We start from the raw sequence: 56758 nt of genomic DNA on the forward strand, positions 1-56758 counted from the left end.
CTGAATAAACAGGGTGTACAGCAGCAGCTGGGCACTGAGCTTAAACTGCAACCGGGCAGTGAGTTGATTGGCCAGCTGATGCTGGCGGTGATGCAGCAGGACTTAGCCTTTTTGCAGCAACATTTTGTGTTAAAAACCGCCGAAGATTCTTGTGTGCAGTTACAGCCACTGAAAGCACCGCTGACCGGTTTTTACCGTTATATCGCACTTTGTGGCAAAGAGCGGCTACAGCAAATAGAGCTGCTGGAAGTCTCCGGCAATCGCAGTGAAATTAAGCTCAGCCCCCCACAGGCTGCGAACACCAATCAAGTTGCAGGCAAAACACAGTGAGCCGGTTTTTGTCCCCTGGTCGCTGGCTGAAATGGGGCTGCTGGCTGGGTACCCTCTTTATGCTGTTGGCGTATTTAGCCTGGCAGCTGCCACAGCGGCACTGGAGCAGCAGTATCACAGCGGCTTTTCCGGCCGCAGCGGATTGGCAACGGGATGTGCTGGCCGACCACAACGCCAGCCGTCAGTTGCGACTGGTGCTGACCGGCCTTGATGCCGAAACTCTTGCCCAGGTGGCGACAGCCTTACAACAAAACATGTTATTGCCATCAGATGGTGTGGCCCCGGCCGTGCTGAGCTGGATCACGCCGGAGCAGCAGCTGGCGCAGCTGCAGGCTTATATTAGCCGCACTGCCGGTTTACTGATAAGCCCTACAGCACAACAACAATTGGCTAATGGCCAGTACGCTCAGCTGACTGAGGCCGGCTGGCAAAGGTTGTTCAGCCCGGTGCCTTTTCAGGAGACGGCATTGCCACAGGATCCGCTGTTATTGTCGCAGCAGGCCATTGAAACCCTGCTGGCTTCGTTGCAGCAACCAGGGCAGCAGTTAACGGCCGCCGGCGGTTTTTTGACCGGCAACAGCAATGGCCAGCATTTTGTGTTGTTACACGCACAAATGTCGATTGACCCCTTTGATACTGCGCTGGCTGTGCCGCTGCATGCTGCTTTACAGCAGCAACTGACGAAGTTGCAACAGCAATATCCGGCTTTGCGCTGGTATCACAGTGGGGTGTTATTTCATGCAGTGAAAGCCGCGCAAAGGGCGCAGGCAGAAATGAGCTGGTACGGTGGTTTGTCGTTACTGGCCATTGTACTGTTGCTTGGGCTGGTGTTTGCCAGTGCCACGCCTTTGTTGCTGGCGCTTGCCACTTTAACCACAGCTGCGCTGGCAGGGCTTGCTGCTGTGGTCTGGTTATTTCCGGCGCCTCATGTGCTGGCTTTTGTATTTGCCACCACGCTGATTGGCGTTGCCATTGATTATTCGTTTCATGGTTTATTGGCAGTGCAGCAGGGCGCCGCTTTTTTCCGCCGCATGTTGCCCGGGTTGAGTCTGAGTTTGTTGTCCACTTTATTGGGTTATGCCGCTTTATTGTTATTACCTATGACCATTCTGAATCAGGTGGCGGTGTTTATGCTGACCGGCCTGACAGTGGCTTACCTGATGGTGCGTTGGTTATATCCGGCTGTGTTGCAACAGGGGGGGCTGCCGGTGTCGGCTGTGGCCAGACGCTGTGCAACTGCCATCATTCGTTGCTGGCAGCGGCTGACGCTGCGCCAGAGCTGGAGCTTGCTGCTGGGCGCCGCTGGCTGCTCCGGGCTGGTTTTTCTGTCGGTGTATCAGTTCAGTGATGATGTGCGTGCTTTTAATCAGCCCGATCCACAACTGAAAATACATGAACAACAAGTGCAGCTGTATAGCGGCCAGAGCTTTGACAACAAATTTCTGCTGGTATCGGCCGACAATCCACAAACCTTATTACAGCGCGAAAGCCTGTTAAAGCCATTGTTGCAAAGCTGGCAACAACAGGGTGTGTTGGCGGGCTGGCAAGCGGTATCCGACTGGCTACCGTCACAGCAGGCGCAGCAGCAACTGCAACAGCAGTTACAGCAGGCTTATCAGTCGGTGGTATTCAGTCGTTATTTCAGTGAGCTGGGTTTGGCCGTGCCGGCGCCGATCAGCCAATGGCTGAGTACGGCAGATCTGCCGGATTTTCTGGCGCAGCAGTTGTTTCAGCCAAAAGCCGGGCTTGGTGCACCGCCTTATGTCAGTGTGATTTTATTGCGTGATGCCAGGTTGGATGCAGCGCAGTTAACACAGCTGCCCGCCAGTGCCAACGCCATGTATTTTGACCCCGTGGCTGATGCATCGGCCCGGGTGGCTGCGGTGCGGCAGTTATTGCTGCAAGGCTTGATGCTGGCGGTAGCTGCGGCTTTATTGTTGTTGTGCTGGCGGTACGGTTTGCGCCAGAGTGCCGCTATTGCGTTGTTTTTGCTGGTGGCTGTGCTCAGTGCGCTGAATGTCAGTCTGCTGCTGGGTCAGGCGCTGACTTTGTTCCACCTGGTGGGGGTGCTGCTGGTGGTGGCGCTGGCTTTTGATTACGCCATCTTTTTTGTATCGGGGCTCGATACGGAAGAAGTGCAGCTCGCCGTTGGTCTGTCGGCGCTGACCAGTATGCTGGCTTTTGGCATGCTGGCGTTTAGCCAGACGCCGGTGATCGCAGGTTTTGGCCTGACAGTGTTAACGGGCATCCTGGTAGCTGTGTTGACAGCGCCAGTATTAATAAAAATCGGGGTTAAGGAGTAATCAACCGATGTCGACCACATTTTTACCTTTATACGATGTGATTATTATTGGTGCCGGGCCTGCCGGCGCCTGTGCCGGTGCTTTATTAAGCCGCGCCGGAAAAACCGTGCTTTGTCTGGAAAAATCCCATTTCCCGCGGTTTTCTATTGGCGAAAGTTTATTGCCTCATTGTATGGAGTTTTTAGCCGAAGCGGGTTTGCTGGAAGGTCTGGAGCAACAGGCGCAAACTTTAGGTTTTCAGTTTAAAAATGGCGCCGCTTTTTTAAAAAATGGCATGCGCACTGAATTTGATTTTACCCGCAAGTTTTCCCAGGGCCCTGGCACTACTTATCAGGTAAAAAGAGCGCCTTTTGATGCTTTGCTGGCCGATGGTGCTGCAGCGCAGGGGGTGGACATCCGTTACGGGCTGGAAGTGACAGATTTTGTTTATCCGGATGCTGATTCGGTGCAACTGACAGTGCAGGATGAGCAAGGTGTACAACACAGCTTAGCCTGCAAATTTGTGCTGGACGCTTCAGGTTTTGGCCGGGTGTTGCCGCGGTTATTAGACTTAGAAACACCGTCTGGTTTTCCGGTGCGTCAGGCCTGTTTTTGCCATATCCGTGATGGCATCACAGATCCGGAATTTGATCGCAATAAAATTTTAATTACCGTACACCCCACTTTGCATGATGTCTGGTACTGGTTGATTCCATTCAGTGATGGTACTGCCAGCTTGGGTGTGGTTGGCGCAACAAATCGTTTTGCTGCAGATGCCAAAGCGTCGGACTCGTTATGGCAAAAAGTAGCGGATGAAGCGGATTTAGCGCTGTTATTGGCCAATGCCGAAGCTATTAATGACGTCCGCAGTCTGGTGGGTTATTCCGCCAATGTGGGCGCTCTGGCCGGTGACAGGTACGCCCTCCTTGGCAATGCCGGTGAGTTTCTCGACCCGGTATTTTCCTCAGGTGTCACTATTGCACTGCGTTCGGCCAGCACTGCAGTACCGCTGGTGCTGAAGCAGCTGGAGGGTGGAGAAGTGGATTGGGATAAAGCATACACCCAGCCACTGCGTCAGGGCATCAGTACCTTCCGGCAGTTTGTGGAGGCCTGGTATGACGGTCGGTTCCAGAACATTATTTTTAATGAACAGCGTCAGGAGCAGGTCAGTCAGATGATTTCAGCCATTCTGGCCGGTTATGCCTGGGATCAAAAAAATCCTTATGTGGCAGAAACGAAAAAACGTTTACAAACCCTGAGTGAAATATGCGCTTAACCCTGCTGTTGCTGCTGACGCTGACCTTAAGCGCCTGCCAGTTATGGCAACAAGGCCCTTTGTATTACCCCTACGCTGGCGGCGGTTATCAGTTACAGACCCGCTGGCCCGGCCCTTCCCAGCAGTTGTTGCAGCAGGTGCAGTTTGAGGCCGGTTCGCACCAGCAGGAGTTTTTACTCAGTGTGCAGTTATTGCCGGAGCAAATTTTGCTGGTGGCTTTGTCGCCACTGGGTCATGAGCTGGGCCGGGTGGAATTAACAGCGCAAGGCAGGTTACAGCAGCAGGGGCAGGCGCCTTTTTCTGAGCGCTCTTTTGCCGTGCAGTTGCTGGCGCAGATGCAGTGGACTTTGTGGCCGCTGGCGCAAATTCAGCCAGGGCTTGATGATTTACAGATAAAACAGCAGCAACAGCAAAGGTTATTGCTGGATAAAAATGCTCAGGCTGTATTAACCATCAACGGGGCCGGAGTGCTGATGACAGGGCAGGTGACCGAAATCAGCCAGCCAGAATACCGGCTCAGGCTGACGACAGTGCAACAGGATTTTTTATGAGCGCAGAGTTAACCACAACGACTGCAGCGCCGGTGTTGTCGGCACTGGGGATCTGTTGTGCTTTGGGCACTTCCAAAAGTGAGGTGTGGCAGGCCGCCGTTGCCGGCAGCAGAGCCGGCATGTTGTGGCGTGATGATTTATTACAGGCAGCGCAGCCCGTCGTGGTGGGTGCTGTCAGTGGCGAATTGCCAAAGCTGCCTGCGGCCTTGTTGTCGCAGCAAAGCCGCAATAACAGCCTGGCCTATTGTGCTTATCTGCAAATTGCAGCAGAAGTGGCGCAGCTGAAACAACAATATGGTGCACACCGTATTGCCGTGGTGATTGGCAGCAGTACCTCCGGCATTGCCGAGGGTGAACAGGCATTACAACAGCGTTTGCAAAATGGCGACTGGCCGGCGGATTATCATTATCAAAAACAGGAAATGGTGGCGCCTGCTCATTTTATTGCCGCCGCCGCCGGTGTGACCGGGCCTGCTTATGTGATTTCCACCGCCTGTTCGTCCAGTGCCAGGGCTTTAATCAGCGCCGCCAATTTATTAACCACAGGTTTGGCCGATGCCGTGATTGTCGGTGGCGTCGATTCGTTATGCCGTATGACGCTGCAAGGGTTTGCTGCGCTGGAGTCTGTGGCCGCAGGTTTTTGTCAGCCTTTTGCGGCAGGTCGGGACGGCATTAATATTGGTGAAGGGGCCGCACTTTTTGTGATGCAACGAAAGGCCGATACAGAGGCTTGTGGTAAATCGCAGCAACTGATTGAACTGGCCGGAGCCGGCGCTGCTGCTGATGCTTATCATATGTCAGCGCCGCATCCAGAAGGGCGGGGGGCAGAAGCGGCTATCCGTAAGGCGTTGGCGCAGGCCGGGCTCAACGCCGCTGAGCTTGGTTATATCAATTTGCACGGCACTGCGACACCGCTCAATGATGCGATGGAAAGTGCGGTGCTGCAGCGCCTTGGTGCAGATCAGGTACCGGCCAGCTCCACTAAAAGTCTGACCGGTCATACGCTTGGGGCCGCAGGCGCTATTGAAGCCGCCTTATGCTGGTTGTTATTGTCGGACTATAATGCGGCTTTTGATTTATTGCCGCAGGTGCGGGACAAAGCGCCAGACCCTGAATTGCCAGCGCTGAATTTTGTTCAGCCAGGTCAGCGCCAGCTGGTATCGGCATGCCTGAGTAATTCTTTTGCTTTTGGTGGCAACAATGCTGCCGTGATTTTGAGAAGACAACGATGATAAGCGGTTATTCGCTGGAGCAATTATTGCCCCATGATCACCCGATGATTTTACTGAGCCGTTTTATCGGGGCCGATGAAAACTCAGTGTACACCGAAGTGGATATCAGCAGTGCCAGCCCTTTTTATCAGGCTGAGTTACAGGCTGTACCTGCTTATGTCGGGCTTGAGTATATGGCGCAAACCATTGCCTGTTATGCCGGCGCCAAAGCGCTGGCAGAGGGCGGTTCTGTGAAAATTGGTTTTTTGCTTGGCTGTCGCAAATATGCACCTGCCATCAGCCATTTTGCCACAGGTACAGTGTTACAGCTGAAAGCCGAACAGCTGGTCACTGAAGACTCAGGCCTGAGTGTGTTTTTATGTGAAATTTCGGCCAACGGCAATTTGCTGGTGCAGGCCAATTTAAATGTGTTTCAGCCAGAAAATCATCTGGACTGGTTAAAGGAGTCTTAAATGCAACGTTGTTTAGTGACAGGCTCGGGCCGCGGAATTGGCCGGGCCATTGCATTGCAGTTAGCCAAAGATGGTTTTGATGTCACAGTGCATTGCCGCAGTGATGTGGCAAGTGCGCAAGAGGTGGCAGCGCAAATCCGCGCTATGGGGCGCCAGTCTCATGTATTGCAGTTTGATGTGGCTGATCGCGCCACTGCCAAAAGCGTGCTGGAGCAGGATGTAGCAAGTCACGGTGCTTTTTATGCTGTGGTCTGCAATGCCGGTATCAGCCGCGACGGCGCTTTCCCGGCTTTAACAGAACAAGACTGGGATCAGGTGATCCACACCAATCTGGACGGTTTTTACAATGTGTTGCACCCGCTGGTGATGCCGATGATCCAGCTGAGAAAAGGCGGTCGTATCGTCACTATTGCTTCTGTGTCCGGTATTGCTGGCAACAGAGGCCAGGTGAATTATTCCGCGGCGAAAGCCGGTTTAATGGGGGCCACCAAGGCGCTGGCACTGGAGCTTGCCAAACGCAAAATTACCGTCAATTGTGTGGCGCCTGGTCTGATTGAAACTGAGATGGTCAGCGACCTGCCTATTGATGACATGTTGCAGCTGGTGCCGCTGCGCCGCATGGGTACAGCCGAAGAAGTGGCGGCTACTGTCAGCTTTTTATGTTCAGAGCCTGCGGCTTATATTACCCGGCAGGTTATTTCAGTAAACGGCGGGATGATCTGATGAAAAGAGTGGTTGTGACCGGCATGTCGGCCATTACGGCTTTAGGTCAGGATTGGGCCAGTTTCCGGCAGAATCTGGCGCTTGGCAAAAGTGCCACCCGTTATATGCCAGAGTGGGATTGTTATAGCGACTTAAGCACCCGGCTGGCCGCACCTGTTACCGATTTTGAACGGCCGGCGCATTATTCCCGTAAATTAACCCGCTCTATGGGGCGGGTGTCGCTGATGGCCACCCGGGCGACCGAAGTGGCGCTACTGGACGCTGGATTAACTGAGCATCCGGCGCTCACGGACGGCCGTTGTGGTATTGCCTATGGCTCTTCCACCGGCAGTACCGAGCCTATCAGTGCCTTTGGCCGTATGCTGGAACAACACAGCATGGCCGGGGTGACAGCCACCAGTTATATCCAGATGATGGCCCATACCACAGCGGTGAATCTGGGGGTATTTTTTGGCATTAAAGGCCGGATCTATACCACAAGCTCAGCCTGTACCTCGGCATCCCAGGGCATTGGTTATGCGTATGAAGCCATTAAATTTGGCCGTCAGACGCTGATGGTGGCCGGTGGTGCCGAAGAGCTTTGTGTTACCGAAGCTGCAGTGTTCGACACCCTGTACGCCACCAGCACCCGTAATCAGCAGCCTGAGCTCACCCCCAGACCATTTGACCGCAACAGGGATGGTCTGGTGATAGGCGAAGGGGCTGGTACTTTAATTCTGGAAGAGCTGGAACATGCCTTAGCCCGTGGCGCCAAAATTTACGCTGAAGTGGTCGGTTTTGGCACCAACTCCGACGGTTTGCACGTGACCCAGCCGTCGGCGCCGACCATGGAGCAGGCGATGCGACTGGCACTGCAGGACGCCGCTTTAGCGCCAGGCGCTATTGGTTATGTCAATGCCCATGGCACCGCAACCGACAGAGGGGATGTGGCAGAAACCGAAGCCACGGCCAGGGTGTTTGGCTCCGCCATGCCGATCAGTTCGCTGAAAAGTTATCTTGGCCATACACTGGGCGCTTGTGGTGCTATTGAAAGCTGGGCCAGCATCAATATGATGCGTGATAACTGGTATGCACCCACGCTGAATCTGACTGAGGTGGATAACGCCTGTGCACAACTTGACTATATCAGGGGCACAGGCCGCGAATTTCAGTCTGCGTATGTGATGAGCAATAACTTTGCGTTTGGCGGCATCAATACCTCCTTGATTTTCCGCAACTGGAACGACACCACCTCAGCGCAGGGCAACGACTGATGCAACAGCTGTTGCCGCGCATATTGTGTAGCACATTGCTGCTGGCCACCGGCGTTGTTTTGGCGGCGCAGGGTGAATATCAGCTCGGAGTAGGCACGCTGGTGGCGACTCAGCCGCATTATCCGGGCTCAGCGCAGTCGGCGAATTTTGTCTGGCCTGTACCTTATTTTACTTACCGCAGTGCGCAGCTGCAGATTGACCGGCAGGGCGCCACAGGTTTATTGGCGCAAGGTGAGCACTGGGCGCTCAACCTGAGTCTGGCCGGAGCTTTGGCTGTCGACAGTGACAAAAACCAGTTGCGTCAGGGCATGCCGGCGCTCGACTGGATCGCAGAAATTGGCCCTGCACTGGATATTCAGCTGACGCCCAAGCTGCAATTACGCTTACCGGTCAGAGCTGCTTTTGCCACAGATTTTAAACAAGGCTCAGCTATTGGCTGGCGGTTTGAACCTCAGCTACGTTACCAACAGGAAGTGGCGACAGGCTTGCAGTGGGAGTCGGTGTTGTCGCTGGCGGCAAGCAGCAAAGCTTTTCATCAGTATTTTTATGGGGTTGCACCAGAGTACAGCCTGGCCACCAGGCCTGAATACAGCGCCAGCGGTGGTTTTAGTGGTTGGCGTTTTGCCAATGGTCTGAGTTTGCGACAAGGCGACTGGTGGTTTGCTGTGTACAGCAGATATGACTATCTGGCCGATGCTACTGTTGCCGATAGCCCATTATTGGTGAAAGAACATCAGCTCAGTGCCGGTTTTGTCGTGGTAAAAATTCTCAAAACCGGCCTCTGGTAACACTATCAGGCGAAGCGGCTTATTTAGCTAAGCTCAGCTGATTCATCCGAACCCGGATATCCTGGCGCAGATTGGTCACCCAATTGACGTACTGGCGATGAATTTTGCCTTTTTTCGCGTCCATATTAACCGAGTCGACATAGGTAATAGAAAAAGACTGCGGGTTGTAAGTCACGCTGGTGATGACCTTATGAGAGCGGATGTTCAGCTCGGCGTGAATTTTGCCAGGCCCCTGAGGCGTCATCAGCCAGCCGCGGCCTGCACCAGCTTGCAGAATCGCCTGTTCCAGTTGTGGCTCTGTCAGGTTATAAGGCACAGGATCTGTGTACACTTGTTGTAACGGGGTAGACTGACAGGCGGTTAAAGCCAAAGCCAATGCGGCTGCGCTGATCAACTTCCAAAATTGCATGGTGCTCTCCTTGTGGTAAAAAGGGCGCCATTGTTAAAGATTTAGCCGGAAAATTCCAGTATTTGTTAGCTTGCAATGGTGCTCTGGCTAACAATTTCTCCGGGTTGTCTGAGCCAGCAACCTTTGGCCTGTTATTCAGCTCTGTGTGCAGCTCAGGCTGTCAGCGCTATTTTTTTGCCCTTGGATGTGCGGCATCATACACCTTGGCCAGATGCTGAAAATCCAGATGGGTATACACCTGAGTGGTGCTGAGGTTGGCGTGGCCTAAAAGTTCCTGCACGGCGCGCAGGTCGCCGCTTGATTCGAGCATATGGCTGGCAAAAGAGTGGCGCAGCATATGCGGGTGTACGTTTTGCTCCAGGCCCTGGCGTGCCGCCCAGAGTTTGACTCTGCTACGCACATGGCGCGCACTGATGCGGCTTTTTTGCCGGCTTAAAAAGAGCGCATCCGGCTCAGGTCCGACAAAAGCCGGCCGCAGCGCGAGCCAGCGCTGCAGTGCCTGCATCGCCAGCCGGCCAATAGGTAAAATGCGTTCTTTATTGCCTTTACCCCGCACGCGAATTTGTTGTTCGCTAAACGAAATATCCTGCAGATTGGCATTCACCAGCTCTTCAAGGCGCAAGCCAGAGCTGTAAAACAGTTCCATCATGGCCTGATCGCGACAGGCTAAATCATCATCCGGTTCCTGAATATCCAGCAGCCGGTTCATCTGATCAACATCAAGGTTTTTTGGCAAAGGCCGCGCCGATTTGGGCACTTTTAAATAAGCCGCCGGATTATCCTGCAGCTGTTTTAACGCAACAAAATAACGATAAAAACTGCGCAGCGCTGCAGCCCGCAGTGCCAGACTGCGTGGTTTTAAACTGGTGCGGCAGGATAACAAATGTTGTTGCAGCTGTTGCTGGCTGAGATAACGCCAGTGACTGGCCTGGCTTTGCAGCTGACTGGCCACAGCGCTCAGTTGTTGCTGATAACTGGCCAGGGTTTGTTTGCTATAACCGCGTTCAAACTGCAGATAAGCCAGAAACTGGCTAAGCCAGGGCTGGAAATCGGCCAGTTCAGTTTTTGTCATAACGTGGCAACACCACGGCCAGTAATTTGGCGATATGGTCGAGAAACAGCGTGTCCATGCTGGGCTGGAAATGGTCGTCCAGCTCACTGCCAAAGGCCAGCAGCGCCAATGGTTTATCCACCTGACTGATTTGCAGCAGCGCCACCGAATGGATGGTGGGCGGGAATAAGGTGGCCATTTCGTCTTTATTGAGCCTGCCAAAATAATAACTGCGGTGTTGCAGCCGGTGCTGCAGCACCAGTTGCAGGCCGCTGAAATGTTCGCCCATGGCTTCATGATTAAAGTCGAGCAGGGTGCAGGCATGCACCTGGGGCATTTTATTGGCAAAAGCGCTGAGCGCTATGGTGATATCGGTGCGTTGACGGGCTGACAATAAATCCAGATGCAGCTGATTCAGCGCAAAAAAGATATGTTCGTTTTGCCGGGCCACACTCATCAGCCGGGTGATGTCTTCTTCCAGGCCACGGATGCGTTCGCGCTGCATTTCCAGCTGGCGTTCCACCAGGGAGACGGCACCACGCTGGGCATGCGGCAGCCTTAACCTGTTCAGCAATTCGGGGTGATGCTGAAAAAACGCCGGATGTTCCAGTAAATACTGATAGACCAGCTCGTCCTGCAGCATGGCTTTATCCTGGTCGTTCAGTTCGTTTAACCCGGTTTGGGCACCGGTTATTCCATCCGTCATAACACCAGCTGTCCGTCAAATACATGTTCTGCCGGGCCTGTCATTTTGACCGGCTGGCCTGGACCGTTCCAACGAATATGCAAGGTTCCGCCGGGTAAATCAACCCTGACATTGTTGCCTAAGGTTTTTTGCAATTGCCCCACCACAGCAGCAGCGCAGGCGCCAGTGCCACAAGCCAGGGTTTCACCGGCACCACGCTCCCACACCCGCAATTTAATATGCGATGGGCTTAACACCTGCATAAAACCAATATTGGCGCGTTCGGGGAAACGTTCGTGATTTTCAAACTCCGGCCCCCAGCTATGCACCGGCGCTTTGTCGATATCATCCACTGTGATCACCGCATGCGGGTTGCCCATCGACACCACACCACACAAAGTGGTGGCATTTTCGGCGTGCAGAATGTAATTCACTTCCTGTTTTTGCGCTTTAAACGGCACTTTGGCAGGTTCAAACTGGGGCACACCCATATTGACTGTGACCTGACCGTCCTGCTCCACATAAAGCACAATTTTGCCGGATTTGGTGCTGACATTAATTTTGTATTTGTTGGTCAGGCCCTTAGTGCGGACAAACTTGGCAAAACAGCGGGCGCCGTTGCCACATTGTTCTACTTCAGAGCCGTCGGCATTAAAAATCCGGTAATGAAAATCCAAATCCGGATCATAAGGCGGTTCCACCATTAATAACTGGTCAAAACCAACGCCAAAATTACGGTCGGCCAGCGCTTTGATTTGCTCTTTAGTCAGAAACACGTTCTGACTGACGGCATCGACCATCATAAAGTCGTTGCCAAGTCCGTGCATTTTAGAAAACTGTAATAACATGCCAACCTTATCTGTTGCTGCCTGATTGCAGTTATTGTTGCCGTTATTCCGGCAACAATTGTTCACCTTGCCACAGGTCCTGCCATTGTTCACGGCGGCGCACCAGATAAGTGCTGCTGCCGTCCACCAGTACTTCAGCGGCGCGTGGCCTGCTGTTGTAGTTGGAACTCATGGTAAAACCATAAGCGCCGGCTGAACGCACCGCCAGTAAATCACCCGGTGCTATGGCTAAATCGCGGTCTTTGCCAAGGAAATCGCCGGTTTCACAGACCGGGCCTACCACATCATAACGTTGGGCCTTGAGTTCTGCTTTCAACTGCACAGGCACAATATTCATCCAGGCACTGTACAGCGCCGGACGAATCAGGTCGTTCATGGCGGCATCAACAATAGCAAAATTCTTTTCCTGGCCCGGTTTTAAGTATTCCACTTTTGTTAATAACACACCGGCGTTGGCCATAATGGCACGGCCTGGTTCAAACAGCAGCGTTAAATGTGGATATTTGGCCAGACGTTTGACCACTTCAGCGGCATATTCGGCCGGATGCGGCGGCGTTTCATCCAGATAAGTCACGCCTAAACCACCGCCAATATCAATATGGGACAACATAATGCCGAGACTGGAGAGTTTATCAATCAACAGCAGCAGTTTATCCAGCGCATCTAAAAACGGCTGGGTTTCAGTAAGCTGTGAGCCAATATGACAATCCACACCACAAACTTTTAAGTGGCTGGCCTGTGCCGCCACCTGATACATGGCCACAGCGTCGTTAATATCAATACCAAACTTATTGGCCTTCAGGCCGGTAGAAATATAAGGATGGGTTTTGGCGTCGATATCCGGATTGACCCTGATGGAAACCGGGGCAATTTTATTCAGGCGGCTTGCCACCTGCTGAATACGGTAAAGCTCGGCTTCGGATTCAACATTAAAACATTTAATGCCGGTATTAAGCGCAAACTCAATCTCAGACTCAGCTTTACCTACACCGGAAAACACCACTTTGCCAGGGTCGCCACCGGCTTGTAACACCCGGCGTAATTCACCTTCAGACACAATGTCAAAACCACTGCCAAGCCGAGCCAGCAAATTTAACAAGGCAATATTGCTGTTGGCTTTGACCGCATAACATACCAGGTGCGGATGTGCACCCGCCGCATTGGCAAATGCCTGATAATGCCGCTCTAAAGTGGCGCGGGAATAAACATAAGTGGGAGTGCCGTATTGGGCGGCGATATCGGCCAGTTTGACCTGTTCGGCCAGCAGCTCTGGCCCCTGATAATTAAAATAATCCACCAAATTTACCTTTGCGATTGGCCGGGCTGTTGGGTTGCTTCTTGCTGCGCAGATTCAGCTGCAGTTGCACTGGTCTGTTGTTGTGATTGTGGCGTATTGCTGGCTGCTTTGGTTTTTGGCAGGGTTAAATCCCCTTTTTGGCCACAACCGGTGAGCAACAGACAAAGCGCCAGCAGGCAGAACATAGATTGAGTCACAGCTTTCATCGTTTCTGTTTCTTTAATTTTTCAGCGCTCTATAATCGCATCCTTAGCAGCAAAAGCAAACAGGTGAAGCCGATGAATGACGTAGAATATGATGAGTTGACCGACAGCGTTTTGCTGGCGGTGGAAGAAGCCATCGAAAATATGGATCTGGATTTGGATTATGAGAACCATGGTGGTTTGCTCAGCATCACTTTTCCGGACAAAAGCAAAATAATCATTAATAAACAACCACCGCTGCACCAGCTGTGGGTGGCGACCAAATTTAACGGTCACCATTTTGAATATCAGAACGGCCAATGGATTGATAACAGAACCGGCACTGAGTTCTGGACTTTATTAAATGACGCAGCCTCGCGTCAGGCCGGGCAGAGTGTGGAGTTTGTGCGTTAAATGAATCAGTTACCTTTTGTAGATGTAAAGTCCCCGGGCCCAACCACAGCGGCCGTGATTTGGTTACATGGCCTGGGCGATTCCGGCCATGGTTTTGCCCCTATCGTGCCTGAGCTGCGCCTGCCAGCCGGTCATGGGGTGCGGTTTTTGTTCCCACACGCACCTGAGCGCCCGGTCACCATCAACAATGGTTATGTAATGCGCGCCTGGTACGACATTAAAACCATGGACTTACAAAACCGCGCTGATGAAGAAGGCGTGCGTCAGTCGGCTACTTTAGTGCAGGCGCTGATAGACAAAGTGATTGCATCAGGTGTGCCGGCAGAAAAAATTATGCTGGCCGGTTTTAGTCAGGGTGGGGTCATAGCGCTGCATCTGTTACCGCGCTTGCCTTATAAAATTGCCGGTGTGATGGCGCTTTCTACCTATATGGCGGTGCCGGATAAACTCAAAGATGAAATGAATACGCTGAATAAAACCACGCCGGTATTTTGTGCCCATGGTGTGGCCGACCCTGTGGTGCCATTGCAGGCTGGTCAGGCGGCATTTAACAACCTAAAATATGCAGGCTTTAATGTGCGCTGGCAGGACTACCGGATGGAGCACAGCGTCTGCGCTCAGGAGGTGGATGATATCAGCCGCTTTATTCAGCAGCTGTTTTGTGTGTAACAGCACTTTGTGCCAGCAAACAAGCGATAACCTATAACCAACAGCCGGTCTGAACCACCGGCTTTTGATGACGCCAGAGAAAAGACGTGTCCGAACAATCTGCCAAACTCAGGGTAAAAGTCACTTTGCACCGCGACTTGCCAGTGCCGCCGCCGGCAAAGTTGCAATATGCCAAAGCCCCGCTGTCAAAAACCAGGCTGCTGTTTGCTACTGGCTTGTTGCTGCTGGCCGCTTTGGGGTTTTGGCAATACTGGGTTTCTGGCACTCAGAGCGAGCAATCAGCGGATACGAAGCTAAGTGCTGAGCTGAATGCTGAGGTCGTGCCGCAAGCGGATCTGTTAAACAACACCGCGCATGTTTCCGAAGCGGAGCAGGCCGCTTTGGCAAACAAGGCCGACACAGAAACGACTGAAACTGCAGCCGTAGGTGCAAGCACAGCGCAAAACAGTCCTGCTAAAGACGACAGTACAGCGCCGGCTACAGAAGACTTGACCGAAAACACTGCAGAAAACTCTCCAGAAAATACGGCGCAGTTGTCGCCTGCAGCACAAAGCAACAATAGCGACATTAAAAACAGCGCTGTTTTGCTGGCAACTTCAGCTCAGGCCATGCCAAAAAGCAGCAATGCAACTGGCACACTTGCGCCACAATCTGCGGCAGAACCTCAAACAACCGCTGTTGCAACCGACAATTTGCCCAAACTGCCGGACGGTTTTAGCCGTATTGTGCTGGCGGCCGATATGGAACAGTTAGAGCCGGGCCGTCCGGTAGCGCAGTTGGTGGCGAAAAAAGACATTCAGCGGCTGTATCTATTTACTGAACTCAAAGGTTATGCCGGACAACAACTGAAACATCGCTGGTCTTTTAATGGGGTAGTGCAAACCGAAGCCTTGCTCACTATCGAAGACTCCCCCTGGCGTACCTACAGTGAAAAATGGCTGTTACCGGACCAACTGGGCGCCTGGCGGGTCGAAATTATTGATCAGCAGCAAAATGTCCTCTACTCACACGACTTTCAATATCAATAGCAGTTATACTAGCGCCAGTTTTTTAACCGGCAGTGTGACCTGACACACAGCCGTGTTTAGCCTTCAGACACAGGTTTTTTTGCATGACTTCATTGATCCGTATCGCCACCCGTAAAAGTGCGCTTGCGTTATGGCAGGCCGAATTTGTCAAAGCACAGCTGCAGCATTTTCATCCGGGCTTGCAGGTGGAGCTGGTGCCGATGTCTACCCAGGGCGACAAAATTCTCGACACGCCTTTAGCGAAGATTGGCGGTAAAGGTTTGTTTGTGAAAGAGTTAGAAACTGCCATTTTAGAAGGTCGTGCCGATATTGCCGTGCACAGTATGAAAGATGTGCCGGTGGAATTCCCTGAAGGTTTGCAGTTGCAAACCATTTGTGAGCGCGAAGATCCGCGCGACGCTTTTGTGTCGAACAACTTTGCCAGCCTGGATGAACTGCCGGCTGGTGCTGTGGTGGGGACTTCCAGTTTACGCCGTCAGTGTCAGCTTAAAGCCAAGAGGCCGGACCTGCAGATCCGCGACCTGCGCGGCAACGTCAACACCCGTTTAGCCAAATTAGATGCCGGTGAATATGACGCTATTATTCTGGCGGCAGCTGGTCTTATCCGCCTTGGTTTTGCAGATCGTATCCGTACCCATTTAGCTGTGGAGCAAAGCCTGCCGGCCAATGGTCAGGGTGCTGTAGGTATTGAATGTCGCAGCAACGACAGCGCTATTCATGCCTTACTGGCGCCGCTGGAACATCTGGCCACCCGTCAGGCAGTGCTGGCCGAACGGGCAATGAACCGCCGTTTACAAGGTGGCTGCCAGGTGCCTATTGGTGCTTTTGCCGTGCATCAGAGCGATGAGCTTTGGTTACGCGGTTTGGTGGGCTCTTTGGATGGCCAGCAAATTTTACATGCAGAGGTCAAAGGCCCGGCCAGCGAAGCAGAAGCTTTGGGTTTACAACTGGCGGAACAGCTGCTGCAACAAGGTGCAGCTGCTATTCTCAAAGCTGTTTATCAGACGGCCCCATAATTGATGAACAACCCGGCACCATTTCAGCCTAGCCAGATACCTCAGCTTACCGGCGCAACAGATTTTCCGGTGCTGATCACCAGACCTGCCGGCAAAGCAGACAACTTGCTGGCTGGCCTGGATGAACTGGGCATTGGTTATACCTATCAGCCGCTGATCACCACACAGCTGATGCCATTACGTGCCCGGGATATCCAGCATCTGCAACAGGCGGAGCTGGTGATTTTTGTGTCTGTGTCGGCTGTAACTTGTCTGGAACAACAATTTGATTTAACCAGCCTGACCCAGCCGCTGCTGGCGGTGGGCGCAACCACAGCTTCTGTGCTGGAGCGCAGCTGTGGCCGTGCTGTGACTGCGCCTTTGGATCAGCGCAGTGAAGGGGTGTTGGCACTGCCGCAACTGCAGGATGTGGCCGGCCGCGACATAGTGATAGTGCGCGGAAATGGTGGCCGCGAGCTGATTAAACAGGGTTTATTGGCCCGCGGCGCCAAAGTTACTTATGTGCAAAGTTATAAAAGAGTGCCCTTGCCGCTGGATGGTCAGCGCTTGTCAGACCAGTGGCGCCAGCAACAAATTCAATGTATCGTAGTGACCAGTAACGAAATTTTATCCCTGCTGCTACAATCCCTGCCCGAAACTGCCCGGCCCTGGCTGGCACAGCGGCAATGGATTATGGTCAGCCAGCGCATGGCCGAAACGGCCGTTGCCAGCGGGATCCCGATGACCAACATTTTTCTGGCAGCCAGTGCCAACGATCAGGCGTTGTTGGAAGCTATTTGTCAGTTAAGAAGGAAATTCCATGAGCGAGCTCAGTCCAATGCTGAATAACGAATCTGCAGCCCCTGCTGCTGTGGCAGCAACGCCGGCAAAACCGGCCGCCAAAACAGGTTCCGGCGTGATGCTGGGCATGATGGCTCTGCTGATCGCCTTGGCTTCAGCGGCGTTGGTGGGCTGGTTTTTTTATGTCTGGCAACCGCAACTCGTTGCGCTGCAACAACAGCAACAAAGTTTGCAAAATCAGCAACAAAGCCAGACAGCACTGTTTCAGAGCAAGCAGGAAGAATTGCAGCAGGAAATGCAGCAACAGCTGGTGAATGTGGTGGCGGACTGGAATAACAAACAACAGGAACAGCTGCAAAGCACCCAACAGGAAATCGCCAGGCTGCAAACCCAGCTGGACCAGCAAAGTGGCAACGTCAAAGGCTGGCAACTGCTGGAAGTTGAGTATTTTCTGCGTTTGGCCGAGCAAAAACTGTTTTTAGAACAGAATGTCAGCGGTGTGGTGCAGGTGCTGGAGCTGGCGGAACAACGCTTAAAACAAATGCAGGATGCCAGTCTGGTGGCGGTGCGTGAGGCTATAGGTCAGGACAAACATATGTTGTCTGAGCTGAACACGCCGGATATGCATCAGTTACACCTGACCTTGTCGGCACTGCGTCAGCAAAGCCTGACTTTACCGCTGCGCCAGTCTGAGCGGGCGATGGATAATCAGGCCGAAGAAGAAATTACCGAAGATGCTGCTGACTGGCAGTCGAATCTGGGGCTGTACTGGCGCAATTTCTGGCGTGGTCTGGTGCAGGTGCGTGCCAGTTTGCCGGAAGATGGAGTCAGTTTAACGGCCGAACAACAAATCAGTGTGCGTAATACCTTAACTCAGCAGTTGCTGCTGGCCGAGCTTGCTGCCATGCAGCACAATCAGGCGGTGTATGCGGCGGCCATTCAGCAAAGTGCTGACAGTTTACAGCGGTATTTTGCCGCCACTGAACCTGCAGTACAGCAGATGGCCGATGACTTAGTTGCGCTGTCGGCGCTGCAGGTAAGTTTACCGTTATTGGCACCGTTAAAAAGCCCACAACTGTTTGAAGCTTACCGTCAGGGCACGGCAGAAGCGGAGCTTAGTTTATGATTAGGCTGGCATTTTTTATCCTGGTGTTTGGCCTGGCCATGCTGCTGGGGCCCATCCTTGCCAACCATCCGGGTTATGTGATGCTGGTGGTGGCCGGTGTCACTATTGAAGCCACTTTTATTGGCCTGATGCTGGTGCTGTTTGGCACTATTCTGGCCTGCTGGTTATTGTGGTGGGTGTTAAAACGGTTATTCCATTTGCCCCGGCTCAGTTTTAGCTTTTTGCGTTCGCGCAAAGAGCGCCGCGCCCGTCAGGCGATGCAACATGCGCTGCTCTCTTTTGCCCGGCAAGACTGGCAACAGGCCGATCAATACTTTGACCTGGCTAAAGCGGACTCTGACTGGGACAAAATCAAACAGATCATGGCCTGTTATGCGGCGCAGCGTGCCGGTGACAGCCAAAAAGCCAATCAAAAAGCGGCGCAGCTCGACAGCGATGACAACGACAGTGCAGTTGTGGTGGCTGATTTGTTATTGCAGCAGGGAGATGCAGCAAAAGCTGTGGCTTACCTGGCACCTCGTATTGAACAAAATCAAAAAGATGGTGCGCTCGGCCGCCTTTGGCTTGCGGCTTTATTGCAGGCTGGCCAGTGGCAAACTTTGCTGGAGCAGGTGCCTGTTGCCATTAAACAACAATGGCTGAATAAAGCGCAGTGGCAGCAGTATCGTTATCAGCTGTACCCGGCAGCTGTGGCGGGTTTAGCGCAGGCCGGTCAGTTTGATGAAAACCTGCCGTACTGGAGCAATTTACCAGCCAAAGAACGCAAATCTGTGGCGGCCATTTTAGGCAAAGCCAGAGCAAAAGCGGTTAGTGGTGATGCCGAGCAAGCGGAAAAACTGCTGCTCGATAGTCTGGCGCTGGCGGATGTGCCGCTGGCTTATGCTGCTATCCGGCAAATTCCGTTAGGGCGTTCTGTGCTGGCGCTGCGCAAACAGGTGCAGCACTGGTTACGCGACCATAATAACAATGGTTATTTATATGCCCTGCTGAGTTATTGTGCCGAGCAGGAAGGTGAACAGGATCAGGCGCGCCATGCCTGGGAAAAAGCGCTGCAGTACCAGCCTGAACTGGCCAACGCTGCCGCTTTCGCTAAATAATATCTGGCTTGTGACTATCTTTTTACCGCTGTTATCGGGGCTGGCGCCTGTGGCCCGGCCCGATGCCAAAATCCTGATCCTCGGCAGTATGCCGGGTCAGGCGTCGCTGGATGCGCAGCAATATTACGGACATCCGCGCAATCAGTTCTGGCCTTTGATGCAGCAGCTGTTTGTGGTCGATGCCAGCCTGCCTTATCCACAGCGGTTGCTGGCACTGCAAAACGCCGGTGTTGCCCTGTGGGATGTGATTGGCCTTTGCCAGCGTCAGGGCAGTCTCGACAGTGCTATCCGCCCTGATTCAGTGCAGTTTAATGATATTGCCGGCTTGCTGACACAATTGCCAAAGCTTAAGGCTGTATGGCTCAATGGCGGCACAGCGGCCAAAAGCTGGCAAAAACTGCAAAAATCCGGTGTCACTATTCCTGCCGGCATCAAAATCTGCTCTTTGCCTTCCAGCAGCCCGGCGCATGCCGCCCGCAGTTTCAGCGATAAACTGTTGCAATGGCAACAGGCCTGGCTGCAAAGTTTAAGCTAAACCCCAAAGCGGAGCGCACAGATGGACCTTATCAGCTGGGATGATTTTATGCAGGTGGAGCTGCGGGTTGGCACTATAGTGGCGGCAGAAGTTTTTCCAGAGGCGCGTAAACCGGCCTGGAAGCTGACGGTTGATTTTGGCCCTGACATTGGCCAGCGTCGTTCCAGTGCCCAGTTAACCGCTTTGTATCAGCCGGAGCAGCTCATTGGCAAACAAGTGCTGGCGGTGCTGAATTTTCCGCCAAAACAAATCGGCCCTTTTGTGTCTGAATGTCTGGTGACGGGGTTTTACCGCGACGATGGCGCTGTGGTGCTGGCAGTGCCGGACCAGCCGGTCCCCAATGGCGCCCGGCTGGCTTGAGTTGCAGTTATAACGCAGCTTTTAGCTCTTTGGCTGTGGCGTGACCTTTGGCAATAGCTGCATCCAGCAGTTTTTCCCCTTCGGCTTTTTGTCCGCTTAGAATCAGTGCTGTACCAGTCCAGGATTGCACCACAGGGTCCTGTTGTTCCAGCAGATACATCTCCCATTGTGGCTGTAAGGCAGCAAGCGCTCTTTGTGCTTCGATGCTACCGCCACGGGCGGCCTGTTCCAGCCAGTAGCTGTTGGAATAAGTTTGTGGGATACGTTGTGCACTCAGTAGTCTTGGGCTTTTATTGCCATCCTGATTTTGCAGTTTATAAAAACCAGCTGGCACCTGCTCTTTGGTCAGGCGTTTGCCCAGCAATTGCGCTGCCAGTTTGGCCTGATGTTCAGCATCATTGTCATGCACTGCCAGCACTACCGCCTGGTCATCCAGGGTGACAAAAGCATTGTGTGTAAAACCTTCAGGCAGCTGCAGATCTTTGCTGACCACTTTGCCATTTTTCACAAGTTCCGCCGTGATAGGCCCGAGCGCCGGTGGCAGTGAATCATCAATAAATTGTGTGTAGTCACTCTGGTTACGTGCCAGGTCGAGAATATGTGCCAGGGCATTCTGGTGCGCCGGCGAACCCAGGGCAGCGTATTGCCACATGTTGTGTTCGCTAACCAGCTGTTCAACTTTCCGGTGATCAACCTCACCGATATTAAAGGTCAGCATGACCCGGCTGATAAATTTGCTGTTGCCGGGTTCATATTTCCAGCGTTTTAAGGCGCGGATGGCTGCGCGGTCGAATACGTCCCTGGGGAAAGCATTCAGCACATCAACGGCTTCCACATCACCTTTTTCGTTCACCAGCAGGCGCATGATGACAGAGCCAAAAAGGCCCCGGGCCGCTGCATCTTTTGGATACTCCGGCGCAATACGTTTTATTGCTTTGCGATCGCTGCCAAAAAGCGCCATCAGTTCAGGTTTGGCTTTGTCTTTGACCTTGACTTGTTGCTGCAGCTGCGCCAGCAGGGTAGCCGCCTGTTGTTGTTCTGCCTCTGACAGCTTGCTGCGGATTTTATCGGCGGTTTGTCTGGCGCTTGGGTGTGTATTGCTGGCGGCAAATTCAAAATAAGCCAGGGCTTTGACCAAATCACGGCTCTGACCTTCAGCATTAGCTGCCATGGCGCCTAAATTAAAAGCGGCTTGCTCATTGGCCAAAGGTAATAATGCCGCAAACTCTTGCGCTGCTTTGGTAAAATCTTTGTTTTCATACGCTTTCATTGCATCCAGCAGGTCGGCCCGACTGGCAAAGGTGCTGCATAACAACAAAAGCATCGCGAGTTGACGCATAAGAATTCCCTCTCCGGTTTTGTTCGTTTTAAGTCGGCGTTATTGTTACATAAAAAGCAAAAATAATTGATGTTTTGTTTTCTAAATTCCCGTTTTTCGTTGGTTGACAGCGCTTTAGCTGTGCCGCATATTAAAACTCCGCTGATAAATTTTTATGCAGAGTATTTGTGAAAAAGCTGATGCCACTTTCAGGGTTACCGCTGTCACAACAGGTGCACAAACCTGCCAATCTGCACGCCTGCGCCACCGACTACCACTTATCGGAGTGGTTTGATCTATAAGTTTTTCCCCCGCTGAAATACCCGGAATTCCGGAGTTATGCCGTTTTGCGCCGGCATAACGCCTGAAACCATGGGCCATTCTGGCCTTTCACCACGATCGTCAAAACAACAAAAACAGGAAAGCAACAATGAAAGCAATGATAAAAGCTGTCGCTATGGCGACGCTGTTGTCAGCGGCTGGCCATGCCAGTGCCGCTTGTCTGCAGCAGGAAACAGAAAATAACAACACTGAAGCAAAAGCCAATAGCGGCCTGTGCAGCGGCCAGACTGTGAATGGCAGTATCGGTAGCAGCAGTGATATTGACTGGTACAAATTTGATACCACCAGCAGCGGCGATATCAGCGTCAGCCTCAACCATGGCAGCGGCGCCGATTTTGATTTTTATCTGTATCGCAGCAGCGGCAGTTATATTTTGTCCGGTCAAAGCAGCGCCCGGCCTGAAACCGGCACTTACCGCGCCGCCAGTGCTGGTACGCATTTTATTAAAGTCAGCCGTTACAGCGGCACCGGCAGTTACACCCTGAATGTCACTTTTAACGGTGATGGCGGCGGTAGCACACCACCGGCCAGTTGCAGTTATGGTGTAAGGCCGGCCAAACCCAGTAACCTGACCAGCTATCTGTTGGGCGGCAGCAGTGATGTTTGCCCGGTGTTAACCTCGGGTCAGGGCTCATTGTTATTGATGGGCGGTGGCACCGATGTCGACGCAGCCTTTAGTAACCGCATGGCACCACAAATCAAAGGTGGCAATATAGTGGTGCTGCGCGCAGCCGGCACCGACGCATACAACAGCTATTTGCAGGGGCTGACAGGTGCAGCTTCAGTGGAAACCCTGATTGTGGATACCCAGACCAAAGCAAATTCCGCTTATGTGGAGTGGGCCATTAAAAGTGCGGAGGCGGTATTTATTGCCGGCGGTGACCAGTCGGCTTATCTGAATGCCTGGCAGGGCACGCTGGTGCAAAGTGCTATAGCGCATGTGTATGCCAAAGGTGGTGTGGTTGGTGGCACTTCGGCAGGTGACCATGTGCTGAGCCAGTATGTCTATGATCCGGATGGGGTTAATGGTGCCATCAGTTCTGAAGTGGTGACAGATTATTGCCATAACACTATTAACATCAGCAGCAATTTCCTGAGCTTCCCACTGCTGGCCAATACGCTGAATGACACCCATTTCCGCCAGAGGGATCGGATGGGCCGCTCTGCCGTGTTTCAGGCCAAACTGGGACAAAATGGCCGGGTGATTGCGGTATCTGAAGCAACGTCTTTGTTTGTGACCGCAGACGGACAGGGCATAGTGGATGGCACTAACGAAGTCTATGTGCTGCGTGCCGACAGCCAAACCCAATACACCCAGACCAGCTGTGGTCAGCCGGTGATCATTAAAGACTTATTACGCTTTAAGCTGTTGCCGGGCGACAGATTTAATCTGCTGGATAACAGCACCACAGTGACGCCCATCCGTATTGGCATTGATGGTCGCAACACATCGTTTTATAGCCCGGTCAGTCCGTACTAACAGCGCCGAACAACAGGTTGTAAAGCCTGCCACAGGTTTTACAACCGTTGTGCTGTTATTAGGCTGTTTAAAATCGAGGCAAATAAAGGATAAAACCGGCTGGTTCAGGCCAGGCGCTGATAGGGGGTGGTGTTTTTGCTGGTCATCACCTGCAAGCGGCGTGAATGGCGTTCAAAACTGCGGGCCGGAAATGCATCCTGGCGTGCCGCTGCGTCTGCGGCGGCATTTTCTTTCATCAGATAATGAAACTGTACTGCACTCACAGGTTGGGATAACGGCAGTTTTTTCCCATTGTGGGCGGAGAGTTCGCTGTTTGGTTTATTCAGGCTAACGCCAAGGCCGGTGATCAGCAGCACAAATAAAGAGCGCCGCCAGAAGGCACTGTGAAGCTTGTGATTTTTGCTGCTTTGGTGTGGCATCTTTGTTTCATCACCATCAAATATAACAGGCTTGAGCCTAACCCAAGCCTTGGCAATGTGCAATCACCCTGGGCTTTTTTGCGGCAAAGACTTGCCGTTTTACTGCCAAATACCCAGATGAATCAAACGGATGGCAAACTCAGTCGTTCAGGTGTTGTTCCAGTCGTTCTTTCAGCGCACCTTCAATTAAAGCGGCTTTGCCGGTGCTGCGGTTCAGGCAAACAAAGGTAATATCGGCATCGGCCACCACAGTGTCAGTGCCCTGAATTTTAATCACCTGATGGATCACTGCACTTTTACTGCCGATCTGGCTAAATTGGGTGGCGATTTCCAAAGTCTGGCCATTGGTGGCGGCAAAGCGGTAATTGATATTGATGTTAACAATCACCCAGGCCAGGTTCAGTTGCTCAAAATAAGCCACATCACCGCTGTCTTCCAGATAACTCCAGCGTGCTTCTTCTAAAAACTCCAGATAACGGGCGTTATTGACATGCTGATAAATATCTAAGTGGTATCCACGAACTTTAATCTGGGTCAGGTGTGGCATATTGCTCTCTCTGGTTAGACCTGTTGGGGCGAGATTGTGCCGCAAATTGCCACTGACGACAACCACAAGGGCGTCAGTGGCAGCTGGCAATCAGAGCCAGGCAAAAGCGTCGGCGTACATCTGCTCGCGTTTGGCGCCCTGAGCTAAAAAGGCGTCGCGCACCACACCCACCATGGCAAAAGGCCCGGCGATGTAAATATCATAAGCGGCTAAATCGGCATGGTCATCCAGCACCGCCTGATGGACAAAACCTGTGCGGCCCTGCCAGTTGGCATCCGGCTCCTGCACCACCAGATTCAGCTGATACTGCACGTTTGATGCTTGCCAGGCGGCCAGTTCATCAGCAGCATATAACGCCTGAGGGTTTCTTAAACCCCAGTACAGCTGCACGCTGCGGTTCAGATTGGCATTGGCAATAGCGCTGGCAATGCTGTGTACATAAGAAAAACCGGTGCCACCGGCCAGCAAAATAATGGGATTTGTGCTTTCTTCACGCCAATACGCTTCGCCTAAACCGACTTGTACCAGCACTTCAGTGTTGTCTGACAGATGCGCTAAGGCCTGACTTGCGTAATTGTCAGTGACAGCGCCACCAATCTGCAGCTCCAGTGCTGGTTTGCCTTCAAAGCTAAAACCAGGCGCACAGGCAATAGAAAACGGCCTTTTATCGCTGTCGGATAAATAAATCTGCAGATACTGGCCTGCTTTAAATTCCACCGGCGCTTTGGGCGTTAAAATCACCTGCTGCACTGTAGGCGTCAGCGGCTGAATACGGCTGACGGTGCATAACACTTTGTTCGACGCGGCTTTTAATTGTGATTCAGTCATGGGTTCTGTTCTTTGGTTCCGTGCTTTGGCGTTGTGTTGTTACTGGCATTAGCCGCGAATAAAAGGGTGGTGTAATACCAGATCGCTGTCGGCATAAGCCAAACAGCAATAGGTAAAATTCTGGCTTTTGTCGAGGTCGGTTAAAGGCTCAGGTGGTAAATAATGCACCTGGCCGCTTTTGAGTTTGCAAACACAAGAAGTGCAAACCCCTTGCCGGCAGCGGTTGGGAAAATCGATGCGGTGGCTGAGCGCCGCCTGCAATATAGTTTCGCCTTCGCGCACCTGAAAACTCAGGCCGCTGGGTAAAATAGTGACCAGATGGCTCATTTTTACAATTTTCCTTTGGCCGGCAGTTGAATGCCAAGGCTGGACCAGAGTTCGTCCACTTTGTGTTTCACCTCTGGTGTCATTTCAATAGGCACACCCCATTCACGGCTGGTTTCCCCCGGCCATTTATTGGTAGCGTCCATGCCCATTTTTGAGCCTAAGCCTGAAACGGGTGACGCAAAATCCAGATAATCAATGGGCGTGTTTTCAATTAAAGTGGTGTCGCGCGCCGGGTCCATCCGCGTGGTAATGGCCCAAATCACGTCCTGCCAGTCGCGGGCATTGACATCGTCATCACAGACAATCACAAACTTGGTATACATAAACTGCCGCAGGAAAGACCAAACACCCATCATCACGCGTTTGGCATGGCCAGGATATTGTTTTTTCATCGTCACCACAGCAAGGCGGTACGAACAACCTTCAGGCGGCAGATAAAAATCGACAATTTCCGGAAACTGCTTTTGCAAAATAGGCACAAAAACTTCATTCAGCGCTACACCTAAAATGGCCGGTTCATCCGGCGGCCGGCCTGTGTAAGTGCTGTGGTAAATCGGGTCTTCTCTGTGGGTAATATGGGTAACGGTAAAAACCGGGAACGAATCCACTTCGTTGTAATAACCTGTGTGGTCGCCATAAGGCCCTTCAGGCGCCATTTCGCCAGGCTCTAAATAACCTTCCAGCACAAATTCAGCGCTGGCCGGTACCTGTAAATCATTGCTTAAACATTTCACCACTTCGGTGTTGTCACCACGCAATAAACCGGCAAAAGCATATTCCGACAGCGTGTCTGGCACTGGCGTTACTGCGCCCAAAATAGTGGCTGGGTCGGCGCCTAAAGCTACAGCCACCGGAAAACGCTCACCCGGATGGGCTTTTTGCCACTCGAGAAAATCCAAAGCACCACCACGGTGGGACAACCAGCGCATAATGACTTTGTTTTTACCCAGCACCTGCTGGCGGTAAATACCGAGGTTCTGCCGCTCTTTATGCGGGCCGCGGGTGACAGTTAAACCCCAGGTAATAAGCGGCGCTGCGTCACCTGGCCAGCAGGTCATCACCGGCAATTTAGTTAAATCAACAGCGTCACCTTCCAGCACCACTTGCTGGCAACGGGCTTTTTTCACCACTTTGGCGGCCATATTTAACACTTGTTTAAATATCGGCAATTTGTCCCAGGCGTCTTTTAAACCTTTTGGTGGTTCCGGCTCTTTTAAAAAAGCCAATAATTTGCCCACTTCACGCAAAGCGCTGACATCAGGCTGACCCATACCAAGCGCCACCCGCTCTGGGGTGCCAAATAAATTCGCCAGTACCGGAATGTTGTAACCTTTTGGATTTTCAAACAATAACGCCGGGCCGCCGGCACGCAGGGTGCGATCGGCAATTTCGGTCATTTCCAGCACAGGGTCTACTTCCACTGTCACACGGTGTAATAAACCCCGTTGTTCCAGCTGAGCGATAAAGTCGCGCAAATCTTTATATTTCATGAGGTTCCAAAAGTTATTTGCAGCCTGGGGCCACAGCAAAGTTGGATTGGGCACAATGCCGGCATTATACATGGCAAGCGCGCGCTTGCCATGCTGCTGTATCTACGGATAGCAAGACCAACCTGATCGGTTCTTTGTGTGTGAATCTGCATGTTGTTTTGCTCCCGCAAAATTTGTTTACAAATTGTGCTGTTGTGCTCTGTAATGAACATTACTAGTATCATAGGCTACTACTATGATTGGGATTGATCATGACACAGGTCCGGCTACAGCATCTTGGCTTTACTGCACTGGAAACAGATATTTACCTTGCTTTGCTCAGGCATGGTGAAATGACGGGTTATGCGGTGGCCAAAGAGGTGGGGAAAGTGGTGGCCAATGTGTATAAAGCACTGGCGTCTTTACACCAAAAAGGTGCTGTGTTGCAGGTGCAGCAAGATCAAAAACGCTACGCTGCTGTGCCATGGCGTCAATTGCTGGATCACGAACAACAAAAATTCAGCCAGGTATTAACTGAACTGGCGACTGAATTGGAAGCCCTGCCGGTGGCAGATGAGCAGGAAGGGGTGTATCAGCTGAAAAACCCTGACCAATTGTTTTATGACAGCCTTCAGTTGTGTCGTGAAGCGCAAGGCCTGCTGCTGGCAGACATTCAGCCTGCAGTATTGCCCTTACTGGCGCCAGAGCTGATAGCGGCGGCGGCCCGGGGTGTTGAAGTGCGGGTGAAAATTTATGAGCCTGCCGACTTACCCGGTGTGCAGCTGACCCTTCGCGCCAATGGCAAAGAGGTTTATGGCAAAAATTCCGGTGTCAGTTTTAAGCTGGTGGCAGATGGCAATCATTTTGTGATTGCGTTGCTGAGCGCCGACCTCAGCCGGGTGATCCAGGCCTTTAAAAGCCGCAGTGCACTGTTAAATATGAGTATGTTCTGTGGCCTGACTTATGAGCTGATCCTGACCGAGCTCAAACAATCGTTAGCACAAAACGATTTGGCTGCTTCCCAACAAATTCTGGCCAACACCGCTCATTTACACCCTTTTAGTACTGAAAACCAGGTGTTTAACCAATTCCGTCAGCGTTATCACCAACAACATAATGACAACACCTCTACCGACCACAATCTCAGCCAGCAACCTGTTGATACCGGAGCAAAAAAGCCATGATGCCAATTCCTTTTATCGCCTTACCCCGCGGTTGTTCACGCAGCACACTGCTGGCACTTTGTACCTCGTTTAGTGTGATGTTTAGCCCGGTGTCACAAGCGCTGGAAAACAAAGATTTTGCGGAACTGGAACAAGCGCTTGCCGACATTAAAACTCAGGCCGCTTTACCCTTTGGCACTGCAATTGCGTTGGTACAGAACGGCCAGGTGGTGTATCAGCATTACAGTGGTTATGCCGATATTCAGCACAAAAAAGCGGTGAGTGCAAAGACTGTGTTTTATATCGCTTCGGCAACGAAGCCTTTTACTGCACTCGCTTTTTTGCTGTTAGCCGAACAGAAAAAACTCGACATGCAGATGAGTCTGCAGCAAATGTGGCCCCAGCTGCATTTTAAACATATCAATGCCAGCCAGGTGACTTTGCGCCAGTTATTAACACATCAGTCGGGTGCGGATAATCAACCTCTGGTGTGGGCGACCGCTTATAGTGGTGAGCATAACCCTTCAAGCCTGCTACAGTTGGTGGCACAGTCTGTGCCGGATGCCAGCGCAAAAAACGGCGACTTCAGCTACAGCAATGTGGGTTATAACATTGCCAGTTTGTGGCTGGATACTATCAGTGGCCAACCCTGGCAACAGCAGTTGCAACAGCTTATTTTTGACCCGCTGCAAATGAAACAAACCAGCGCAAGCCGCTCTGCTGCCAAAGACTGGCCTTTGGCTTTGCCTTATTCTCTGATGCAAACCACAGCACCTTTATATCTGCAAAAAACCGATCAAACGATGCATGCAGCGGGTGGCATGTTGTCCAGCGCGCCAGACCTTGCCAAGTTTCTGCTGGCACAAATGCCTTCGGCTAAAACTGCATTGCCAGCGCATGTCATCCGCCAATCGCAGCAGCCACAAGCCAGCACCGACAGCAGTTATGGTGATTTTGAGCGCAAAGGTTATGCCTATGGCTGGTACACAGGCCCATATAAAAACCAGCAGATGTTGCATCATTTTGGTGCTTTTGCCGGTTTTAGCGCCCATTTGTCGTTGTTACCGCAGCAACAGATGGGGCTGGTGATTCTGCATAACGAAGACATGCTGAGCAAAGACTTAAATAACCTGATTGCCGACTATTGTTACGGCTTGATGCTGGGTGACAACACAACCAAAACCCGTGTGCTGGCTGGTTTTGCCAAACTGCAACAAAAGCTGGCGCAGTTGCCGCAAATCAAACAGGCGCATCAGCAGAAAATTCTGGCCCGCAGTTTTCAACTGAGTTTACCTGTTGCCGCCTATACCGGGCTTTATCAACACCCTGAGCTGGGCAAAGTGAAGGTAAGCCTGAATGCGCGACAACAGCTGTTATTTCAATGGGGAGCGCTGCAGGCTGTCGCCACAGGTTTTGATGAAAAAGAGTCAGTCCGGCTGGAATGGGTGCCCAATTCCGGTGAAGTGCTGCGTTTTGAGGTGCAACAGGGCAAGGTGCAGCAGCTTGTTTTGGGTCAGATGGTTTTTTATAAACAAAATTAGGGCTGGCAGTCCTTGAGCGCCGACATAATACCCATGGTTCAACTCAGATTTCGCCCGGCATTCATGGCTCAATAACAGCTAATTTTCGCATAAAGCTTTGCAAAGCGCTTAAATGTGCCCACACTAAGGAAAAAGTGCCAAAACGAGGCTGTGATGGAATTTCCGAGTCAAATCAAACAACAAAGTTGTATGGACTGCTTAAGTGGGCAGTCATTGGGGTTTGAGATCCGCATGGCATTTCAGCCTATCATCGACTGGCAAACACGGCAGATAGCGGGTTACGAAGCATTGGTGCGCGGGCCTTTGGGCGAAGGGGCCGGTTGGGTGTTTGAACGTATTAACGATCAAAACAAATATTATTTTGACCAGGCCTGCCGGGTAAAAGCCATTGAAACCGCCTCTAAGCTTGGTCTGGATAAAATGCTCAGCATTAACTTTTTACCCAATGCGGTATATAACCCCGAAACCTGTATTCGCGCCACTATTGAAGCGGCCGATATGTTTGGTTTTGATATCCGCAATATTATGTTTGAAGTGACCGAAAGTGAGCAGATTGTTGACCATAAAAAGCTGCTGAAGATTTTCGACAGTTATGCCAAAAGAGGTTTTATTACTGCCATTGACGATTTTGGCTCAGGTTATGCCGATTTATCCTGGCTGGAGTCGTTGCGGCCCAGGGTGCTGAAACTGGATATGGGGCTGATTCGTAATATCAACCAGCATCCGGCTAAACAGCAGCTGGTGGCGGATGTGCAAAAGCTTTGTCTGGATATGGGCACAGAAGTTTTGGCCGAAGGCATAGAACACAAAGCCGAACTGGATTATCTGGCTGGCGTTGGTATTCGTTATTTCCAGGGGTATTATTTTGCCAAACCTGCGCTGGAGCAGTTAATCCGCACTGACGAGATTGCAGTCTTACAGTAGTGCTACATGGCTATATTCTGGCTTAGGCAGTGAAGCAAAGTTTTACTGCCTGAGCATTTAGCCAGCTTTGTCATTGAGCTTTTGCCACACTTCTTTAATCAGCACACCATCTTCCATACCCTGATGTAACCACTGGTCGCCAGTCAACCGGCACTGAAAATGGTAACTTTTGCCCTGTAACCGCGGCAGTGATGCCGCATCCACCTGCTCGTGATAACCTGAGCTGTCGGTATAAAAAGTGCCGGTGGCGGCCACCTCAAATTTGCCGTCGGGTTGCCAGGTGATAAAACTAAAATGCCGTCCGGCAATCAGTTTACGGCTCAGGGTGCTTTGCTGCTTAATTTCTGCCAGTAGTTTGCCATTGGCATCCAGATAAAGCGCTGATTCTAACTGCCAGCTGCCCTGCAATAGGGCTGCGCTGCAGTTGCTCTGTGCTTGCTGCGGAGTTTCAGTGGCCACAGCTGTGGTGGTATTCAGGGCCAAAGCCAACCACAAAGCCAGTTTGTGCTGCTGCCTGGCAAACAAAATTGTTGTGTTCAGAGTGGTGCTCCTGCGGCTTTTTATGGGTGTAAAGAAGCTAACTTGCCAACAATTTCTAATAAAAACAACAGTTTTTGTCTAATGCCTTGCCTTAGGGTTACAGCGCTTGCCCCTTGCTGCAGCTGGCAATTGCGCTCAGGCTATGCCTACAATGCAGGCATCCGGATGTCTGAGGGGAAGTTATGAAAATCGCAAGTAAAATTGTGCATGCTGGCCGCGATAAAAAATGGACAGGTTACAGCGTAAATGTGCCTGTGGTGCGGGCCTCCACTGTAGTGTTTGATACCGTCAGTGAGCTCAAACATGCTACCGCCAAAAGAGGCGAGCAGGTGCCTTATTATGGCCGTCGTGGCACCCAAACCCATTTTGCCTTCAGTGACGCTATTTGTGAGCTGGAAGGTGGTGCCGGTTGTGCTTTATATCCTTGTGGTGCAGCTGCTATCAGCGGTGCTTTGCTGGCGTTTTTACAAAGTGGTGACCATCTGCTGATGGTGGATACAGTGTATGAACCCACCCGGGCTTTGTGCGATAAGCTTCTGAAAAACCTCGGTATTGAAACCACTTATTATGACCCTTTGATTGGCGCTGGTATCAAAGCGCTGATCCGCCCCAACACCAAAGTGATTTTCCTCGAGTCCCCTGGTTCTATTACCATGGAAGTGCAGGATGTGCCGGCCATTTGTGCTGTAGCCAAAGCGCATAATGTACTGGTGATGCTGGATAACACCTGGGCTTCTCCTTTGTTATTTAAGCCTTTTGCCCATGGCGTGGATGTATCTATTCAGGCCGCCACTAAATATATTGTCGGCCATTCTGATGTGATGCTGGGTACGGCCAGCGCCAACGAAAAATATTGGCCACAGCTGCGCGAAGCCAGTTATTTGCTGGGTTATTGTGCTTCGGCCGATGATGTGTATCTGGCAGCACGGGGTTTAAGAACTATTGGTGTGCGCCTGGCGCAGCATCAGCAAAATACCGCGCAAGTGCTGGCTTACCTGCAGCAAAGGCCGGAAATAGCCCGTATTTTGCACCCTTCTTTGCCCGATCATCCGGGCCACGCTGAATTTAAACGTGATTTTTCCGGCAGCAATGGTTTGTTATCGCTGGTGCTCAAAAATGGTGACGCCAAAGCTGTGACCGCTTTTGTCGAAGGCATGCAGTTTTTTAAAATGGGTTTTTCCTGGGGCGGTTATGAAAGCCTGGTGACTTTTAATCTGAATTTGCAAAGTATCAGAACTGCCACCGTCTGGCCTTATGCCGGCCCTGTGGTCCGGCTGCATATTGGCCTGGAAGATCCTGCCGATTTAATTGCCGATTTAGCTGCTGCTTTTGAACGTTTTAACAACACGCTGGCGTCCTGAGTCTAAGCGACGGACTGCTGCGGCATCCGGCTAAACCGGGAGCCGCAGCCAGCAGTCTGGGCTATAGTGATAGTTATCTGATTAAGCTCAGGAAATGGTTGTGATGCGCTCGGGCTTGTTGCTGTTGGGTTTGCTGTTATTTTGCTCCAGGCTGGCGGCGGATCTGTGCCCGGCTGAGTTTCGGATGCCTTATAACAGCAGCTGGGCACCTTATGTACAGGTGCAGGACGAGTCGGTCACAGGCACTGATATTGAACTGATTCGAAATCTGCTCAGTGGCGTCGGCGCTGAACTGAAGTTGGTGCCACTGCCGGAATCGCGGGCGCTCAGTCAGCTGGCGCAGGGGCAGGTGGACATGATTTTTGCCGCTTCTTATACCAAAGAACGCGCTGAATATGCCTGGTTTTCCAAAGCTTACCGCACTGAAACAAATCAGCTGATAGTGCATAAACAGCTGCTGCAGACTTACCCGCAAATCAACAACAAAGCAGGTTTTTTAGCGCTGGCAGCACGCCGGCTGGCTGGTGCTTATAACCCCAAAGGTTATTATGGTGATGAGTTTGAGCAGGTTAAACAATTGCCGCAGGTAGTGCAGCGCTCGCTGGCCATTTTTGATGCAGAGCAGCGGCTGGAACTGGTACTCAGCCAGCGCGCCGACTACAGCATAGTGGACAGCGGGTGGCTTTTGCAGCGCCAGGCGCAACAGGGAGAATTACCGGCGCTGGCGGTGCTGCCCTTTGTGTTATATCAGGCCGATATCCATTTGATGTTCAGCAAAAAAACCATCACGCCGGCCTGTGTTGAAAAGCTAAATACGCTGTTAAAACCGATAAAACCACTCAAGCCATAGCCAGGCTGGTTCGCAAGCTTGAGGTTACTTCAAAAAATTTTCCACATCTTCACCGGTCAGTTTGCCAATCTGACTGAATAAATACCAAAGCGCCGCCATCATTAACACCATACTGGGCAGTGCAATCACCGGATAGCTCAGTGCTGTCATCCGGCCCAGTTCTTCGTTATAGGCTGTGGTGCCGGGTGGGCTGACTAAAATCCATTTAGCGAGCAGATAATTCAGCAGCGACGACACAAAAAATGAGCCAGCCAGTAAATGGTTGGTGACATTCATTTTTTGCTCAAAAGCTTCGGTGTTATTGGTTTTCGCCAGTGCCGCCTGCAGTTTTTCCATATTCAACAGCTGAGCATTTTCCAGCATGGCTTTGATCAAATGGAACTTGCTGTGCTGGCTAAACCACACCAATAAACCAATAATGCCGGGCACCGCCGCTTCTTTAATGGCGATATATTTGGGGTCCAGCTGCAGCAGGCTCATACCGCCGGTCAGCAACACCGAAATTAACCCCACCACTGAAAAAAAGTTCACTTTGCCCGACTGTTTTAACTCCCACAGGCCATAACCAATAGGAAAACATAACGCCACCACCAGGCCCCAGACCGGGCCTAAATAAGCTTCGGTGCTGAATTTACTGAGAATAATTACCGGAATTGCAATATTAAACAGAAGGTTAGGAAGAAGGCCTTGCGGCTTTTTTTCGGCTGGTACGGACTGCGACATAATCAAACCTCGAAGCAAACAACGGCTGAAACTTCGGGTTCAGCCTGACAGCGCCTTTTTACCATAGTCTCAGTCCGGATTGCTATCAGCCTGCGTTTGGCTTTTTACTGCAGCATCGGCCGATGCCGGCCTTGCCAGCTGAAAATTATCCGGCTGCCGGCTATGGCTGTACCACAAGCCACCTAACCTGGCTAACAGGTCCAGTTCGTTGTGCCTGAGTTTGTGCTGCTCATCCAGCAGCGCATCGGCAATATCAATACATAACACTTCGGCCAGCAGGATATCGCAGCTGGGCTGGTGCGCCGGGTATGGCGTCAGACTCACCACTTTGCATTCAAAACTCACAGGGCTGGCGGCCACTTTCGGCGGTCGCACTTGTTGTGCCGGTATTGTGTTGATGTTCAATGCGTCGATTTCGCTGACATTTTTGGCAAAGCTGGCGGCAGTAGCGTTCATCAGGCCGGCCAGCTCAGGTGTGACCAGGTGCACCACCAGCTCCGGGCACAGCTGCAAATTGCGGCTGCTGTCTTTCTGGCTACCGTCGGCATGGCGGTTAATCGAAATCATCAAGGTTGGCGGCTGGTCGGTCACCAGCTGAAAAAAGCTAAAAGGCGCCAGATTGCTGTGGCCCTGGTTATCACAACTGCTGAGCCAGGCAATAGGCCTTGGCACCACAGTACCGGCCAGCAAGGGGTAAAGCCGCTCGGGCGGCGTATGTAAACAATCAAAAATCATCTGATGGTCCTGTGTTCTGACTGATTAAAAAACAAGGGCTACCGGGCACTTGCAAAAAAATAATGAAAAAAACTGGCAATTATTACTGTGTGCTGCATAGTATATGCTGTGTGTCATACAGTGTGCGACGCACAGTATGGTGCGCAGCCTTTACCAGCCGCTGTTTGGTGAATGCGCCCTGTGCAAACAACTTAACATGACACGCAGTGAGGTGTCAGTGATACAGGAACAACAATGACAGAAAGCCGCTTTGACAAAATGCGCGGTGAACTCAGGCGCGGTGTACTGGTGCTGGCCGTGCTCGCCTCGCTCAAACAGCCGCATTATGGCTATTCGCTGCGTAAACAACTGCTTGATAACGGCATCGACATTGATGAAGGCACTTTATACCCGCTGGTGCGACGGCTGGCCGAACAAGGTTTGCTCGACAGTGAATGGCAGCAGGCTGAAGGGCGGGAGCGGCGTTATTACCAGCTGTCGGCTGAAGGGGCGCTGTTGCTGCAACAACTGACCGCCGAATGGCAGTTACTCAATGGTGCTCTGGCCAACTTAGTGGAGAATATCTGATGGAACTTGTACAACGATATGTCAGCGCTGTGCAGCGCTATTTGCCCGAAGAGCAACAAGCTGCTATTGGCCGTGAGCTCAGCGCTGATATTGCCGATAAAATTGCCCATCAGGCAGAAGAAGCCGGCCGTACGCTCAGCGACAGTGAAATCGCCACGCTGCTGCAGCAATGGGGGCATCCACGCTTAGTGGCCAGCCAGTATGTGCCGCCACTGCCGCTGGTCAGCAGTGAGCTGATGCCGTTGTACTGGCAGGTGCTGAAACTGGTGCTGGCTTTGCTCTTTGTCTGGCAGGTGCTGGGCGCCAGTATGGCGCTGCTGCAGGCTGAACAGCTGCGGCCAATACAGTTTTTATTGCAGCTGACGGTTGGTTTTTTTGATGAAGCCGCCACCGCTTTTATGGTGATCACGCTGATTTTTTATGCGCAGCAATTCGGCGGTCCGCTGCTGGGCTGGGCGCAGCAAACAAAGTGGCAAGTGACTGATTTACCGCCCGCTGAGCGGCCATGGCAACAGATGAGGCTCAGTGACAGCATCACCGAGCTTGCCACCACCGGCTTTTTGCTATTGTTGTTTTGGTATCCGCTGTGGATGCCGGCTGAAACTTTGGCAGGCCTGAGAGTGGTGCCAGGTGATGTTGTGATGCAACAGCGGCCTGTGATCACCGTCTTATTGTTGTTATCGCTGGCTTTTAGCATCTGGTGTTGGTTCAGGCCTTACTGGCAGCAGGCAACACTCTGGGTGAATCTGGTTTTAAATCTGGCTTTTATCTGTGTGCTGGCCTGGCTGGCGGGTCTGGATGCGATAGTGGTTGGCACAACGCAGCCACTGCCGGAGTTACTGGAGCTGTCTGATATTAACAGAGTGCTGAAACACAGCGCCTGGCTTGTTGGGCTTTATCTGCTGTATGAAGCAGGGCGCGACCTGTACCGGCTGCGGCAGCTGAAAAAACCGGCCAGCGCTGGCTAACTGCAGCTATTTTGCTGGTGCCAGCCAGCGCTTTTGGGCGCTTCGGCTGGCCTTTTTCCGGGGCTATGACAGAACCTTAGGCAGGCACTCAGGCAGTTACTCAGGCAGTTACTCAGGTAGACAATGGGCCAGGTAATTGAAAAGCCATCAGTTTTTTGGGTTGGGCGCTTGATTAAAAACTCAACAAGAACTCTGGTGTTAAAGCGAAGCGTTCTCAATTGCATGTTTATGATTTTATTCATGTTTTTTCAAAATTAAAACTCGACAATCCGTAATCTCCGACTAAAATAGTCAACATTTCCGGCGGGTTTTGCCGTGCTGTTCAGCCTATTCTGCTCTGAGGCTGATGCTGATGTTAAATCCGACTTTTAATCTGACGTGCAGGAGCCCCACCATGAAAGGCCATCCGGCGGTAATTACCGCATTAAATGACGTACTGACGTCCGAACTTACCTCGATCAACCAGTATTTTTTGCATGCCCGTATTTATAAAAACTGGGGTTTGGCTGAACTGAATAATGTCTGTTACAAAAAGTCGATCCGCGATATGAAGCAAGCCGACGAACTGATTGAGCGGGTGTTATTTTTAGAAGGTTTACCTAATTTACAGGCACTTGGCCGGTTGCGTATTGGTGAAGACACTGAAGAAATGCTGCAGTGTGATCTGGATTTTGAACTGGAGCAGTTGCCGCTGTTAAAACAGGCTATTGCGCTTTGTGAAAAAGAGCAGGATTACGTCAGCCGCGAAATTCTGCAGGAAATTCTGGAACATGAAGAAGAACATATTGATTGGATCAATGCCCAGCAATACCAGATCAGTGTGATGGGGCTGGCCAATTATCTGCAAAGCAAACTGGGTGAAGGAGACAAATAATGCAAGGCAAACAACAAATTATCGACGCGCTGAACACCCTGCTTGCCAATGAACTGAGCGCCATGGATCAGTATTTTATTCATTCGCGCATGTACAAAGACTGGGGCCTGCACAAGCTGTTTGAACGTATCGACCACGAAGTGGAAGACGAAAAAGGCCATGCTTCGTTAATTATTGAACGGATTTTATTCCTTGAAGGCACACCGGATATGGTGACCCGCGACGGTTTGCAAATTGGCTCTGATGTACCTTCGATGCTGCAAAACGACTTAAATGTGGAATATGCAGTTGGCGCTTTGTTAAAAAAGACCATCGCTTTATGCGAGCAGCAGCAGGATTATGTGACCCGCACTATGCTGCAAACCCTGCTGGATGACACCGAAAACGACCACGCCCACTGGCTGGAGCAGCAGCTGCGGCAAATTAACATGCTGGGTTTACCGAACTATTTACAGTCGCAGTTATAAGCTGCAGTCGCAGTTATCTCAGTAATCACAGTTCTCAGCTTCGGCTTTGATCCAAAAAAAACACCGGCATTTGCCGGTGTTTTTTTTGGTGATTATTTTGGTATTGGCAGCAGCACTGACAGCAGGGCGTTGCTGTCAGGCTGACATTGCTGGCCCTTAATACACTGCTTTGGTATCCAGTGCTTTTTTACCTTCGAGTTCACGCAAGCGGCGCTCTTTGGCGGCTTCTAAATCTTTTTGTTGTTGCTGCACTTTTGAAGGTTGGGTTGGCATAGGTTTACGCGGCAGCATTTTGTCGGCCATAGCCGCTTCATACAGGAAACCGGCCATCAGCACAGACGCCTGTTTTAAATCCTCTTCCACCACATGGTCAATCGAATCGATATGGGTGTGATGCAGCCTGGTGCTGTAATCCAGTGGGTCCTGAATAAACTGGAAGCCTGGCAAACCTACATCGTCAAAAGATTCGTGGTCGGTACCGCCGGTAGATAAAGGCGAAATAGTGCCGGTGCTTAAGTCGCTGTAAGGGCCAAACCAGTCGGTGAATACAGGTTTGACGGCCACATTACCTTCGGTGTAAATGCCGCGGAACTTGCCGCTGCCGTTGTCCATATTAAAGTACACCGACAATTTGTTGTAAGCCGCTTTTGGCGCAATTGGCCAGCCCGGGCTTGACCATAAATAACGCGGCAGCGCTTTTTCCGCCGGATCTTTCGGCTCAGGGCGGCTCGCCAGGAAGTCGTTGACATAAGCGCGGGAGCCATACAAGCCCTGCTCTTCACCCGACCAGAGGGCAATACGGATAGTGCGTTTAGGTTTAACATTGAGCTTGGTTAAAATGCGCACGGCTTCCATCGCCACGGCCACACCGGCGCCGTTGTCCACAGCACCATCGCTGGCGTGCCATGAGTCCAGATGCGCACCGACCATCACCACTTCACCATTACTGTCGCTGCCCGGAATTTCGGCTATGGTGTTGTAGGATTTCATGTCTTCATCGTGAAAACGCGCTTTGATATCCAGCGTTAATTTAGGTTGTTCTTTGCGATCCAGCATGCGCAGTAGCAGGCTGTAGTCTTCCTGTTCGATGATCATCGCCGGCACCGGGAAAGTTTCACCCACCCGGTGTGACTTGCCAAATACCCGAACCAAACCACCCTGACGGCTACTACGGTAAATCACAGCTGCCACTTGTTCTTTTTGCAGGAAAGCATCTAACTCTTTGTTAAATTTATAACTTTGCATGCGGCTGTCGCGCATTGCTTTGGTCATAAAAGACTCATAACTAGCGCGGGCGCTGGTGTCGTAGTCTTTCATATCGGTGAGTTTTTTTGCGCTTAAACGCTCAAAAATCACCGTTTTGGGTGGTTCTATTTTTAAGTCTTCGCCCATCAGCAGTACTTTACCGGCCAGTTTGCCGGCATAAGCGGCTAAGTCTGCGCTGGTATTCACATCAAACAACATCACTTCACCGGTAATGGCGCCCTGGGTGCCCGGTGTCCAGGCCACCGGAATACCGTGCAAAGATTGCTGGCGCGGGCCAGTCAGCATAATGCTGGCCGACTCGCTGCTCCAGCCGCGGCCAAAGTCAAAAGGGTGTAACTCAGTGTTTTTTAAGCCCCAGTCCTTTAGCTGTTGTAAAGTCCAGTGATTGGCTTTGACCATTTGTGGCGACGCAGTCAGGCGCGGGCCAATTTTGTCGGTCAGATGCTCCAGCGTATGCATCACTTCAGACTGATAAAAACCTTCATGGCGGATTTTGTTGGCCATTTCCAGATCGGCTGCAAGCGCTGTGGCAGGTGAAAACAGCATCACAGGTAACAAAAGACGTTTCATAACAGTTCCCGGCATTAATAAGTTATTGTTTTTAATACTGTGGTGGATGCCAGGCGCAACAATTTAAAACCTGGATGTTTAAGCAGTAAAGCAGCGCTTAATCAAAGGCAATGGCTTTGCGGTCATTGTGTGTACAGAGGCGATAATTGGTCTGAACGGGCTGGATAAGTGTTCCCCCGCAGCTCTGTGACAAGGGGCAAGAACGGAAAAAATTCTGGAGCGGGTGATGGGAATCGAACCCACGGCACCAGCTTGGGAAGCTGGGGTATTACCATTATACGACACCCGCAATAGCACCTAAGTTACTGAACACAAAAGAGGATGTCAATTCTTAAGCCTGAGCTTTGCAACTGCAGTGCTGCTGTCGTTCGCAGCTCAGTGGTCTGTCGTGTTACAGTGCAGTGTTTTTTGTTGTTGGAGTCTGTTGATGTCAGAAACTGCTGCTGCCATTTTGGCCCATCGTCGTTTACAGGGGGAAGTGGCTGCTTTATTACCCCAGAGTCTCAGGCCACAAAGTTTTGCAGAGGCTTTTGTGCTGCAACAACAGGTGGCTGCTTTGCTGCCTTCGGCCATTGCCGGCTGGAAATGTGCTTTGCCCACAGTGGATGCCAATGGCGAAAAACAGGTGGTGGCGCCTTTATATCAGGCTGAAGTATGCCGTTCTCCCGCTGCCATTTGCCCTATTTGGCCTTCGGTGTTACCCCAATCAAAGGGGCTGGCCAGAGTGGAGCCGGAGCTGGCTTTTGTGTTTCACAAGGATTTACCGGCCAGAGGGCAGGGCGCGCCTTATAGTGAAGCTGAAATTAATGCTGCCATAGGCGGCGTGCATCTGGCGCTGGAGCTGATCCAAAGCAGGTTTTTAGCTGACAGTGGCGCCCTTTATTTTGATCAGCTGGCCGATGGTTTATTTAATCAGGGTTTGTATCTGGGGCCTGCTGTTGCAGTGAGAGACGTTGATCTTAAACAGTTTTTGCTGAGTATCTATGCAGGTGATGAACTGTTGTTGCAACAACAGGCGCAGCATCCAAATGGTGATGCCAAAGCGGCTTTGTATTGGCTGGTGAACTTTTTATCGGCTCAGGGTATCGGACTCAAAGCCGGGCAGGCGGTGATCACAGGCTCTTATGCCGGTGTGCTGGACTTGCCTATAGGGTCACAAATTCAGTTTGAGTTTGGTCAGCTGGGGTCGTTTTCACTGCAGTTTCAGCCCGGAAAACCCTGAGTCAGGCAGCTGGTTTTTTGTCATCTGTCTGCGGTAACTTCTAAAAATAGCAATAACAACAAGGATTTGGCATGGAGTTTTTGCCACAACATGGTTTGAGTATGACACCGCTGTTGTCTTTTGGCGTGCTGTTGGTGGTGGGTACTTTGGGTGGTTATCTGGCGCATCGCTGGTCCTGGCTGCCCAGTATTACAGGTTTTATGGGCGTTGGTTTTTTAGTAGGCCCCAGCGTGTTGGGTTTATTGGATTATGACACCTTAAAAGACGCTCGTATTTTAATTGATATAGCACTGGCGCTGATTTTATACCGGTTGGGCTCATCACTGGATTTACGTTTTATCCGCGCATCCCCCCGCTTATTGGCGGTGGCTTTGCTGGAATCCGGTTGTACTTTTATGGCGGTGTTTGCGGTCAGTTTCTGGCTTGGCTTTAGTCCTGTCATTGCGGCTGTGATAGCCGCCATTTTGATTTCATCGTCACCGGCAGTACTGTTGCACGTGGCGCATGAAGTGGGGGCAAAAGGTCCGGTGACAGAATCGGCCAAAACCCTGGTAGCGCTGAATAACCTGTTGTCTTTTCTGGTGTTTGCGTTGGTGATCCCGGCGTTGTTATTGCAGGAAAATGCCAGCTGGCAACAAGTGATTTTACAACCTTTATATTTGCTGGTGGGCTCAGCAGTGCTTGGCATCTGTATTGGCCTTGGCCTGCATTTTATCAGCAGCCGCACCGCCAAAGCGGCGCAATATAAACTGGCGCTGGTGGTGGGCGCGCTGATGTTAACCCTTGGCCTTGCCCAGCAGCTGCAATTGTCGATGTTATTTGCGCCTTTAATAGTCGGCATTGTGGTGCGCAGTGTGGAGCAGGACGAAGTGGTGTCGGCGCTGGAATTTGGCAGTGCTTTTGAGCTGTTTTTTATTGTGCTTTTTGTGTTTGCCGGCGCCAGTTTGCATCTGAAAGAACTGATTGAATATGCACCTGCCATTCTGGTGCTGGTATTAACCCGATCTTTGGTCAAAGTACTGGCGGTGAGTGTGGCCTTGCGGTTGGGTTTGCAGCCCTGGCGTAAAGCGCAGGCCACTGGATTGTTGCTTATTCCGATGGCGGGTCTTGCGATAGGGTTGGTGCAAACCAGCAGCAAGCTGGTGCCGGAACAAGCGGCGGTTATCGCCGCTGTGGTACTGGGTGCTGTCACTTTGTTTGAAACTATTGGTCCTCCTGTCGCGGCTTTTGCTTTTGGTCTGGCAGGCGAAGCGGCTGACAGCACACCAGTGCGGCCGCAAAGCCCGTGGCGGCAAGGTGTCTGGCGTCAGCAACATGAAGTGCAGGTGGATGTGTCGGCGCTGGTGGCGGCCGAACCCGAAGACAATGCGCTGGCTGAACAGCAAAAAGCAGGCAGTCGTAGTTTCAGGTTCTGGCCTTTTGGCAAAAAGCAGTCATAACAACACAAGGTTGCCCGGCTGAAGCCGGTCAGGCAGCGATAAACAACGGCAAATAAATAATGTACCAAATGGTATAAATAATTATTGTACCGACTGGTATGAAACTGTTAGGCTGCACTCCTTTGCTGTAAAGGAGCCAAAAATGTCTGATGTATTAAGTTTATTATCCTGGCGTTATGCCACCAAAAGTATGGATGCCGCCAAAACTGTGCCGGATGACAAACTGGCGCATATTCTGGAAGCCATCCGGTTATCAGCCAGCTCCAGCGGTTTGCAGCCGTATCAGGTGCTGGTGGTGACAGACCCTGCTATCAAAGCACAAATTAAACCTGTGGCCTGGAATCAAAGCCAGATCACAGACTGCTCGCATTTATTGGTATTTGCCGCCTGGGACAACTACACAGCAGATCGCATCAATATGATGTTTGATTTGGTCAATGAACAACGTGGTTTTAAAAACGAAGGTTGGGAAGCATACCGTCAGAAATTGCTGGCGTTTTATCCAAACCGCAGCGCCGAAGAAAACTTCGAGCATGCCGCCCGTCAGGCTTATATCGGCCTTGGCAGTGCCTTAATTGCTGCTGCTGAAGTGCAGGTAGACAGTACGCCGATGGAAGGTTTTGAGCCTGCCAAAGTAGATGAAATTTTAAATCTGCGCGCGCTGGGTTTGCGCTCTGTATTGTTATTACCGCTGGGTTACCGCGCTGCAGAAGGTGACTGGCTGGTGAATTTAACCAAAGTACGCAGAAGCGCCGACGACTTTATTCTGCATCGTTAATGCTATTGTTGTGGCCAAAACAGGTGCTGATCAGCACCTGTTTTTTTATCTGCGTTTTATTTGTGTTTTTGTCCCTGTATTGAGCTGAGCTATTTATCTGCAGCTCTCACTGCCCGCCCTTTACCCTGATATTTCTACCCTTTGTTGTTGCTTTTTTAGCCTGCGCTGTGCCAATGTGGAAATTAAAGCCATCTAAAAGGCTGAAAGTCCATTTTGTTGCCTGTTTTGTAATCTGTCAGTGTTGAGTACCGGCAAATAACAGGCTAGGGTGGATTAAAAATAAGCGGTTATTACCACAACAGCAGCAACAGCAACAGACGCCACTGCGCGCAGCACGAGGAATGGGACATGTCACAATATGCTGCCTTGAGGGCAAATGTAGGCCTGCTGGGCACTCAGCTCGGCGACACAGTACGCAATCAGTTAGGGGATGCAGTGCTGGAGCGGATTGAACAAATCCGTCAGCTGGCGAAACAAGCCCGGCAGGGCACCGAAGCTGAAAACCAACAGCTTAAACAAATTCTGGCCGGTTTAGGCGACGATGAAATTTTGCCGGTGGCCCGTGCTTTTGCCCAGTTTTTAAACCTGGCCAATTTAGCCGAGCAATATCACACCATTTCCAAAGCCGGTCACAGTTCCATTGAAAAACCTGAACCTTTGGCTGAATTATTGACGCTGCTGCAGCAAAAAAATGTCGATCTGGCCAAAACCCGCCAGGCGGTGGCTGATTTATCGATAGAGCTGGTGCTGACCGCGCATCCGACTGAAGTGACCCGCCGCACGCTGATTTATAAACTCACCCAAATTGCCGATTGTCTGGCCGAGCTGGAGCAGGATTTAACTGCAGCACAGCGCCATAAAATTGAGCTCAGGCTTAGCGATTTAATCACTCAGGCCTGGCATACCAATGAAATACGCGAGCAGCGGCCAACGCCGGTGGACGAAGCCAAATCCGGTTTTGCCGTGATTGAAACTTCGTTGTGGTACGCCATTCCGGATTTTATCCGCGAACTGGATGAAGCCTTAACGCCTGTGCTGGGCCATGGCCTGGCGCTGGACGCTGCCCCTATTAAGTTTTCCAGCTGGATGGGTGGCGATAGGGACGGTAACCCTTTTGTCACTGCCAAAGTCACCCGTCAGGTGTTGTTGTTAAGCCGCTGGAAAGCCGCCGATTTATTCAGCCGTGACCTGGAAGTGCTGGGCAACGAGCTGTCGATGAATCTGGCTAATCAAGCGCTGAGAGACGCCAGCGGCAATTCGTCTGAGCCTTACCGCGATGTGTTAAAACAGTTAAAAAACAAACTGTTGTATACCCGCGACTGGCTAACAGAAGCGCTCAAACACGACAGATTACAAAGGCCGGACGATTTACTCTGGCATAACGCACAGCTGCTGGAACCGCTGCTGTTGTGTTACCGCTCACTGCTCGACTGCAAAATGGCGGTGATTGCCAACGGCAAACTGCTGGACACCATCCGCCGTGCTTACGCCTTTGGTTTAACCTTATTAAAACTCGATGTGCGGCAGGAATCGGGCCGGCACACTCAGGTGTTCAGCGAATTTACCAAATATTTAGGTTTGGGTGATTATGCGCAGTGGGACGAAAGTGCCCGTCAGGCCTTTTTACTGAATGAGCTGGCCAGCAAAAGGCCGTTGTTTCCGAAAAACTGGCAGCCCAGTGCCGAAGTGCAGGAAGTGCTGGATACCTGCGACATTATTGCCCGCCATGGCAGCGAAGCACTGTCGACTTATGTGATTTCGATGGCAGGTCAACCGTCTGATGTGCTGGCGGTGCAGCTGCTGCTCAAAGACGCCGGTATCAGCTTCCCGATGCGGGTGGCGCCTTTATTTGAAACCCTGGCCGATTTAACCAATGCGCCTGAATGTATCAGCAAGTTGCTCGGTATCGACTGGTACCGTGGTTATATTCAGGGCAAACAGGAAGTGATGATTGGTTATTCGGATTCGGCCAAAGACGCCGGTGCTATTGCCGCAGGCTGGGCGCAATACAGTGCGCAGGAAGCTTTGGTGGCCATTTGCCGGCAAGCCAAGGTACAGCTGACCTTGTTCCATGGTCGTGGTGGTACTATCGGCCGTGGCGGCGGCCCGGCGCATGCCGCTATTTTGTCGCAGCCGCCAGGGTCTTTAGCAGGTGGCCTGCGGGTGACCGAACAAGGCGAGATGATCCGCTTTAAATTTGGTTTAAGTCAGCTTGCCCAGCGCAGTCTGGCACTCTATGCCTCGGCCGTGCTGGAAGGGGTATTGCTTCCACCACCGGTGCCAAAAGCTGAGTGGCGCGAGCTTATGCAACAACTGGCAACAGATTCTTGTGAAGCTTACCGCGCTATAGTTCGGCATCACCCTGATTTTGTACGGTATTTCCGTGCTGCCACCCCGGAGCTTGAGCTTGGCCAGTTGCCGCTTGGCAGCCGTCCGCCTAAACGTAATCCTAATGGCGGTGTGGAAAGTTTAAGGGCAATTCCGTGGATTTTTGCCTGGTCACAAAACCGCTTAATGCTCCCGGCCTGGCTGGGTGCTGGCAGTGCTTTGGCCAAAGTAGTGGCACAAGGCAATACCACAACCATTCACCAGATGCGCCGCGAATGGCCGTTTTTCGCCACCCGCTTGTCGATGCTGGAAATGGTGTACCTCAAAGCCGACGCCCAGATTGCCGCTTATTACGACGAAAAACTGGTGCCAAACGAATTAAAACATCTGGGGGTTGAGCTTCGTAACCAGCTGGAAGCTGACAGCAAGTTACTGCTGCAACTGATTGATGCTAAAGATTTTATGGCCAACGAAAGCTGGATCAGAGAATCAATAGTGCTGCGCAACACTTATGTCGACCCATTGCATATTCTGCAGGTGGAACTGTTAAACCGCGTGCGTCACGCGCCGGAAACGGTGAATGACAATATTAAACGCGCTTTAATGGTCACTATTGCCGGTATAGCGGCGGGGATGCGCAACTCGGGTTAAGCAGCGTTTTGGCAAAGAGTCGCGGCATCAAGGCCGCAGTTGAGAAAAGGCGCCTTCGGGCGCCTTTTTTGCAGTTTCTGGTGATGATATTCACTGCGTAGACATCAGCTTTGTTGTCTGAAATCGCCGGCCAGCGTGAAAGCTTGCCGCAGCTTAAGGCGCCGGTTCTTCCCACAATAAGTTATCAAAATTGGTGGCCAGCAATACCAGGCTGGCTGTTGCCAGCAAATCCTGTTCAGCCGCGTCGCCTTGTTGCCATAACAGCACCCGGCCTTCGTTGATTTTTTCCACCGACCACCAGAGTTGCTGCTGTTTTTTTAAGTGAAAGCCAAGCGGCACTGCACTGCTGAACAAACCGCCCTGCCGCTGATGTACTGAGCTGATGTCGTACACCTGGTTACCGCTTATCAGCTGGCCTTGTAGCCGGTTCAGATGATCCTGGCGCAGTGACAGCTCGCCTTGCTGCGTACCGGAAAAGGTGCAGGATAATACCGGTAAATTGCCAAAGGCCGGGTCTACAGCCAGCGTGTCTTTGCTGGCGCTCAGCAACAGGCCACTGCAGTGTGCTTCGCTGCCGGTGTTGGTGCTGATGGTTTTACCATGGTAAGTGCCGCCAATGCCAATTTTGCCAAAGTTCAGCCCGGCATCAAGCCGGCCTTTATCCTGCAGTTGGGTGCTGTGCCAGCGGCCAAATTGCAGCGGTTTATCCCAGGCAAAAGGATTGGCGCCACTGACCTTATATTCAACAGCTGTTGCTGCCGACTCTGGCAGCGCCATTTTTGCGGTTGATACACAAGCGGTCAGTGTCAGCACAGCGGGCCATAAACACCAGGTAAAGCGGGTAGACATTCTCATCATCAATCCTCCGGGGACACTGTGACAGCCTGCTGGCTGGATGCCTGGTCATAGTAAAAAAGTGCCGCTGGCGTGTTCTGTAATTCTTTGTCAGCAGATGTTGTTTATTGTGTGCAAGTGCGTTGATTTGCCATCAGCGTTGCTCAGCTGGCCACAGCTTGATTTAGGGGGAAAAAACACAGCGGCAGCGCACAGGCCGCTGTGTTTTGTCAGAAGCCGCAGTGTGAAAAGCCGCTGTGTGATCAGCTGTGACGCTGGTTTTTAGTGGGCTGAGCCGGTGCTGAGCAGGCCGCGCAGTGGCTGATAAAGCGTTTCATCCACAGGCGCAAGTATGGTGCTCTGGCCAAATTCCGCCCAGCCCTGTTGCAGGCCCTGCAATACTGCTGCGGCTTGTGGCGACTTGCTAAGTTGTTGACTGAGCTGGTTACAAGGCAAAGTTTGACTGTTACAAAGCAAAGCGCCAAAAGGCAATTCGGCGGAGCGCCAAATTTCGCTGACGCCTGCTGGCAGCTGTGCCGGTAAGGTTGCGGTGGCTACTATGCCAAGGCCTTGCCCGCTTGTGGCCAGCGCAGGTAGCACCGCCTGATGACTGCCCACATAATCAAAGGTCAGCGTTGAAAACTGCCCGGCCAGCTGCTGTTTCAGCGCTGCAGTGCCAATAAGTCCGCCGGACGCTGAATCAGGCCAGACCGCAAATACGGTCAGTGGCCGGCCTTGTTGTAACAACAGTTTCAGCTGCTGAAAATCTGTTACATTTTTGCCAAGCACACTGGAGGTATACACAGCTTGTTGCTGCGTCTGCTGACCAGCAGGCACCAGAAAATTCAGCATGGTTTTATTCTGCTGCTGAATTTGCAGATAGGCCACCAGATTGGGCACCACCAGATCGGCTTTGCCCTGCACCGCCAGCTTGACCAGTTCCTCCGGTTTGTTGGCCACTATTACTGTCACCTGCTGCTGTTGCTGAGCAGCCAGCCAATTGGCTAAAGGAGTCACAGCCGCCTGCCGGTTGATATCAGGGTAGGCATAAGTGGCCACCACCAGCGGTTTGCTGTGGCCCTGCAGGCTGAAAAAAGCGCAGCACAGTAGCAGCGGCCACAATATACAACGCAGCGGTTGCAGCAACAGGGCAAAACATAAAGACATCAGTGGCAATGGCATAAAAAACCTGTGCGGATTGAAGGGAAGCCGGCAGCTTAGCGTTTTGCCATCTTGTGCGTCCAGTGCTGGCAGTGTGGCTGCACTGTGGTGGTAGCAGAACGCTAGCCCCAGGCTGTTACTGCTCTGGGGCGCAGCCAAGAGGTTATTTGATCCGATTGGCAAATTTTGATACCGAATCAACCACTTGTTGTGCTGCCAGCTGAATATCGTCAATCACCAGCCGCGCCTGACCAATCAGCGCATTTACATCTCTGGCTTGCTGCTGGCTCTGTTCTATCATTTGCACCGCACTGGACGACAGCTGTTGGTTACGGTTTACCACATCAACAATCTCCACAGTAGCCGCGCTGGTGCGCGATGCCAGCTGCCGCACTTCGTCCGCCACGACGGCAAAACCGCGGCCTTGTTCACCGGCCCGGGCTGCTTCAATGGCGGCATTGAGCGCCAATAAATTGGTTTGATCGGCAATGCCCTGAATACTCTGGATAATACTCTGCACCAGCTGGCCCTGGCGGGCCAGATCGTTAATATTCTCCACCGCTTTACTCATCTGGGCTTCAAGCTGCTCCATCACGGCGGCTGTGTTGTGCATCACCTGTTTGCCCTGACGCGAGCTTTCGTCTGTGGCCTGTGAGGTGGAAAATGCCACCTGGGCGGCGCTGGCCACTTCCCGTTCCTGCAGCACCTGATCGGTAATCACAGTGGCAAACTTCACCACTTTGTAAAATTCACCACGGGCATTGGCAATAGGGTTGTAAGACGCTTCCAGCCAGATTTCACGACCGCCGCTGTCGACCCGGCGAAAACGATCCGCGACAAACTGGCCCTGACCTAACCTTTGCCAGAACTGGCTGTATTCGCTGCTTTGATGAATATCGGCCGGACAAAACATTTTGTGATGTTTACCGGCAATATCGTTCAGCCGGTAGCCCATGGCCTGTAAAAACAAGTCGTTAGCGCTCAGTACATGGCCTTGCATATCAAATTCAATGACGGCGGTAGAGCGTTGCATGGCTTTGATCAGCGCATCATGCTGCTGCGACGTTTCAATGGTGCGGGTGAGGTTATTGGCGTAAATTTCAAAGTGATCCAGCTTACCAGCGCTGGTTTTTACCGGGCAAAGCGCCGCGCGTAACCAGAATTCCTGCCCCTGCCGGTTGGTAATTTGCCAGGCACCTATCCAGAATTCAGCGTTTCTGAGCGCATTGGCCAGCTTGTTAAAATGTTCGGTTTGTTGCAAAAAAGACGGCACCAAATCCAGCACTTGCCGGCCAATCAGGTCCGATTCACTCAGTGCACTTTCACTGCAGAAATTCGCATTCACAGCACGGATTTTGCCGCCAGCATCCATCGTTAAGCGCATCATTTGTTTACTGACGCTGTCACGAATTTGCTGTTGCATACTGACTTGTTCTTTTAACTGCTGGTTTTCTTCCCGCAAAGCCTTGAGGCCGAACCAATCAAACATAACCAATCCTCTGATTTGAGTGCACTTATCAGTTTGCAAGTACTGCATTGACTCTATACAGCAAATATCGATAACTCAAGGTGTTGCCTGATGCGCTTAGGCAGGTAGGGCGCTATCTGCGATTGGCTTTTGTTGTTTTTCTATGGCCTGGGCTTGCCGTACTTGAGGGGGCGGTTTGATGCCCGTTGTTTTGACTCGCTTTTGAGGCGCCGCCTGTTTTGTAAAGCCACGGGGCAGCAATCGGTGTCGTCGGTCACTTCAAATAGTTGGTGTTTTAAAACCTTAAACTTCCGATTTGTATCGGCTTGGCTTCAAGGGAAAGAAAAGCGCTGGCTTGGGGAATTGGTTTCTGGTTGGTGCCCGCAGCGGCTGTTTGCAGGTTAACAAATGAACGAACCTTTCAGACAGTCACTGTGTAAAAACTGGTTTTTCGCCGTATATTGACAGCATGTTTTTGAATATATTGAGGTTGATTACAACAAAACCAGAAGGCATAGTACTTTTGGCTGTTTAAGCCAAGAGTTTTGAATTGAAGAACTGTGCTTAGCAAAGTGTCGAATGTTGCCGGTACTGATCAGTTCAATTCAATAAAAAACACAGACGCAGCAATGGAGCAGGGAATGTCGCTTAAGTTATTGATCGGTATGTGTGTATCTGGTGTGTTGTTGTGGGTGGCGGCAATACAGTTTAAACCGCTGTCAAATAACTGGTTAGTCATTGATGTACCTGAGTTTCAATTGTCTTCTGAGCTGGCAAAACAATTGCCTGATCAATGTCTGCAAAATACAGAACTGATGCTATTGCAGTTTCAGTTGGACTTTCGCAATTCAAACACCTTACAACAGAGCTTAAGCCAACTTCACGATAGGAATCAGGACTATTTCTATCAACCTCTGCTTGATTTTGTGGCCCCAAAATCTATTGCTTTGGATCCGATGACTCTCAGGCCAGGTTTTGGGCAAGATGCGGTACTGGTGGATCGAAGAGTTCGACGGATCGAATTTCGTTTTGGCAAGTATCCGGCCAGTACTGCGCTCTCTCTTGTTTACGATGTTACGGTAGACCCTGCCGGCGAAATTGTAATCACTGAAAATCCTTCAAATCAGCGAAAAACTTCGGTGCCGCCGGTTGCGATCCAAGACCCCGAATCTCAAACAGTATTGGCTGAAAGTTCCTCGCGTATCACAGACTGTATGGCAGCAGCACTGCCCTTGTTGCGATCTGATTTAAGCTGGCAATTTGTACAAATACCGGGAGAAAAGGACTGTGAACTGCGAGGGCAAGCGACAGAACAAGTGCAGATGAAATTTCTGGCAACTTGCCCTTCACTTTGATTGTTGATGCTAGCTTAATGCAGATGTTTACCTTCAAAAGGTGACTTTGTGTCAACGGCTGACAACGATGATTTCACAGGAAAAGCTGAATTCTTAAAGTTGCCGTTCAGGCGTGAGGAAGATTGGTAGCCAGGCTTAGTTAAACAAAAACCCGGTAAATATCCGCATAAAAATAATGCCAGTCAGTTTAACGGACTGGCATTCTCACAATAATATGGTGTTTTTTTAAATGGTATCAATAAGCTTATTGCTTTTTGAAGCGGCGTAATCCTAAAGCAACTAAGGTCAAACCGAAGATGGCAAGAGTTGATGGCTCTGGAATATCTTTTTTCGGGGCGTTATAGGTAAATACTAAACGTTCCCAATCAGTACCTTCGTAGATATTATAGTTACTACCACTTCTCCAGCCGTTATAAACGTGCAATGGAGATAAAGCTGAATTTTGGTCCCAAAAACCTGCCGACATAGTCGTATGCCAACTTAAACGGTCTCTTTCATTCAAACCTGCGGTGTCAGCAGTTGTTTGACTGATCATGTCACCCAAACCAGCAAAACCCATTGAATAACCGTTGAAATACCACTGTGCGCCATTTGAGGTTCTTGTTGTATTTACCGAGGTATAGGTTGTTACATCAGAGAATAAAGCAGCTGCCAGCGTATCAATTTTGTTTGATGTGCTTAACGCACCAGCCAGCATCACATAACTACCATTACAGGTACTAAACATGTCTGCAATAGACACACTGCTACCGTAGTTGCTGCGATGGCAAAGTGTCCAACCCCAATCAGCAGTTACCGTAGAGAAATTGATATCATTTTGCACGCCAACAGGCACCATGCCAGCTTGTGCAACATGACTGAGAGATAACACCAATCCAGCGACTGCTGCTTTTAACATTTTATTTTTCATGATGATTTCCAAAGGATTGACGATTTTTACCCATAGGTCGGCATTGAACAGCACTTTTAATGCCAATTTTTAAAATCCTTTAATTTCATGGCGTTATGTGAGGTTGTCAATTTTGTTTACTATTATTGTAAAGTAATGTGACAGAAATGATGGCGCCAGATGAATATTTATCCTGAGGATTGGGTTTGAGAATAATTTCCGGGGGAGGGCAGACCTGACCTCCAGCTTTTACACAGCTGAGGGAGGCTGTGCTGGGTTTTGCTTATTCCAGGAGTACACGGACATAGGTGACACTGTGATTTAACCATATAGTTAACACTCTGGCCTGTTTTGTTGATGCCTGCGGCATGGCGTTTTAAAAGCGGTTTCGCCGCAAGGGCGAGCTACTTTCTTTGCTGACAAAGAAAGTAGCCAAAGAAATCACCCCGGTAAGCCTTCGAAAGCCCGCTAAAAATCAAAAGTTTGAGGCGCGCCTGCTTTTTAAAACCACGGGGCGGCGACCGCTAGCGTCGCTTGCCTCAAACAGTTGGCGTCTTAAAACCTCAAACTTCCGATTTTTATCGGCTTGGCTTAAATGGGAGGAAAAGCGCTGGCTTGGGGATTATGGTCATTACTGGTGACAGTGTGCCTTAACAGGCGAAGTGTTTGTTTTATTTGATGCCCTGCGGCATGGCGCTAAGCGGAGACTCGCCTCCGCGGGCGAGTCACTTTTTGTATCGACAAAAAGTGACGCAAAAAACGACCCCGGTAAGCCGTCGAAAGCCCGCTAAAAATCAAAAGTTTGAGGCGCCGCCTGCTTTTTAAAACCACGGGGCGGCGACCGCTAGCGTCACTTGCCTCAAACAGTTGGCGTCTTAAAACCTCAAACTTCCGATTTTTATCGGCTTGGCTTAAGGGGGAGCAAAAGCGTTTGCTTGGGGATTGGGTTCTGGTTTGTGCCAATTGCTGACATTTCCAATAAAAAAACGGCAATGTCCGCTTTAAGTTAATAGCGGAATATGACGCCGCCGGCACCATGCTTTATCAGTACAAAGTCCGGGGGCGCTATCCGAACTTAGGCCGCTTTCTGCAAACAGGCGTGATTAGGTTGGGTATAAAGTTGGCATGAACTGGTAACCTATTGGAAATCACATCAATATCATGGTGTTAAATTTGTGGGGAAGGTCAGTATGCCAGGGCTCCACAGGGACTTTTTTTAATCTTGATTTAAACCTTTGAGAGAGAAGTTTTGACTAATCGGTTTTACAGAAAAGATATTAAATGACATGCCATACCTGACTCATCTCGAATCAAAAAATTAGGCGTCATTACTTAAATTACAAATTACCGAGAAGGGAATCATGATGAAGCGATACTCACTACTTTGCGGCACGATGCTGCTTTGGGGCTTTTACGCGCAAGCTCAATCCGCACTGGAGCCAGCTTCTGCCGAGACTGCTACAGCTGCGCTTCAAGCACGGATCACCAAAGTCGAGCGGGGGCTCTCTACGCGGATTGTAGTGAGAGGTTCTGCGGATCAGAAGATGAACCTGACGGATCGCATGGCCTACCATCAGGTTCCCGCAGTGAGCATTGCCCTCATCAATCAAGGTCGGGTCGAATGGGCAAGAGCCTACGGCATGGCTGATATCGCCAGCCAGAGGTCTGCGACCACAACCACACTTTTCCAGGCTGGTTCGGTTAGCAAAGCGCTTAGCGCCATGGGGGCCATGCGTCTGGTCGAGCAAGACAAACTTTCGTTAGACGCAGACGCGAATCGTCAGCTAGTTTCCTGGAAGATCCCCCAAAACGAGTTCACCCGTGATACAGCGATCAGTCTGCGTATGCTGCTCAATCATAGCGCCGGAACAACTGTGCATGGATTTATGGGGTATACACCGGAGCAGGTTTTACCTGGGTTGGTCGAGGTTCTCAATGGTGTAACCCCCGCACACTCAGAGCCAGTCCGGGTTGATCTCATGCCAGGAACCACATGGCGCTATTCGGGTGGAGGTTACAGCATCATTCAATTGATGATGACCGAAGCAAGTAAACAGCCGTTCGATCAATTGATGAAAGTAGAAGTTCTTAAGCCGCTTGAGATGAACCAGAGCACATTCGCTACCTCATTACCCCTCCATTGGCGTAAACAGGCAGCGACAGGATATGACGCTGCAGGTAAAGCCGTCGCAGGTGGATGGCACATTTATCCGGAATCCGCCGCTGCTGGCTTGTGGAGTACGCCCAGCGACCTGGCGAAAGTGATACTTGAGGTCCAAAAGGCTACCGAAGGTGAGTCCTCTAAAGTCCTTTCACGCAATAGTGCTTCGCTTATGCTAAAGCGTGGTTTGGGTGAGTACGGTTTGGGTTTTTTTGTTGAAGACTTAGGCGACCGAACCAGTTTTAGCCATAGTGGCGGTACTGAAGGATACCGTGCGCAGCTTTATGGCTACACCCGGTCTGGCCAAGGTGCAGTAATTATGACCAACAGCCAGAACGGTGCGGCGCTCATCGATGAGATCCTATGCAGCATTGCAGCAGAGTACGGCTGGCCTGAATATCAGGTGTTAGAGAAAGGTTCGATTCAAGGTGATGCAGCTATTAACCGCCAGCTAGCAGGCGACTATCAGTTGCTGGACTTGCCTGCTCACGTCGTTGCCGAAGGAGAGCGTCTCTACTTCCAGAGCGAATTGTTTGGCGCTAAGCGCATGGAACTTTTCCCTGAATCGAAAACTACATTTTTCACAACAGCTCAAGACATGACGTTACATTTCGAATCGAGTGATGATGGTGCAATTATCGGCTTCAAACTTGTTCGCGGCATGGGTACGTACCCAGCCAAAAGGATGCAGTAGAGGAATGATTTTGTCTCATTTTCAGTACAACTGCACATTGGCCTGATAATTCATTCGAACAGCAGCAAAGCGGATCTTTCATTTCCACAAAAATAAGGCACTGATAGATCCGCTTTTCGCTCCAAGCACCAATTCACCCGCAAAATCAACAATGAACCTGCCGTTCCATTCCGGCATTTCGAGCCCTCAGCAAACCAAACACGGGAGCTGTGGAGTGAGCATTCAAGTGTGAGCGCGGGAGGCGCGAACGGGCGAACGCAGTAGTTGCCGGTGGTTGGTTACAGTAGAAAATTAAGTAAAGCAGCTGGGTTACAGCGGAACGTTGCTAAAAAAGAAATCAGGTTACAGCAGAGATTTTCACTGCCTCCAAAAACAAAAAAGATAAGAGCCTTGCGGCTCTTATCTTTTTTAACCCACTTAAAAACAAATTTGTTTAAAAGCTGGGCAGTTTAAACGCAGGGCTGTGTTCAAGCAGCTGCAATTTAAACCCGCAGCTATGCCGCCTTAAAACAACTGCTCGATAATATCGTCGTCCACTCTGTTGGCCAGTGTGACCTGCAATTTAGGCGTGCGGGCCATTTCGCGTTTGATGGCAAAGTCAGCTTCGTTATTACGGGCCCAGCTGCGGCGTGCGATGCCGTTGTTGACGTCAAAAAACAGCATCGACTGTAACCGGCGCGAAGCCTCGCTTGAGCCGTCCAGCAACATGCCAAAACCGCCGTTCATCACTTCACCCCAGCCCACGCCGCCGCCGTTGTGGATTGACACCCAGGTAGCGCCGCGGAAGCTGTCGCCAATCACGTTGTGCACGGCCATATCGGCGGTAAAACGGCTGCCGTCATAAATGTTCGAGGTTTCGCGGAATGGCGAATCGGTGCCGCTGACGTCGTGATGGTCACGGCCTAATACCACTGGGCCAATTTCACCGCGGGCAATAGCCTCGTTAAAGGCCTGAGCTATTTTGGCGCGACCTTCAGCGTCGGCGTATAAAATCCGCGCCTGAGAACCCACCACCAGCTTGTTTTGCTTCGCGTCTTTGATCCAGCTGATATTGTCCTGCATCTGCTGCTGAATTTCTTCCGGCGCTTCACGCATGATGTTTTGTAAAACTTCAGCGGCAATAGCGTCGGTTTTATCTAAATCTTCCGGTTTGCCGGAGGCACAAACCCAGCGGAAGGGGCCAAAACCATAGTCAAAACACATAGGGCCTAAAATATCCTGCACATAAGACGGATATTTAAAGTCGATACCGTTTTGCGCCATCACATCACCACCGGCGCGCGACGCTTCCAGTAAAAACGCATTGCCATAGTCAAAGAAATAAGTGCCTTTGGCCGTGTGTTTATTCACGATAGCGGCGTGACGTTTTAACGTCTCCTGCACCTTGGTTTTAAACAAATCCGGCTTCTCGCGGATTAAACGGTTGGCTTCATCATATGAAATGCCCACAGGGTAATAACCGCCCGACCATGGGTTATGCAAAGAAGTTTGGTCTGAACCTAAATGCACAAAAATATCTTCGGCATCAAAGGCTTCCCATACATCCACCACGTTGCCGATATAGGCAATAGACACCACTTCGGCATTGGCCTGGGCTTGTTTCACCCGGTTTATTAACGCAGGCATATTGTCAATCAGCTCATCCACCCAACCTTGCTGGTGGCGTTTAGTGGCGGCTTTGGGGTTTACTTCAGCGCACACCGTAATACAGCGCGCAATATTGCCGGCTTTAGGCTGAGCACCGCTCATACCGCCCAAACCTGCCGTTAAGAAAATTTTGCCGTTAGGGGTGTCGCCTTTTTGCAGCACTTTACGAAACGCATTCATCACTGTGATGGTGGTGCCATGCACTATGCCCTGCGGGCCAATGTACATAAAAGAGCCGGCAGTCATCTGGCCGTATTGGGTGACGCCAAGGGCATTAAACCGCTCCCAGTCATCCGGTTTGGAATAATTTGGGATCATCATACCGTTGGTCACTACTACTCTTGGCGCTTCCACCGAGGATGGGAATAAACCCATCGGATGGCCAGAGTACATATGCAAGGTCTGATCTTCAGCCATCTCGCTTAAGTACTTCATGGTTAAGCGGTATTGCGCCCAGTTCTGAAATAC

The 56758-nt window shown here is 51.2% G+C and carries 55 protein-coding genes and 1 tRNA gene (2 of these 56 only partly in view); 34 read left to right on the forward strand and 22 right to left on the reverse strand.

The window, feature by feature from the left end:
* The 9 genes in view from N3Z11_RS01415 to N3Z11_RS01455 are tightly spaced (at most 7 nt apart) and all read left to right on the forward strand, a layout consistent with a single transcriptional unit that may run on beyond the window.
* Window positions 1-330, forward strand: the 3' portion of a protein-coding gene (locus N3Z11_RS01415; RefSeq protein WP_260655357.1) for an outer membrane lipoprotein carrier protein LolA. Its footprint begins 282 nt before the window's first position; 330 of the gene's 612 nt are visible here — the last part of the coding sequence; its start codon lies off the left edge, out of view; the stop codon is at window positions 328-330.
* On the forward strand, window positions 327-2633 hold the full coding sequence (locus N3Z11_RS01420; RefSeq protein ID WP_260655358.1) for a hypothetical protein: 2307 nt from the start codon (window positions 327-329) through the stop codon (window positions 2631-2633). Before N3Z11_RS01415 ends, N3Z11_RS01420 begins: the two co-directional genes overlap by 4 nt.
* A gap of 7 nt (window positions 2634-2640) precedes the next feature.
* Window positions 2641-3888 carry an NAD(P)/FAD-dependent oxidoreductase gene (locus N3Z11_RS01425; protein WP_260655359.1) on the forward strand — a complete coding sequence of 416 codons (1248 nt, stop codon included), beginning with the start codon at window positions 2641-2643 and terminating at the stop codon, window positions 3886-3888.
* Window positions 3879-4439, forward strand: a complete 561-nt coding sequence (locus N3Z11_RS01430; RefSeq protein ID WP_260655360.1) for a DUF3261 domain-containing protein — start codon at window positions 3879-3881, stop codon at window positions 4437-4439. Before N3Z11_RS01425 ends, N3Z11_RS01430 begins: the two co-directional genes overlap by 10 nt.
* The gene (locus N3Z11_RS01435; RefSeq protein WP_260655361.1) at window positions 4436-5671 is read left to right on the forward strand and encodes a beta-ketoacyl-ACP synthase; all 1236 of its coding nucleotides are present in this window, start codon (window positions 4436-4438) and stop codon (window positions 5669-5671) included. Before N3Z11_RS01430 ends, N3Z11_RS01435 begins: the two co-directional genes overlap by 4 nt.
* On the forward strand, window positions 5668-6123 hold the full coding sequence (locus tag N3Z11_RS01440; protein ID WP_260655362.1) for a 3-hydroxylacyl-ACP dehydratase: 456 nt from the start codon (window positions 5668-5670) through the stop codon (window positions 6121-6123). Before N3Z11_RS01435 ends, N3Z11_RS01440 begins: the two co-directional genes overlap by 4 nt.
* The gene (locus N3Z11_RS01445) at window positions 6124-6846 is read left to right on the forward strand and encodes a 3-ketoacyl-ACP reductase FabG2 (protein ID WP_260655363.1); all 723 of its coding nucleotides are present in this window, start codon (window positions 6124-6126) and stop codon (window positions 6844-6846) included.
* Window positions 6846-8099 carry a beta-ketoacyl-ACP synthase gene (locus N3Z11_RS01450; protein ID WP_260655364.1) on the forward strand — a complete coding sequence of 418 codons (1254 nt, stop codon included), beginning with the start codon at window positions 6846-6848 and terminating at the stop codon, window positions 8097-8099. The genes N3Z11_RS01445 and N3Z11_RS01450 overlap by 1 nt, the downstream gene beginning before the upstream one ends.
* Window positions 8099-8887 carry a MipA/OmpV family protein gene (locus N3Z11_RS01455; RefSeq protein WP_260655365.1) on the forward strand — a complete coding sequence of 263 codons (789 nt, stop codon included), beginning with the start codon at window positions 8099-8101 and terminating at the stop codon, window positions 8885-8887. Before N3Z11_RS01450 ends, N3Z11_RS01455 begins: the two co-directional genes overlap by 1 nt.
* Window positions 8888-8906: 19 nt before the next feature.
* On the opposite strand, the gene N3Z11_RS01460 is transcribed toward N3Z11_RS01455, so the two are convergent.
* From N3Z11_RS01460 to lptM, 6 genes are all read right to left on the reverse strand, one after another.
* Entirely contained in the window at window positions 8907-9296 is a 390-nt protein-coding gene (locus tag N3Z11_RS01460) for a hypothetical protein (protein ID WP_260655366.1), read from the reverse strand.
* A 166-nt stretch (window positions 9297-9462) separates the two neighbouring features.
* Window positions 9463-10368, reverse strand: a complete 906-nt coding sequence (xerC, locus tag N3Z11_RS01465) for a tyrosine recombinase XerC (protein ID WP_260655367.1) — start codon at window positions 10366-10368, stop codon at window positions 9463-9465.
* The gene (locus tag N3Z11_RS01470) at window positions 10355-11053 is read right to left on the reverse strand and encodes a DUF484 family protein (protein ID WP_260655368.1); all 699 of its coding nucleotides are present in this window, start codon (window positions 11051-11053) and stop codon (window positions 10355-10357) included. Before N3Z11_RS01470 ends, xerC begins: the two co-directional genes overlap by 14 nt.
* The gene (gene dapF / locus N3Z11_RS01475) at window positions 11050-11880 is read right to left on the reverse strand and encodes a diaminopimelate epimerase (protein ID WP_260655369.1); all 831 of its coding nucleotides are present in this window, start codon (window positions 11878-11880) and stop codon (window positions 11050-11052) included. Before dapF ends, N3Z11_RS01470 begins: the two co-directional genes overlap by 4 nt.
* Window positions 11881-11923: 43 nt before the next feature.
* Entirely contained in the window at window positions 11924-13177 is a 1254-nt protein-coding gene (lysA, locus tag N3Z11_RS01480) for a diaminopimelate decarboxylase (RefSeq protein ID WP_260655370.1), read from the reverse strand.
* Between the two features lie 5 nt (window positions 13178-13182).
* Window positions 13183-13383 carry an LPS translocon maturation chaperone LptM gene (gene lptM, locus N3Z11_RS01485; RefSeq protein WP_260655371.1) on the reverse strand — a complete coding sequence of 67 codons (201 nt, stop codon included), beginning with the start codon at window positions 13381-13383 and terminating at the stop codon, window positions 13183-13185.
* A 72-nt stretch (window positions 13384-13455) separates the two neighbouring features.
* Here lptM and cyaY point away from each other — a divergent pair, with 72 nt between their 5' ends.
* The 9 genes from cyaY to N3Z11_RS01530 all read left to right on the forward strand — a co-directional run bounded on the left by cyaY (window position 13456) and on the right by N3Z11_RS01530 (window position 20384).
* Window positions 13456-13773 (forward strand): iron donor protein CyaY, encoded by a 318-nt coding sequence (gene cyaY, locus N3Z11_RS01490; protein WP_260655372.1) that lies wholly within the window; start codon window positions 13456-13458, stop codon window positions 13771-13773.
* On the forward strand, window positions 13774-14442 hold the full coding sequence (locus N3Z11_RS01495; protein ID WP_260655373.1) for an alpha/beta hydrolase: 669 nt from the start codon (window positions 13774-13776) through the stop codon (window positions 14440-14442). It abuts the gene before it with no gap.
* An 86-nt stretch (window positions 14443-14528) separates the two neighbouring features.
* Complete coding sequence (locus tag N3Z11_RS01500; RefSeq protein WP_260655374.1) at window positions 14529-15470, forward strand: DUF2914 domain-containing protein; 942 nt, start codon at window positions 14529-14531, stop codon at window positions 15468-15470.
* An 83-nt stretch (window positions 15471-15553) separates the two neighbouring features.
* Window positions 15554-16486 (forward strand): hydroxymethylbilane synthase, encoded by a 933-nt coding sequence (hemC, locus tag N3Z11_RS01505; protein WP_260655375.1) that lies wholly within the window; start codon window positions 15554-15556, stop codon window positions 16484-16486.
* Window positions 16487-16489: 3 nt separating this feature from the next.
* A complete protein-coding gene (locus N3Z11_RS01510; protein ID WP_260655376.1) occupies window positions 16490-17314 on the forward strand; it encodes a uroporphyrinogen-III synthase in 825 nt (274 codons plus the stop codon).
* Complete coding sequence (locus N3Z11_RS01515) at window positions 17286-18392, forward strand: uroporphyrinogen-III C-methyltransferase (protein ID WP_260655377.1); 1107 nt, start codon at window positions 17286-17288, stop codon at window positions 18390-18392. The genes N3Z11_RS01510 and N3Z11_RS01515 overlap by 29 nt, the downstream gene beginning before the upstream one ends.
* Entirely contained in the window at window positions 18389-19489 is a 1101-nt protein-coding gene (locus N3Z11_RS01520; RefSeq protein WP_260655378.1) for a heme biosynthesis HemY N-terminal domain-containing protein, read from the forward strand. Before N3Z11_RS01515 ends, N3Z11_RS01520 begins: the two co-directional genes overlap by 4 nt.
* A gap of 10 nt (window positions 19490-19499) precedes the next feature.
* A complete protein-coding gene (locus N3Z11_RS01525; RefSeq protein WP_260655379.1) occupies window positions 19500-20024 on the forward strand; it encodes a DNA-deoxyinosine glycosylase in 525 nt (174 codons plus the stop codon).
* Window positions 20025-20045: 21 nt separating this feature from the next.
* On the forward strand, window positions 20046-20384 hold the full coding sequence (locus N3Z11_RS01530) for a tRNA-binding protein (protein WP_260655380.1): 339 nt from the start codon (window positions 20046-20048) through the stop codon (window positions 20382-20384).
* Window positions 20385-20391: 7 nt separating this feature from the next.
* Here the strand turns inward: N3Z11_RS01530 and N3Z11_RS01535 are convergent, their stop codons facing one another.
* Complete coding sequence (locus N3Z11_RS01535) at window positions 20392-21723, reverse strand: TonB family protein (protein ID WP_260655381.1); 1332 nt, start codon at window positions 21721-21723, stop codon at window positions 20392-20394.
* A 409-nt stretch (window positions 21724-22132) separates the two neighbouring features.
* Here N3Z11_RS01535 and N3Z11_RS01540 point away from each other — a divergent pair, with 409 nt between their 5' ends.
* Window positions 22133-23524 carry a pre-peptidase C-terminal domain-containing protein gene (locus N3Z11_RS01540; RefSeq protein WP_260655382.1) on the forward strand — a complete coding sequence of 464 codons (1392 nt, stop codon included), beginning with the start codon at window positions 22133-22135 and terminating at the stop codon, window positions 23522-23524.
* A gap of 104 nt (window positions 23525-23628) precedes the next feature.
* Here N3Z11_RS01540 and N3Z11_RS01545 read toward each other — a convergent pair whose 3' ends face one another.
* The 5 genes from N3Z11_RS01545 to ubiD form a co-directional block, all read right to left on the reverse strand.
* Window positions 23629-23943 (reverse strand): hypothetical protein, encoded by a 315-nt coding sequence (locus N3Z11_RS01545; protein WP_260655383.1) that lies wholly within the window; start codon window positions 23941-23943, stop codon window positions 23629-23631.
* 139 nt (window positions 23944-24082) lie between these two features.
* Complete coding sequence (locus N3Z11_RS01550) at window positions 24083-24490, reverse strand: acyl-CoA thioesterase (protein ID WP_260655384.1); 408 nt, start codon at window positions 24488-24490, stop codon at window positions 24083-24085.
* A 90-nt stretch (window positions 24491-24580) separates the two neighbouring features.
* On the reverse strand, window positions 24581-25318 hold the full coding sequence (gene fre, locus N3Z11_RS01555) for an NAD(P)H-flavin reductase (RefSeq protein ID WP_260655385.1): 738 nt from the start codon (window positions 25316-25318) through the stop codon (window positions 24581-24583).
* 48 nt (window positions 25319-25366) lie between these two features.
* Window positions 25367-25645: a 2Fe-2S iron-sulfur cluster-binding protein gene (locus N3Z11_RS01560; RefSeq protein WP_260655386.1), complete on the reverse strand. Its 279-nt coding sequence runs from the start codon at window positions 25643-25645 to the stop codon at window positions 25367-25369.
* Window positions 25646-25647: 2 nt separating this feature from the next.
* Window positions 25648-27135, reverse strand: a complete 1488-nt coding sequence (ubiD, locus tag N3Z11_RS01565; protein WP_260655387.1) for a 4-hydroxy-3-polyprenylbenzoate decarboxylase — start codon at window positions 27133-27135, stop codon at window positions 25648-25650.
* A gap of 251 nt (window positions 27136-27386) precedes the next feature.
* Between ubiD and N3Z11_RS01570 the strand changes: the two genes are divergently transcribed.
* The 3 genes from N3Z11_RS01570 to N3Z11_RS01580 all read left to right on the forward strand — a co-directional run bounded on the left by N3Z11_RS01570 (window position 27387) and on the right by N3Z11_RS01580 (window position 30742).
* Window positions 27387-28298, forward strand: coding sequence for a TrmB family transcriptional regulator (locus N3Z11_RS01570; RefSeq protein ID WP_260655388.1), 912 nt, complete (start codon window positions 27387-27389; stop codon window positions 28296-28298).
* Window positions 28295-29818 (forward strand): serine hydrolase domain-containing protein, encoded by a 1524-nt coding sequence (locus tag N3Z11_RS01575; protein WP_260655389.1) that lies wholly within the window; start codon window positions 28295-28297, stop codon window positions 29816-29818. The genes N3Z11_RS01570 and N3Z11_RS01575 overlap by 4 nt, the downstream gene beginning before the upstream one ends.
* A gap of 153 nt (window positions 29819-29971) precedes the next feature.
* On the forward strand, window positions 29972-30742 hold the full coding sequence (locus N3Z11_RS01580) for an EAL domain-containing protein (RefSeq protein WP_260655390.1): 771 nt from the start codon (window positions 29972-29974) through the stop codon (window positions 30740-30742).
* A gap of 57 nt (window positions 30743-30799) precedes the next feature.
* Here N3Z11_RS01580 and N3Z11_RS01585 read toward each other — a convergent pair whose 3' ends face one another.
* Window positions 30800-31231, reverse strand: a complete 432-nt coding sequence (locus tag N3Z11_RS01585; RefSeq protein ID WP_260655391.1) for a hypothetical protein — start codon at window positions 31229-31231, stop codon at window positions 30800-30802.
* A gap of 233 nt (window positions 31232-31464) precedes the next feature.
* Between N3Z11_RS01585 and N3Z11_RS01590 the strand changes: the two genes are divergently transcribed.
* Both N3Z11_RS01590 and N3Z11_RS01595 read left to right on the forward strand, forming a co-directional pair.
* Window positions 31465-32643: a cystathionine beta-lyase gene (locus N3Z11_RS01590; RefSeq protein WP_260655392.1), complete on the forward strand. Its 1179-nt coding sequence runs from the start codon at window positions 31465-31467 to the stop codon at window positions 32641-32643.
* Window positions 32644-32746: 103 nt separating this feature from the next.
* A complete protein-coding gene (locus N3Z11_RS01595; RefSeq protein WP_260655829.1) occupies window positions 32747-33493 on the forward strand; it encodes a substrate-binding periplasmic protein in 747 nt (248 codons plus the stop codon).
* A 24-nt stretch (window positions 33494-33517) separates the two neighbouring features.
* Here the strand turns inward: N3Z11_RS01595 and N3Z11_RS01600 are convergent, their stop codons facing one another.
* Both N3Z11_RS01600 and N3Z11_RS01605 read right to left on the reverse strand, forming a co-directional pair.
* On the reverse strand, window positions 33518-34216 hold the full coding sequence (locus N3Z11_RS01600; protein ID WP_260655393.1) for a VC0807 family protein: 699 nt from the start codon (window positions 34214-34216) through the stop codon (window positions 33518-33520).
* A gap of 69 nt (window positions 34217-34285) precedes the next feature.
* Window positions 34286-34951: a flavin reductase family protein gene (locus N3Z11_RS01605; protein WP_260655394.1), complete on the reverse strand. Its 666-nt coding sequence runs from the start codon at window positions 34949-34951 to the stop codon at window positions 34286-34288.
* Between the two features lie 234 nt (window positions 34952-35185).
* Here N3Z11_RS01605 and N3Z11_RS01610 point away from each other — a divergent pair, with 234 nt between their 5' ends.
* The 4 genes from N3Z11_RS01610 (at window position 35186) to bfr (N3Z11_RS01625) (ending at window position 37827) form a co-directional block, all read left to right on the forward strand.
* On the forward strand, window positions 35186-35518 hold the full coding sequence (locus N3Z11_RS01610) for a PadR family transcriptional regulator (RefSeq protein WP_260655395.1): 333 nt from the start codon (window positions 35186-35188) through the stop codon (window positions 35516-35518).
* Complete coding sequence (locus N3Z11_RS01615; RefSeq protein ID WP_260655396.1) at window positions 35518-36486, forward strand: hypothetical protein; 969 nt, start codon at window positions 35518-35520, stop codon at window positions 36484-36486. Before N3Z11_RS01610 ends, N3Z11_RS01615 begins: the two co-directional genes overlap by 1 nt.
* A 394-nt stretch (window positions 36487-36880) precedes the next feature.
* On the forward strand, window positions 36881-37360 hold the full coding sequence (bfr, locus tag N3Z11_RS01620) for a bacterioferritin (protein WP_260655397.1): 480 nt from the start codon (window positions 36881-36883) through the stop codon (window positions 37358-37360).
* Window positions 37360-37827 (forward strand): bacterioferritin, encoded by a 468-nt coding sequence (gene bfr / locus N3Z11_RS01625; RefSeq protein WP_260655398.1) that lies wholly within the window; start codon window positions 37360-37362, stop codon window positions 37825-37827. Before bfr (N3Z11_RS01620) ends, bfr (N3Z11_RS01625) begins: the two co-directional genes overlap by 1 nt.
* Window positions 37828-37983: 156 nt before the next feature.
* Here bfr (N3Z11_RS01625) and N3Z11_RS01630 read toward each other — a convergent pair whose 3' ends face one another.
* Window positions 37984-39663 carry a M20/M25/M40 family metallo-hydrolase gene (locus N3Z11_RS01630; protein WP_260655399.1) on the reverse strand — a complete coding sequence of 560 codons (1680 nt, stop codon included), beginning with the start codon at window positions 39661-39663 and terminating at the stop codon, window positions 37984-37986.
* A gap of 215 nt (window positions 39664-39878) precedes the next feature.
* Window positions 39879-39952 (reverse strand) — tRNA-Gly (locus N3Z11_RS01635).
* Window positions 39953-40090: 138 nt separating this feature from the next.
* On the opposite strand from N3Z11_RS01635, the gene N3Z11_RS01640 reads away from it, so the two are divergent.
* The 4 genes from N3Z11_RS01640 (at window position 40091) to ppc (ending at window position 46081) form a co-directional block, all read left to right on the forward strand.
* Window positions 40091-40885, forward strand: a complete 795-nt coding sequence (locus tag N3Z11_RS01640) for a fumarylacetoacetate hydrolase family protein (RefSeq protein WP_260655400.1) — start codon at window positions 40091-40093, stop codon at window positions 40883-40885.
* A gap of 71 nt (window positions 40886-40956) precedes the next feature.
* Window positions 40957-42324 carry a cation:proton antiporter gene (locus N3Z11_RS01645; RefSeq protein WP_260655401.1) on the forward strand — a complete coding sequence of 456 codons (1368 nt, stop codon included), beginning with the start codon at window positions 40957-40959 and terminating at the stop codon, window positions 42322-42324.
* Between the two features lie 142 nt (window positions 42325-42466).
* The gene (locus N3Z11_RS01650) at window positions 42467-43102 is read left to right on the forward strand and encodes an NAD(P)H-dependent oxidoreductase (RefSeq protein ID WP_260655402.1); all 636 of its coding nucleotides are present in this window, start codon (window positions 42467-42469) and stop codon (window positions 43100-43102) included.
* A gap of 348 nt (window positions 43103-43450) precedes the next feature.
* On the forward strand, window positions 43451-46081 hold the full coding sequence (ppc, locus tag N3Z11_RS01655; protein ID WP_260655403.1) for a phosphoenolpyruvate carboxylase: 2631 nt from the start codon (window positions 43451-43453) through the stop codon (window positions 46079-46081).
* A 153-nt stretch (window positions 46082-46234) separates the two neighbouring features.
* On the opposite strand, the gene N3Z11_RS01660 is transcribed toward ppc, so the two are convergent.
* The 3 genes from N3Z11_RS01660 to N3Z11_RS01670 form a co-directional block, all read right to left on the reverse strand.
* Complete coding sequence (locus tag N3Z11_RS01660; RefSeq protein ID WP_260655404.1) at window positions 46235-46939, reverse strand: hypothetical protein; 705 nt, start codon at window positions 46937-46939, stop codon at window positions 46235-46237.
* A gap of 258 nt (window positions 46940-47197) precedes the next feature.
* Window positions 47198-48097, reverse strand: a complete 900-nt coding sequence (locus N3Z11_RS01665) for a PhnD/SsuA/transferrin family substrate-binding protein (protein ID WP_260655405.1) — start codon at window positions 48095-48097, stop codon at window positions 47198-47200.
* A 142-nt stretch (window positions 48098-48239) separates the two neighbouring features.
* Window positions 48240-49565: a PAS domain-containing methyl-accepting chemotaxis protein gene (locus tag N3Z11_RS01670; RefSeq protein WP_260655406.1), complete on the reverse strand. Its 1326-nt coding sequence runs from the start codon at window positions 49563-49565 to the stop codon at window positions 48240-48242.
* Between the two features lie 620 nt (window positions 49566-50185).
* On the opposite strand from N3Z11_RS01670, the gene N3Z11_RS01675 reads away from it, so the two are divergent.
* Window positions 50186-50899: a hypothetical protein gene (locus N3Z11_RS01675; RefSeq protein WP_260655407.1), complete on the forward strand. Its 714-nt coding sequence runs from the start codon at window positions 50186-50188 to the stop codon at window positions 50897-50899.
* 244 nt (window positions 50900-51143) lie between these two features.
* Here the strand turns inward: N3Z11_RS01675 and N3Z11_RS01680 are convergent, their stop codons facing one another.
* The gene (locus N3Z11_RS01680) at window positions 51144-51875 is read right to left on the reverse strand and encodes a PEP-CTERM sorting domain-containing protein (RefSeq protein WP_260655408.1); all 732 of its coding nucleotides are present in this window, start codon (window positions 51873-51875) and stop codon (window positions 51144-51146) included.
* A 1274-nt stretch (window positions 51876-53149) separates the two neighbouring features.
* On the opposite strand from N3Z11_RS01680, the gene N3Z11_RS01685 reads away from it, so the two are divergent.
* The gene (locus N3Z11_RS01685; protein ID WP_260655409.1) at window positions 53150-54643 is read left to right on the forward strand and encodes a serine hydrolase; all 1494 of its coding nucleotides are present in this window, start codon (window positions 53150-53152) and stop codon (window positions 54641-54643) included.
* Window positions 54644-55147: 504 nt separating this feature from the next.
* On the opposite strand, the gene N3Z11_RS01690 is transcribed toward N3Z11_RS01685, so the two are convergent.
* Window positions 55148-56758: the 3' portion of a urocanate hydratase gene (locus tag N3Z11_RS01690; protein ID WP_260655410.1), read on the reverse strand. It continues 387 nt past the right edge of the window; 1611 of the gene's 1998 nt are visible here — the last part of the coding sequence; its start codon lies beyond the right edge, outside the window; the stop codon is at window positions 55148-55150.

Source organism: Rheinheimera sp. 4Y26 (assembly GCF_025245835.1).
GTDB lineage: Bacteria > Pseudomonadota > Gammaproteobacteria > Enterobacterales > Alteromonadaceae > Pararheinheimera.

Coding starts and splice junctions, on each gene's coding strand:
- N3Z11_RS01425 (WP_260655359.1), top strand. CDS start 2,641: ATGTCGACCACATTTTTACCTTTATACGATGTGATTATTATTGGTGCC.
- N3Z11_RS01430 (WP_260655360.1), top strand. CDS start 3,879: ATGCGCTTAACCCTGCTGTTGCTGCTGACGCTGACCTTAAGCGCCTGC.
- N3Z11_RS01435 (WP_260655361.1), top strand. CDS start 4,436: ATGAGCGCAGAGTTAACCACAACGACTGCAGCGCCGGTGTTGTCGGCA.
- N3Z11_RS01440 (WP_260655362.1), top strand. CDS start 5,668: ATGATAAGCGGTTATTCGCTGGAGCAATTATTGCCCCATGATCACCCG.
- N3Z11_RS01445 (WP_260655363.1), top strand. CDS start 6,124: ATGCAACGTTGTTTAGTGACAGGCTCGGGCCGCGGAATTGGCCGGGCC.
- N3Z11_RS01450 (WP_260655364.1), top strand. CDS start 6,846: ATGAAAAGAGTGGTTGTGACCGGCATGTCGGCCATTACGGCTTTAGGT.
- N3Z11_RS01455 (WP_260655365.1), top strand. CDS start 8,099: ATGCAACAGCTGTTGCCGCGCATATTGTGTAGCACATTGCTGCTGGCC.
- N3Z11_RS01460 (WP_260655366.1), bottom strand. CDS start 9,296: ATGCAATTTTGGAAGTTGATCAGCGCAGCCGCATTGGCTTTGGCTTTA.
- xerC (WP_260655367.1), bottom strand. CDS start 10,368: ATGACAAAAACTGAACTGGCCGATTTCCAGCCCTGGCTTAGCCAGTTT.
- N3Z11_RS01470 (WP_260655368.1), bottom strand. CDS start 11,053: ATGACGGATGGAATAACCGGTGCCCAAACCGGGTTAAACGAACTGAAC.
- dapF (WP_260655369.1), bottom strand. CDS start 11,880: ATGTTATTACAGTTTTCTAAAATGCACGGACTTGGCAACGACTTTATG.
- lptM (WP_260655371.1), bottom strand. CDS start 13,383: ATGAAAGCTGTGACTCAATCTATGTTCTGCCTGCTGGCGCTTTGTCTG.
- cyaY (WP_260655372.1), top strand. CDS start 13,456: ATGAATGACGTAGAATATGATGAGTTGACCGACAGCGTTTTGCTGGCG.
- N3Z11_RS01495 (WP_260655373.1), top strand. CDS start 13,774: ATGAATCAGTTACCTTTTGTAGATGTAAAGTCCCCGGGCCCAACCACA.
- hemC (WP_260655375.1), top strand. CDS start 15,554: ATGACTTCATTGATCCGTATCGCCACCCGTAAAAGTGCGCTTGCGTTA.
- N3Z11_RS01510 (WP_260655376.1), top strand. CDS start 16,490: ATGAACAACCCGGCACCATTTCAGCCTAGCCAGATACCTCAGCTTACC.
- N3Z11_RS01515 (WP_260655377.1), top strand. CDS start 17,286: ATGAGCGAGCTCAGTCCAATGCTGAATAACGAATCTGCAGCCCCTGCT.
- N3Z11_RS01520 (WP_260655378.1), top strand. CDS start 18,389: ATGATTAGGCTGGCATTTTTTATCCTGGTGTTTGGCCTGGCCATGCTG.
- N3Z11_RS01530 (WP_260655380.1), top strand. CDS start 20,046: ATGGACCTTATCAGCTGGGATGATTTTATGCAGGTGGAGCTGCGGGTT.
- N3Z11_RS01535 (WP_260655381.1), bottom strand. CDS start 21,723: ATGCGTCAACTCGCGATGCTTTTGTTGTTATGCAGCACCTTTGCCAGT.
- N3Z11_RS01540 (WP_260655382.1), top strand. CDS start 22,133: ATGAAAGCAATGATAAAAGCTGTCGCTATGGCGACGCTGTTGTCAGCG.
- N3Z11_RS01545 (WP_260655383.1), bottom strand. CDS start 23,943: ATGCCACACCAAAGCAGCAAAAATCACAAGCTTCACAGTGCCTTCTGG.
- N3Z11_RS01550 (WP_260655384.1), bottom strand. CDS start 24,490: ATGCCACACCTGACCCAGATTAAAGTTCGTGGATACCACTTAGATATT.
- fre (WP_260655385.1), bottom strand. CDS start 25,318: ATGACTGAATCACAATTAAAAGCCGCGTCGAACAAAGTGTTATGCACC.
- N3Z11_RS01560 (WP_260655386.1), bottom strand. CDS start 25,645: ATGAGCCATCTGGTCACTATTTTACCCAGCGGCCTGAGTTTTCAGGTG.
- ubiD (WP_260655387.1), bottom strand. CDS start 27,135: ATGAAATATAAAGATTTGCGCGACTTTATCGCTCAGCTGGAACAACGG.
- N3Z11_RS01570 (WP_260655388.1), top strand. CDS start 27,387: ATGACACAGGTCCGGCTACAGCATCTTGGCTTTACTGCACTGGAAACA.
- N3Z11_RS01575 (WP_260655389.1), top strand. CDS start 28,295: ATGATGCCAATTCCTTTTATCGCCTTACCCCGCGGTTGTTCACGCAGC.
- N3Z11_RS01580 (WP_260655390.1), top strand. CDS start 29,972: ATGGAATTTCCGAGTCAAATCAAACAACAAAGTTGTATGGACTGCTTA.
- N3Z11_RS01590 (WP_260655392.1), top strand. CDS start 31,465: ATGAAAATCGCAAGTAAAATTGTGCATGCTGGCCGCGATAAAAAATGG.
- N3Z11_RS01595 (WP_260655829.1), top strand. CDS start 32,747: ATGCGCTCGGGCTTGTTGCTGTTGGGTTTGCTGTTATTTTGCTCCAGG.
- N3Z11_RS01600 (WP_260655393.1), bottom strand. CDS start 34,216: ATGTCGCAGTCCGTACCAGCCGAAAAAAAGCCGCAAGGCCTTCTTCCT.
- N3Z11_RS01605 (WP_260655394.1), bottom strand. CDS start 34,951: ATGATTTTTGATTGTTTACATACGCCGCCCGAGCGGCTTTACCCCTTG.
- N3Z11_RS01610 (WP_260655395.1), top strand. CDS start 35,186: ATGACAGAAAGCCGCTTTGACAAAATGCGCGGTGAACTCAGGCGCGGT.
- N3Z11_RS01615 (WP_260655396.1), top strand. CDS start 35,518: ATGGAACTTGTACAACGATATGTCAGCGCTGTGCAGCGCTATTTGCCC.
- bfr (WP_260655397.1), top strand. CDS start 36,881: ATGAAAGGCCATCCGGCGGTAATTACCGCATTAAATGACGTACTGACG.
- bfr (WP_260655398.1), top strand. CDS start 37,360: ATGCAAGGCAAACAACAAATTATCGACGCGCTGAACACCCTGCTTGCC.
- N3Z11_RS01630 (WP_260655399.1), bottom strand. CDS start 39,663: ATGAAACGTCTTTTGTTACCTGTGATGCTGTTTTCACCTGCCACAGCG.
- N3Z11_RS01640 (WP_260655400.1), top strand. CDS start 40,091: ATGTCAGAAACTGCTGCTGCCATTTTGGCCCATCGTCGTTTACAGGGG.
- N3Z11_RS01645 (WP_260655401.1), top strand. CDS start 40,957: ATGGAGTTTTTGCCACAACATGGTTTGAGTATGACACCGCTGTTGTCT.
- N3Z11_RS01650 (WP_260655402.1), top strand. CDS start 42,467: ATGTCTGATGTATTAAGTTTATTATCCTGGCGTTATGCCACCAAAAGT.
- ppc (WP_260655403.1), top strand. CDS start 43,451: ATGTCACAATATGCTGCCTTGAGGGCAAATGTAGGCCTGCTGGGCACT.
- N3Z11_RS01660 (WP_260655404.1), bottom strand. CDS start 46,939: ATGATGAGAATGTCTACCCGCTTTACCTGGTGTTTATGGCCCGCTGTG.
- N3Z11_RS01665 (WP_260655405.1), bottom strand. CDS start 48,097: ATGCCATTGCCACTGATGTCTTTATGTTTTGCCCTGTTGCTGCAACCG.
- N3Z11_RS01670 (WP_260655406.1), bottom strand. CDS start 49,565: ATGTTTGATTGGTTCGGCCTCAAGGCTTTGCGGGAAGAAAACCAGCAG.
- N3Z11_RS01675 (WP_260655407.1), top strand. CDS start 50,186: ATGTCGCTTAAGTTATTGATCGGTATGTGTGTATCTGGTGTGTTGTTG.
- N3Z11_RS01685 (WP_260655409.1), top strand. CDS start 53,150: ATGATGAAGCGATACTCACTACTTTGCGGCACGATGCTGCTTTGGGGC.